This window comes from Desulfovibrio gilichinskyi (assembly GCF_900177375.1).
GTDB classification, from domain to species: Bacteria; Desulfobacterota; Desulfovibrionia; order Desulfovibrionales; family Desulfovibrionaceae; genus Maridesulfovibrio; species Maridesulfovibrio gilichinskyi.
In genome coordinates this window covers 576713-634383 of record NZ_FWZU01000003.1, presented here as the reverse complement: position 1 = coordinate 634383, position 57671 = coordinate 576713, and the positions used below count along the sequence as shown (strand labels likewise).

Genomic DNA, 57671 nt, shown 5'->3' with positions numbered 1-57671 from the left:
AATTTCAAACCTTGAAGTTGTGCTTAAAAAGATAGCCCATATGTTTGATGTACCCCAAAAACAACTTTCTAAAATTAATATTTACTCTATGGCAGAAAATATTTTTGCCTTCACAAAAGGAAACCCTAAGAAAATCACTTTTTATACCTCAGGAAGCACGGGAACTCCAACTCCATCCTCACATTTCTTTTCTGACCTAACTCAAGAGATTTATTCGTTAGCGAAAGAATTTAAAAATCGTACTAGAATTGTCAATCTTGTGCCTAGGCATCATATATATGGATTTCTATTCTCCGTACTGTTACCCAAAGCACTAGAGATCCCCGCCTGCCACAAACACCCCATGCCAACGCCCGATCTTGTTAAAAACTTTAGAAAAGGAGATCTTATTATTTCATTTCCTCTTCTATGGAAGAAACTAAAAAATACTGAAGCAAAATTTGCATCAGATATCTATGGAGTAACATCCACAGCCCCTTGCCCCCCAGACGTAATATTAACCTTACGAGCAAATGGACTAAGCCGAATGACAGAAGTCTACGGCTCCTCTGAAACAAGTGGTGTAGGCTTTAGACATTCCCCGACAGTTAATTACACTTTATTTCCATACTGGAAAAAAGAAGAAGAAAATTCATTGCGTAGAATTAACTCAGCTGAACACGATGGAATTTCTTATCAATTACAAGACACATTAAAATGGAAGGATGAGTACAATTTTATTCCCCTACGACGTGTAGACAAAGCCATTCAAGTTGCAGGAATAAATGTATATCCTTCCAAAATAGAAGCTTTTTTTAAAACACTTCCACCTGTTTGCGACTGTTCAGTGCGCTTAATGCGACCAGAAGAAGGAGACAGGTTAAAGATTGTCATCATTCCTACTCCAAACGTATCACAAACCGATATAGATTCAGGAAAGACTGAACGCGAGATTAGCTCTCTCGCATCCTCGAATCTAACCATATACGAACGACCTAAAATTTATACATTTAGAACGGAATTACCAATTTCGGATGTAGGCAAACTTACTGATTGGTAACCCTCTGCTCTCAAAAAGCCTAACTTTAATACAACAATCTATATTTCATAACAACTGATATAAATTGAAGACTTAACAAGAAACGAATCAATGATACTATCACAACTATTTTTCATCTAACAGCTTGACCAAATTACACAAATTAGACTACACCAAATGACCTTATAAAGGAGGGGAGAGGATGAAGATTTTAAAATTGTTTTGCTTAGTCTCAATATTATCCATAATGACTGGATGTGGAAAATTTGATGTAATTAATCGACCTGCGCCAGATATCCTTCAGGCTCAACATGTTTGTATTATCGAAGATCCAGAAACGAGACCTGGCTTCTTAGTTGCCATGGAGGAATGGCTTAATAAAGAAAAAATTGCATACCAAGTGGTTCCACAAACTTCAAATAATGAAATTTGTGACTGGACATTGAGATACTATGGTAGATGGTCATGGGACTTGGCTCTTTTTCTTTCAGATGCTGAAATATCAGCTTACCATTTAGGAAAAGAAGCTGGAAAAGTAAATCTTCGCGTGGGCCAATGGGATTCTTATAAATTTGAAAAAGGCAGTACTAGAATTTCTAAAATGATGGATATGCTTTCTTCAAAAATTGATCATTACCCTTTACCAAACACAAAACCCTCAAAAAAAGACGCATCAAATTAATAGTTTGAAAATAAACCAATAAACTAGGATGTTATATTTTGTTAGCGTTACTCTTTGAGGATAATATATATTATTAATGAACGCCCTGAATTAATACATTTAAAACGAAATCACCTACTTCAGATGTTGGCAAACGTACTGACAGATAAAAATATATAAATAATGAGTACAGAGTGAAATGTGTTAATAAAATTGATTGGTCTAAATGGGATCATCTACTTGGTAAAGATACAGATCGTAGCCTTGCAAAAGATATAGGGTGTGCAGTTATAACTGTATCCCTCAGACGTAAGAAACTAGGGATTTCCGCCTTTATTAGACAATTTTTTTTGGACTGGGTAAAATACGAACATTTACTTGGCACTGATATAGATAGAAGAATTGCTAAAAAAATTGGCTGTGTTACAAATAGAGTCACTAGCAAACGAAAAGAGTTGGGGATACCTTCGTATACGGCTAAAAACCCCATTATTGACTGGGAAAAATTAGATCATTTTGCCGGAACTAAAACAGATCCTGAAGTAGCGAAGATAATAGGATGTTCAACACGAACTGTATATGATCGACGTATAGTTCTTAATATTGATGCAAAGCAAAAATGCAAAATTAATGATTGGGCCAAATGGGATCATCTACTTGGAACGGATACGGATTATAAGCTTGCAAAAAAGATAGGCTGCGCAAGTGCAACCGTATCCAAACGACGCAAGAAGTTAGGCATTCCAGATTTTGTTAAACCACAAAAAAAAATAGATTGGATTAAGTATGAACACTTACTCGGGACTAATACTGATAATAAAATTGCTGAAATAATTGGTTACAGCACTACCTGTATCAGGCGAAAACGAAACGCCTTAAACATTCCTCCCTTCTTACCTAAAAGTGAATTTATAAATTGGAAAAAATGGGATCATCTTCTTGGAACAAAGTCAGACCCAAAAATTGCTAAGATTATAAAATGCTCACCAAAATCTGTTTATAATAGACGCAAAAAACTTAATATTGCCCCCTACAGAGGGGGCCAACAAGGACCATCTTGCTGAACTTGTCTAGTGTGGAGCTTGCCAAAAAATTAAGTGTAGCAGTTGTTCTGTAGAATGCCGAAGAAGATTTCTTAAAGAAAGGAACGCTGATGGGAAAAAGAATTGACTGGAGCAGATGGGACCAATTACTTGGCACAAAAATCGATTATGAAATTGCAAAACAGATAGGGTGTGAGGCTCCGACAGTGGCTAAGCGCCGCTTGAAATTAAAAATCAAACCCTTTAACTCTACACCACCCAAGATTAACTGGAAAAAATATGATCACCGGCTAGGTTCAATGCCTGACCAGGAACTTGCGAAGAAAATAAAATGCTCTGTGACTTCAGTTTCGCGGAGACGAAGAAAATTGAATATCACGATTTACATGGCTGAAAATGAAATTTTAAATAATGTATATAGCTAAAAATTCCATCCGTATAAGCTAACCTACGTAAACCTTCATTTGTACAATTGTATAGTAGATCCACCAGACTTCGCAAACCAAATAGCGTTTCGGCTTTTATTTTCGCCGAATACTCCGAAGAGGTTTGGGAGCTACAACAAATAGATCATCAGCATTTATTCCCATCATCCTTGCGTTATACTCAATTGCAACCCACCGCTCTATATAGTTATCAAGGCGTGCTTTTAAATCAGCATTTTCTTTTTCAAGATCTTCAATTCTTTTTTCTAAAGGTTTCCTTTTAATCCCTACTTCAATATTCTGATTATAATTACTACGCTGCAGCTCTGCAAACTCATCAACTAATGGTTTAAATTTATTTGAATAAATAGATTGTCGTGAAACTTTAAGCCTATCAGCTAGACTGGAAATAGAAATTGGATCGGTTTTAGGTGACAAATTTGACATTCTTCCCAATTCAGCCAGAATTGCAGCCTTAAGTTTATCTCCTCTAAGCTGTCTTCTGCCACGCGCCATCTTTATCTCCCTCACCACTTTTATCCTTCTCACCTGCTTTTGGAAAAACACTAATTATGACTTTGTCAATGCTTGTGTCACTATCAGCATCGACATCTAAAGCAGCTTTAACCCCGTCCAACTGTCGTAATGAATGGTTCAAGAAGGGATTTTCAGATTCAACAAACTGCCCACTAGCATCACGATACTTTGCAATTTGTATTTCTAAAACCACTTGTAATTTTTTAAGCTCTTTCCTTTCTTGCTGATTCCCTTTAATTCGAAGATACTCTAGACAGCCATCAAGACACTTCAGATGATATTCACATGGTTCGATTGAATAGTCATGGAGGCAAAGACCATAAGGAGTGAAATGGGCAGTATTAACATGAGCCTCTAAAAAGAGTTCACGCTCCACAGGATCAAGTCCCTCATATACGTCAGCAATAGGCCCTGCCAATCCACCGTCTTTAATCAATTTCTTGGACATTTCCACCCGTTGTGCAACAGTGCCATGTTTGTACGCCTCATTATTCCTGACGTCCTTTCTGCCCATCCAACGTGCAAGCTGCAATTCATTTAACCCACCGTTATCTGCTAGTGTATTAAGCCAATGCCTGAAAGCATGGGTATTAACATGAAATGCACTGCCATCTGAGGCTTTCATTCCCCGACGACTAAAGGCTGACTTAACTGTTTTTCTTCCTCCCAATAAATCAGATATATGTTGTTCATTAATAGGCTGTGCAATCAACTTATTAGTACTGCTTGATTTAAACTGATAAAAATAACAAACACATAAAGATTCTGAGAGCACCTGTTTTTTCCCATTATCTCTTTCAAGAACAACTAATGGCCTGAGTCGTTCAAATAATGCTGTCTCAATCTCTCCGACACGATATAAATATCTCTTTCCTTTTTCAAAAGATTCAACTTTTGCAGGCTTAAGGCCAAGTTGCCTTACAAAATCCCCACCACATCGACAACCCACTATTTTCTGAACTTCGTTTGTTGTAATTAAATCCTTTGAACTTTTTTGCGCCGAGAATGGCACCCTATTAGTATTGCGCTCAAGAATCCGAGCTCGCCCTCTGGCTTTGCCACATTCTTTTATCAAGTCCTCAATAGCCCTTTTCGCCAGTGGGACAGCATGAGAAGGAATCCATTTAATCGACGGCTCATGACCTTTTTCTGGCCAATACCTTATTCCACAACTAACAATTTGATTTCCAGTATCCTCATCGATCAATGGCTTGCCTGAATCAGAGAACTGAGGCTTACTTACCCAACATTTAACTGGAAGCGAAAGGACTTCTCCAATTCGGAAACCTCCAACAACAAGCAAATCAACAATTCGAATCAAGATTAATTCATTCTTATCAATTGTGTTGTTAGAAATTTCAGCAAGAGCTTCAAAAATTTCTTCAGAGGGTATTTTTGACCAACCACGCTTTTGACCTTCTTTAGACCTTAAATCTCCAGACTTAGGCCTTTTTATCTGTGATTTATACCTAATCTTAACTCTAGTCAGCCGATGATGGTCAAGAAAATCCGAGACTTCTTCCAATGTCTTTGACATTCTGTAAGCTGTTGTCTGTTCGAAGTCCTTAATCAGGACCTCTTCTACCGCTTTAAAATTCTTTTTATTTAACAGGGTGGGATCACAATTAGCATCGTTTATGCTCAAAATATCGTGCAGAATCCCCATAGAATTCAATTTTACCTGATGCTGATTGAAAGTAATATTGCTTTTCATCTGCTTCATTTTGATCATGCACTTGCACCACTCTGCAAAATCACTTTTAAATGGAATTCTTTTATCTAAGGCAACACGAGAGCTATGTCTCTGTAAAAATTTTAAACGAAATGCGCGATTTTTATGGCCTTTTGTTTTTTCATACTGCGTTACATCCCAAACATGCTCATTCCAGTTAACATCAGGATATACGGGTAAAAATTTTGCATTCTCAATTAACAAAAGTAGACGTTCCCTTTCTGAACTCGGACTCATGACTCCTCCATACATTCAATCTTAGTTATCAATTGGGAAATAGCAACAATCACATCATCAACCTGATTTTTAATTCGCGCTACTGGATATCCTGACGAAGCTGCAACTCTCCGAGCAAGTTCCTTTAATTCAGCTAAAACTTCCTTATGAGGTCCATCTCTCCATGCCTGAAAACTTGGGCATAAATAACATGAAAGCGGAGGATAAAATTTACATAAAGACTTCGATCCACAGCCACCAATACCTCCGAGGCTCTTATATATCGAGATTTGCCCTGGAATTGTTGGAATCCCGCTTGTTTGATCTCGCTCTAAGACAATACCCTGAAATTTATTTATTATATCCTTATAGTGAGGATTTGAATCCAATGCCTTATCCAAATCTCCAACAATCTGCCCTCGTGCTTTGAAGTAGACACCTACATTCTGTAAATCAGTATGGTCGAGAGCTTCTGCCACTACAGAAGGAGAAGCCCCTTGTTCAACCAAACGAGTAGCGAAGGTATACCGTAATCTTCGCGGGGTAAGATGAAGTATATCCCCTGTTCTGGGAGATACAATTTTCGCTTTTTTGGCATAGTTGACAATGAGTTGTGTAAATTCAGATGTAACCATATGATGTTCAAATCTTTTCATAGAGCTCGAAGCAAAATAACGCTTATTACGACTATAGAGTACCGGACATTTATCCCCATAGTTACTGTCGTATTTTGAATTTGAGTGTATTAGTTCATCAATAAATTTTCCAAGCCGTTTTGATATCTTGCGAGACCGTACAACCCTACTGGCCAATCTCTTTTTAATCCGCGGGACGTTTAAGGAATAATAAATTTGGTCATCGTTAAATATGTTTTTCTTAAAATCTCGTTTCTCAATAAGAACCAAATTTTTCGGATTATAACCAAGCTCCATACACAACATAATGCAAACTCTTTCAAGAAGAGTCCCAACCTCTTTTTTGACCACGGAACGGAGTAAATCATATTCAATATTATCAAGTGGGCCTTCTTCGTCATCATCAATCAGAACGGCCACCCCTTTTTCATTACCTGCAACTTTAATATCTAGTAACTCTTCACTTATTTCTTGATAAAACCCTGGGATTTCAACATCAGCACACCAAGTGTACCATTTCCTTATCCAATGAAATTTATGTTCAGTCCTCTTTGAACGGAAAAAATCCAATATTCCTAACAAATCATCCATCTGCAATGGATATCTCCAATACTCGTAAGATTTATTTATCGATTCTAAAAAATAATAAAAGGTATTCCTTGCAGTTCTAGCGGCCTTTACTTCAATGCAATAGGCAATATAACACTTAAATGAATTCAAGAGAGAATCTTCAACACGAATCAAATTCCAATTAAGAACTTCCGTTAATGATGGATCTGTTAACTCCCAAGCATTACCGATCGTATCAACGGAATGTCCAAATCTATCATAAACAATTCTTGGATTCTCCCATTGATAAAAGACATTAGATTCTACAGTAGTAGATTTACTCCTTAATCTAACCATTATTATCATCCCAAATTTTATTCTGAAATTCGCCTACAATCTGTAAAGCCTCGGATTCCACAAATCTGCGAGTGTAAGCTTCGCCTTGAAAGCTTCCTTCAGCCCAGCCATTTAAATAATTCTGAACCTTCCCCCGTACATCATCATCCATTCCGATCTCTTTTGCCCGCTCCATTAAAAGATCATTAAATGTATGCCGTAATAAATGCGGATGAAAACTTTGCCTATAATCTTGAAAATACTTGTGTAAAACTGAAAAAATATTGCTTAACCCAGCCTTAGATAAAGGATAATTTTGTCTTGAAGAGGTAAATAAGTACTGATGCTCACATTTTCCCCTTGTAGATTGAACATACTTAGCTAATTTCACGGCCAAAGTTCTTGGAATAGGAATTTCACGAGAACGAGTTTTAACGCTCGGCTCATACTTGCGCGGATCTGCCAAATCATCTGGCTGCCGGACTATCGACAATGTCTGCTTAGGGCCTCGCGGTATATCTTGAACTCGCAACTTTAAAAGCTCTCCCGCCCGAACTCCTGTTGAAAGCATGGTTTCGAGGATCAATTGGTTCCTAAACTGATTTTGAATTCGAAATGGATTCTGTTTGCTTCTTGGACATATCAAATCGCGCAACAGATCTAACTCAACACGAGTCAAACCATAGCGTTTGGCTTGTTCAACTGATCCTATGGCTTTATACGATTTAAAAATTCGATTGATTCGCCTTTTGGCAGCTTGAATATTCTTATCAATTTCAGTGTCAAGGTTAGCTTTTGGAACAAACTCATACGTAGCCCACACTAAAAAAGATTCAATTATAGCTAGATAGGAGTTAAAAGTTTGTGGCTGAAGAATTGGCCCCTTGTAGTCTATCTGATCATCAAGTTTTCCAATGGACCCAATTAATTTCTTATGCCGCCCAGACCGTAGCCATCTTGCCACACCTTGAATCTCTTTAGAAACAAATCCATTTCCAGAACGCAGTCTTTGTTCAAGATCAATTCCTACAAAAGAGCACCATTCATAAAACCAGCAAAGAACTCTCACATCTCTATCAAGAGTAGAGGACTGCCGTGTTTCACGTCTCTCGTCTATAATATACCGTGTTGCCAGCATCACAGGCTGAGACGTTTTCCTGTTCAAGACGACAGGAAACCTCTCGCCAGTAGAAAACACTGCCTTATGTACAAAAAATCTATTGCTCTCGGGTTTGAAGCTCATACTAGCGCTCTCTTTTAGTCTCACCCTTTATGAGGTGTGGCTGTCCCGGTGGAAGGAAGCCCGTATGGTGACTGGAACCGGGACAGCCACACCTCATAATCATAATTACAGTATGTAATCGAAAAATCAGTACAACTCAAGACACACAACAAATCTCACTGATTAGTCAAAAAAAAGGAGTGGTTAAAACCACTCCATAAAATCTTATACGGCCTACCAGTTCAAGGATTAAAAGCAATCCTCCCGTCGGTAACTGGACACTCTCTACACACGACGAATCAGAATGGAACTTCGTCCATTCCGCTTGCTTCAGAAGGAAATGCAGGTCCAAGATCTTCATCCTGCGGTCCGCCGTTCTGCTGCTGCGGAGCATTGTTGTTGTAAGTATTCTGCTGAGGATGCTGGTTATACTGGTTCTGCTGGCTTTGCTGTGGCTGCTGATTGTATTGGCCTTGCTGAGCCTGAGGGCTGTACTGATCCTGTTGGCCTTGATATCCACCGTCACCCTGACGGCTGTCCAGACCTTGAACATTGGTAGCCTGAATCTTAGTTGTATAGCGGTCTTGCCCGTTTTTATCCTGCCATTTATCAGTCTGCAACTTACCTTCAACCATAACCAAACGGCCCTTGCTAAGATACTTGCTTACAAATTCTGCAGTACCACGCCATGCTACAATATTGTGCCATTCAGTTTTTTCAACTTTCTGCCCTGAATTACGATCTTTATACCCTTCATCAGTGGCAACTGAAAAACTAGCCACAGCCTGACCGGAGGTTGTGTATGAAATTTTAGGATCTTGTCCAATACGCCCAATCAGAATAACTTTGTTCATGCTTCCAGCCATTTGCGACTCCTTTATATTTAATATCCGTATTCTTATTATTTAATTTTAACAGCTTGCTTCTCTAAATCATCCAGTAAATCTTCCAGAGCAAAACTTACTGTGTTGGCTTCAGTTGCTTTCCAGTCTCCAAGCGCATCTTCAATCTGCAACTTGAACTTAAAAGCCTTCTTTATAGATTCCCCAAGCTCTTGCTCTTCTGCCTTAGGCAGCATACCAAGCTCAAATTTATCCTTAAGATCTTCAACCAGCTCAATCACTCCATGCGGCCGTCCTTCGGAACGTGGCTCTGCCCATGTCAATGCCACTAAACACGGCCATGATTTCTCAACCTGAGATTCATCGTAAGTTTTAGCCATGACTCTTATCTGAAGTACATTTCCCATACGAATATCCTCTCAGGTTTAAAAATGTAATGATCAGTCTCTTTCTTCCCATTCACTTTGGACACGGTTTACAACTTCCTGGATATGCTTGAGTTGGTCAGCGGGACAAACTCCGATAAGGGGCTGACCGGCATCAACATTGTCTCCATTATGAAAATAAACTGCATAAATAAGACCTTCAGGTCCAGCATAGTTCAAAGGAGTTTCTCTTTTCATGCGCGAAACAATAAAAAGTTCAAGCCCGTCACGAACTTTTACAGAGCGTTCACCGGACCCTTTAATCTTTGTATCAATTTCAGGCGTAAAATAATATTTCGCCTTTTCAGGAGAATTAAAAAGAAAAAGAGCCTTCTTCAAAATAAGGTGTATCACTTCTTCTTTAGATAGAAAATGGCGAATCTTGATAAGAACTTCACCTGCTTCAACAAACTGACCTTCAAGGTCCTGTCTGATCGAAACAATTTCGCCTTTTTCAGGAGCATAAATATTTTTGGTATTTCTTTCTCTGGTCAACTTGGCAAGCACGGTTCCGGGTTTTTCTTTCCATTCCCCGATAGGTCCGCTTACTTTGTCACCGGCTTTAAGATTACAAAACTCAATTTTTCCAGTATGCGGAACGGAAATTTCAACTTCTTCGTATGGAGAAGCTTTAATTTCTTCAAGCAGCTCTTTAATATTCAACATTATATGAACCTCTGAATTATTTTCTGTTGGTTGCCATCAAAAGTCTGTAACGGCAATAGTATTTCAAATGTTTAAAATAACAAACAATTTGAATACGTATTTGACAAAATGGACGAAGAACTTCTCTTCTTTAACTCACCAAATGATTTTGGACAATCCGTAGATATGCCGAAAAAAACACCCGTTAACGGTAGTAGAGGTTTCTACCCCCCATGGTCAAGAGGGATTGATACACATTTTTACCCATTTCCCTGCGGTCCCATATTCCCTGAATATGTCCTCTGGCAAGTGCATTCCAAGCAATATGATAATTAGGATGAACGTTTATGCCCGTTGTTTCGCTGATTACGCGCGGTCCGGCAAAACCGATCCGTGAAGATCTTATCCCGAACTGATACGGAGAACATCCAAGAAAACTGGCTACCGATCCACCGTAAGAATTAGTATCGTAAACAACAAGGTAGAGTCCACCAGCGTCCATATATCTGCGTACTGCCATTGTACAGCGCGGCATCTGCATAACGCCGTGCGTTCCTTCCTGTATCCGTATTCCGGCAGTCCCGTGAACATAGGTTATAAGCGGTAACTGCTTGCGCTGAGCCCGCTCAGCTGCGCGGATAATTTTTTCACCTTCCGCCGCTCCGATGGACCCGCCTCTGAACGACGCAGCAATACAGATTACAATGGCATTTATATCATTCATGCGAGTTTCGAAAGTTATGCACGAAGAACGAAGCCCTGTTTTTTTACGGACTTCATTAAGCTTAAGATCAAATCCTTCGTAATCAAGGGGATTAGCAGATTCTATTCCTGAATTAAATTCAAACCCTTCAGCATAATTAAAAACATTATAAAGATACCACTGATACTCCATAGGAAAATGATGACCGCAATTACTGCATACCCCGCCGAAATCACCGAAGAGATCCGGTCCCCATTGGTCAAGGCAGCCTTCTTCTTTAGAGTTAGGACAGGTTAATGTCCTGTCTGCGGCCGCCTGCGGGCTTCTGTATTTCCATTGCCCCTCTTCCAGACACGGTCCACCGCTCGGACCTGATAGACACAAAAGTTTATCTCTCATTTCCGGTGAAATTTTATTTTCAGTAGAGTTTTCACTATTCCCGTTTTTAAGCAGGTGGGAAGTGCGGTTTTTAATCAGATGGGCCTCGGCCTGAATACCTTCAACTCCCTGCTTAGCGAAACGGATTCCACGCCCTACAAGATTATACAAAACCCATGATCTGGTAGACCACGCAATTCCCTGCAAGGCAGAGCCAACTTTCAGGAAAATCGAGCGATTATCCATATACGCAGAAGTCGAAAGGTTTCTGAATTTATTATGGCGCAGTTCAATGAGTCTGGCTCTGGCTCCACCGCTTAACTCCCAGCGCATGAATGGATCTTGTCCGTTTTCGCTGTTCTTATAGCTAAGCCATTTCGGTCTAATTGAAGCGGCCCATCCGGCGGACGCGCAGACGTCATTAGTCGCGCGAATGAGCTCAGATCTTAAATTTCTAAAAAAATCATAATGATAAGGTTTTGCACCAAGAACAGGTTCCTGAATAATTTTATCCACATACCCCAGTCCGAAGTTATCTTCAGCCGTAATGCATAGTTTACGCGCGCAGTTTGCAATTAACTCTTCACTGACCCGCTCACCGCCGCTCAGATTAGCTTCAATTGCAGCAGCTCCTTCAGGAGAAATTACGGAATAATATCCATGCGAAAGCATCAGCCTACGGTCGGCAAGACCTATAGCTTCTGCTCCTCCCGATCCTCCCTCGGAAATTACGGCAACTATCGGTACATTTACCCGGCTCATTCCATAAATATTTTTTGCTATCTGCTGCGCGGCGCCGGGATAATCTTCGACAGGATACGAACCGGGAGTGAAAATATAGGTATGAATTGGAATTCCTTCCGCTTCAGCGACTTTCATGTAATGCAAAGCCTTAGCGTTCCCCCAAGGCTTGACTGATCCGCCGTTGCGAAATTCCTGCCCGTGTCCCTTTTCCTGCCCGATAACCATAACCGGCTGATTCACTATTTTATTACCGACCCTTCTGGCTATGCACGCCTGCGCAATAACCATTGACGGGTCAATACTGAACTCACCAAGCCCGCCGAGCTCAGTGTAATTATCATAAACATTCTCTAAAATATCTGTCAGACAAATCCGCTGAGGATGCCTTACAATGCGGACTCTGTCCATGGGGGTCAGCTCTTTCTCAAGCTTGGCTTCAAGAAAACTGAACAGATTCTCAATCCTGACAAGCTGACGTTCTGAATCCTGATGAGAAATTTTTAAACGCGACTCGTTACATTCACTAAGCTCAGAACTGAGCATAGCAACATTTGCATTTTCCTGATTTTTGAAAACATCTTTAATGTAATCCAGTCGTTTATTCAGCGCATCAATGCGCTTATCAGTTTTCATTTACGCCCTGATTCAGTTAAACATTTATAAAATTATTTAAAACTCTAATATTCTGGAGGTTTTATCTTTTAAATACGAGATATTAGATTGCAGCTCATTTCCGAAGCGATCTGCCCCCTGCAATTTCAATCCTTCTAGAAAAGAGACTCCTCTATCACGGAGCTGTTGCAATGAATCTCCACGGACAATCGCAAGTGCTAAGTTTGGGTCAAATTCCGTCGGGATTTCATAATCACAATCAGTTGGAACCTGTGTATAAACTTTAAGCCAGTCCTGTTCTTTCCAGCCGAATTTAGAAATAGTCCCTACCCACGGAGAAAAATTGTCATCAGGATTTTCAGCCAGAATACGGTATTCAAGTGCAAGCCCTTTAAGTGCAATATCCCTTTGGGAGTATTCTAACTCCTCACCAAGGCCCAGCCGCAACTGTTCGCGAACTATATCAACCTCATTCCCGTTGATACTTGCAATGGCAGCAGAAACGCCGTTTTCTACCTGAATTCTGGTATTAACTTCCATAAGAAAAGGATCACCTTTAGGCGTTACAATCCACTCCCATGTCCCCACATTGTCATATCCGACTTCTTTTGCCATTGAAAGCGAATGGTCTGTAATGCGCTCAAGCACATCCGCAGCATTAAAAATGTAATCAATGCCTTCAGGTGCAAATCCCGGTGCTACTTCAATCCGTTTTTGATTACCGCTGCTCTGAATAGAGCAGTTACGAGTCCCGAAATGAACATGTTTTTTACCGGACCGTTCAGAAACGATCTGAACTTCAAGATGATTAAATCCGTAAATGCGCTGTTCGATCAGCACACCTTCATCATTAAACTGCCTTTTGGCATAATTACGGATCCGTCTGAAAGCAGAACGAAATTCATCCTGATCAGTGACTTCTTCAATTCCCATTCCCCCGCCGCCGGCAGAGGCTTTAACCATAATCGCAGTAGCTTTGAAACCCTGTTCTTTTTGGAATGAAAAAAGACTGTCGGCAAATTCAATCGCTTCAATTTCATTATAAATAGGCTTATCAGAGCCGGGAATAGTCGGAACTTTAAGACGTCTGGCAAGATGTTTTGTATTGATTTTGTCGCCAAGTTCACGGATTACCCACCATGAAGGACCTATGAAAATCAGCGGATTCTCTCTTTTGGCAACGCGGCGGGCAAAGCGGAAATCTTCGGCAAAGAAGCCGTAACCGGGATGAATTGCCGTAGCATCACAGTTATCTGCAACGCTGAAAATCTCATTGTCATCACGGTATGAGCTGATACGGTAAAGCGATTTCTCGCCTCCGCTTTCACGGGCAAAACGAACATGACCGCTGTCTCGGTCTGCTTCGGTATAAACGCATATAAAACGATGTTTAAGCTCAATACAGGCTTTAGCAATTCGAATCGCTATTTCACCTCTGTTAGCTATAAGTACCCGATGTTCTCCACTGTACACAGTCTAAAATTACCGCCTGATAATAAAATTGAAGACGTCTTTGATCAGGATGCGCCTTTTTTCTTGCGAAGCTGAATCATCCGTTTTTGAATTTCAAGAACCAGCTTATCAAGCCTTTCTTCCTGATACTTATCAAGATCTATAAAGACACAGCCCATCAATCCATCTCCAATGTGCCTGACAACCTCACAGGTCATTCCAAGAAGAATCTCTTTTTGACCTAAAAGCAAATCTACGTGAAGCTGCTTTCCAACCTCAAAAAAATCTTTTCCGGCAACAAAAGCAAGCCCGTTTACACTGAAATCTTTAACACTATAAGAAGCAAGATATCCCTTGATTCTTATAGCAAGCCCCGGAACACTTGCCCGAAAGGCTCCCCTCGCCTTATTTGCACTATCGTAAGATAAATCCATCTCACTACCATCCTTGTTCAACTGATTACTACCGTTGACTTATGCGTTCATCCATTAAGGCCCGGTTAATATTTTATCCAGTACAAATACAACACGCCTGTTACGCTGCCGGTTGCGAGGAGAATTATTCGGAACAAGCGGGTCCATTTCTCCAAGTCCGGTTGCAGTAAGCCTGTTCGGCTTAATTCCTAGTTTCATCAAATATCTAAGAACATTAACGGCACGCAACGAAGAAATTTCCCAGTTATCTTTAAGACGACTGCCTGCGGAAGGCTGAATATCATCAGTATACCCTTTGATATTTATATACTGATCAGCGTGCTTAACAAAAAAATCTCTAAGCGATGCAACGGCCTGCATCCCTTGTGGGCTCAAAGTAACTTCGCCGAGATTGAACAATACATCAGACGGAAGATTTATAATAATATTCCCGTCCTCAAAGTTTGCACTCATAATCCCCTCAACCCCTTTGGTTGTCTGGAGATACTTAACATCTTCAAAAACTTTCTTCTGCGCTTTAATAATTTCTCTGCGCGTCACAACCTGATTTAAAATTTCTCCGGCTTCTTCACGCGCAGATTTACTTGTAGCTATTTTATCTAGCTTCCCGGTAATAGCCTTAGTAACAGACTGAAATGTCATATCAAATTTCTTAGCATCAACTTCAGACATAGAATAAAGCAAAATAAAAAAGACCAGCAAAAGCATAGATAAATCGGCAAAAGTAGTTATCCACTCATTGGAATCATCATCATCGTCTTCAATATCATCCGGCAAAATAGAAGATTTAAGTTCTTCACTACTCATGGCTTACTGTCCGTTCTATCTTTAGGAGCGAGGAAAGATGACAATTTTTCGTAAACAAGTCTCGGGTTATTATTTTCAAGGATACATTTAGCTCCTTCGAAAATAATTTCCAGATGCAATTGTTCTTGAAGAGTTCGGGCTCTAAGCTTAGCCCCGATAGGTATAAAGAGGACAGTTGCCAAAACTGAACCATAAAAAGTGGTTAAAATAGCGACAGCCATTGCAGGACCGATAGATTTCGGGTCTTCAAGATTTGAAAGCATCTGCACAAGCCCGATGAGAGTTCCGAGCATACCGAAAGCAGGAGCAAGTCCCGCAAGACGTTTATAAACATCATGCGCAATCTTGTGCCGTCTTTTCATGGCGGATATTTCTATTTGAAGAGTAGTGCGGATAAGTTCAGGATCAGCATTGTCAGCAATAAGCTGGCAGGATTTTCTTAAAACAACATTTTCTGTTTGCACATTTTCAAGAGCAATGAGCCCTTCACGTCTGCTTATTTCAGCAACCTTAACCATAATATTGACAACTTCATTCACCTTAACTTTTCGTGAAGCAAAGGCTTTGAAACCGGCAATAATGGCTTGCACTACTTCTTCGAAAGGAAAAGCAACACAGATAGAAGCAAGAGTGCCGCCTATAACAATCATCATACCGGGAAGATTGACAAAAATATCAACAGCCCCGCCCATAAAGATTGCACCGACAACAAGAGAAAGCCCGACAAGCATTCCGATTAGTGTGGAAAAATCCATAGAATCCCATTCTCTTTTAAGTTAGTAGTAAACTGAATGATGCAGCAAACATGCCCGGCATGTCCACAATAAATCAACCCATAAACTACGAGTTTGAAACTATGACCTCCCCCGATCTAACAAGTTCTATTACCAGTCATATACTAGAAAAGATAGATAATTTTCAAGTTGGAACCACAGGAATTATTTTAGGTTCAGGACTTGGAGAGGCAATCACAAAATTAGATAACGCAATTGAAATTCCCTATTCAGAAATCCCCGGACTTCCGCAGTCAACAGTCAAAGGGCACAGCGGCCGCTTAATATATGGTTTTATGAATAAAAAACCCGTTCTGGTTTTCAGCGGCAGATTCCACCTTTATGAAGGTTATTCTGCAGCAGAAGCCTGCACAAGCATTCGCATAATGGGAACGCTCGGAATCAAAAAAGTTTTTTTAACCAATGCTGCCGGAGCTATCAACCCGCAATTTGATGCAGGCGACCTGATGCTTATAACTGATCATATTAACTTTACAGGACAGTCGCCTCTGACCGGACACAACTATGAAGAATGGGGATTAAGATTCCCTGATATGAGCAAAGTTTATTGCGAAGAACTCATAAAAACGGCGCTTGAAGCGGCAAAGGCTGTATCTGTCCGGCTTGAACGCGGTGTTTACATCCAGCTTTCAGGCCCTAACCTTGAAACTCCGGCTGAAACCAGAATGTTCAGACTTCTGGGCGGTGACGCAGTCGGCATGTCCACAGCAATAGAAGCTGTTGCGGCCGTTCATATGGGAATGAAAGTAATGGGCATAGCCTGCCTGACAAATAAAAATCTGCCGGACTGCATGGCTGAAACAACTCACGAAGATGTAATCGAGCAGGCATCAAAATCATCTGCTGCCATGTCTGCGCTTATTCGTGAGATTATCTCCCGTATGGATTAAAAGCGATACAAAGCGAGTCATTATCCTGACTATCTAACGCATCTTATGCCGGCTGAGAAAATAAATATTAATTTAATCAGCTGGCATAACGTGTTTTTTAGTGCGTGGCATCACCGTTGCATTAGATTTAGTGGCAGAATACTCACGCAATTTTATTTGTAAACGGAGAGCTTTTCATGAAAGGCAAAAAATTTATCATAGTTTTGACCGCCGTCATACTGATGTCCGCTTCAGCATGTGCAAAACAGCAGCAGGATACTATCAATTATATAGGAGAAAGACCCACCACAGGTCCATTTTTCGCAGAAGATGAAACTCCTTTAATTGAGATCAACTATCATGCCGGAGACAAAATAGCTTCCCAGCTTGATGAAGTTCTCCCACTGGGGTCACCGATTACAGTTACGGTCTTTCGTCTGCGCGGTTCCACCTTAAAAACAGATTTTGCGCAAATTGCAACAGAGCAGGTGGCATCACGGCTAGCGCAAAAAGGATATGCCATAGTTGCCGACAATTCCCGTTTTTCAATGAAAGCTGCGTCTGAGGGCGTCGAGCCGCCCGAAAAATGTGTTCTTGCCGGATCATACACGGTAGGCCCTGAACTTATTTATATGACAGCGGCAATTTCAACCATTGATGACGGTGAAATTCTCGGATCTTGGGACTGGACCGTGCCGTTAAACGGTCAAACAAAGTCACTTCTGCCCAATGCGGAGGATATAGATATAACTCCTATGGTCAACACTTCCGGCCCCCTGAGTAATCAGGATAAAGACATGAACAGTTTTCAACCAAGCTATAGTCAGCAGCCAGACCGCATTCTTCCCGGATTCGAACAAAATATTCTTAACTAAAAATTTAGACCAACATAAAACAGCCCTGCATTGATATTATCTCAGTACAAGGCTGTTTTTTTTATTATTATCAAGCTGTAAGTTCAACTACTACCTGATTACGTCCGTTATTTTTAGCTTTGTATAAGGCGATATCAGCTGCTTCTAATAGCTGATCAAGTTGCTCATTTCCGGAATATTCGGTGACCCCGATACTGGCAGTCACAGTTTCCCCATGGGCAAATGGATTTGCAGAAATTGCTTCTCTAACTTCATTCAGAAACAATTTTGCGGCTTCAATTGAAGTCTCAGGCATAACCATAACAAACTCCTCACCTCCAATCCTGGCGAAAAGATCAGCTTTGCGAATCCTACTTCGAATCAAGCGGGCAAACTCTTTTAAAACGTCGTCACCAACCCCGTGTCCGAAGGTATCATTGACAATTTTAAAATGATCTAAATCAAAAATGGCGATAGACAAAGGACGTTTATACCGTTTGCTCAAGTGCATAATTTTTTCAATATCTGCGTAGAAACCATGTCTATTAGGAAGGCCGGTAAGCTCATCAGTTACCGCCATTTCTTTCATTAAATTAAAATTAGCATTAAGTTTACTGCGCATGTCATCCAAAGTATTGCCAAGCATGGCCAACTCATCCTTACCCTGCCACTCGCACGCAATTCCCAGCTCTCCCTTAGACAAAATTTCTGCCTGCTTTGTAAGTCGCGTAAGAGGCTTTAATATTTTATAATAGATTACAGGTATTACCAGTAGCAAAGTACTTAAAAACATAGATGAAAATAAAATTATAATATGATTCAGATAAGTTTTAATTCGTGGAATAACCCACCCCTTATCAATTTTAACTTGGACATAACCCAAAATTTCACCATCTTTAACAATCTCTTCTCGCAGAGACGCAGAGTCAAATTGATGATCTGGTGTTTCTTTGGATACCCGCAAAAGGTAAACGTCAAAAAGTTTAGAAAAAACTTCAATACTGACTATGCGCTCATCTTTCAGAAGCGAACTTGCAATATTACGAACCTCTTCCGGAGAAAATGATAACATTGCATCTTGAGTGTCTATCGCAAGTGTTTTAATAGTTCCGCGGTGAAACTCAGACAACTTTTTTTCCAGCCTTATCCGCTCCTGCTCAAGGGTTATGATCATACCGGTAACAAGCGGAAGGAACAATCCAAGCAGCAAAACCATGATTAAGTACAGGGCTACACTATGAAATTTTGTTTCTTTATTTATTAACACAAGCAGAGCACTTCATATCCTCAGTGTAATCATGAACACGAATTGAACCAAGCTCAATTTCATTTTTTATATTCTCAATACGCGCGCGCATTTCAAAACTGACCAATGATTTGTTGTTTTCATCAAAAACGACCCCGACAGCATCCTGCTCAAGTCCGAGCCTTTTATAATTATCGCGCCAAACACCTCTTTTAGCTAGCATCAAAGCGGCAAAAACAGCTTTATCAGTACGCTTGATCATTGAAGTAAGAACACTGCCGGGATATAAACCATTCTGATTTATATCCACACCGATTCCAAGTTTTCCACGCTCCGCAGCAGCCTTAAGCACAGCTGGACCTGCCCCACCTGCCACCTGATAAATGACATCCGCCCCTTTATCTATCATATTGTTTGCCAGTGCTGCTGTAGCATTACCGTCAAACCACGCCCCCGGATAATTACCGGTAAAACCTTTAAGAACTTTTATGTGAGGATCAATATATTTTGCGCCCTGAACATACCCGCAACAAAAGCGGCGCAGAAAAGGAATATCTTGAATTGAAACAAAACCGATAACCTTGCTTTTCGAAGCCATAGCCGCCAAAGCTCCTGCTAAAAAGGAACCTTCATGTTCAGACATAATAAAAGAGAATATATTCGGCTCATCATAAACAGTACCAAGTACAATAAATCTGCTAGCCGGATATTTGCGTACAAAATTTACCAACTGAACAAAGTGATTTCCATAAGGTATAAATATTGGGGAATAACCTTCGTCTGCATATTTTTTAACTGTTTTAAGGTAATCATTCATTTTAAAGCCTACAACAGCTTCGGTGCAATTCGCTCCAGTTTTTTCAGAAAAACGTTGAACACCCTCGTGAATGGCCAGATTAAATGAATTTTTATCAATACTACCCTGATAAACCACCACAGGTTTAAAATTATCAGCATAAGCACTGACAAAGCTTACAAAAAATGCCAAAAGCAACACATTTAAAATATAAAAATTACGCATAACCACCATTTTATTTAGAACCATTAAAAAATATCTCCAACAGTTAACACCTAGCTATTGATTTAACTTACTGCAATCTTAATATGTGCACCATCTAAAAAACAATAGTACTTTACAATTTAGATCATAAATGCATACGCATATTAGTTACAAAATAAAAAATCCCTTCACATAATTTATGTGAAGGGATTTTCAGTTTAAATTCAGTTAAAAGAACTAAGCAAAAACAGGCTGAGTAAGACCGCCTTTAAAAATTATTTCACCTGTGCGAGCGACGATAATCTTCTCAGCAGGGATATCAACACCGGATTTTTTAAGAGCCTGCTCAGTAATTTTACTCATATTTGAGCAGCACGGAACTTCCATTTCAAGGAGAGTGATCGACTTAAGTCCACATGTTGCGAAGATGGCTGTAAGTCTTTCAATGTAAAGTTCAACATCATCAAACTTAGGGCAACCCATCAGCACTTTGCGTCCGGGAAGAAATCTTTCATGATATCCGGGCATGGAGACGGCAACACAATCTGCGGTGAGTAAAAGATCCGCCCCTTTAAGAAACGGTGCTTCGGGCTGAACAAGACGAATCTGAATAGGCCAATGTGTAAGATGTGAAGGCCCTGCTTCGATTGCCATATCAGTCGGCACGTTAGCCTTTTGGCATGGAGTAAACTCCATAACTTTTGAACTTCCACAGCCGGATTTAGGGGCGGATTTCGCAGCAGCTTTATCAAGCCTCAAACTTTCAGGGGAAGGCATATGGTCCGGCACTTCTCTGCCCTGCTTTGTAAGTAAATCCCGTACAGCTTCAGGATCAAAATCTTCGGTTTCCACATCCTTAACAGTAAGAGCTCCTGTAGGACACTCGCCCAAACACGCTCCCAGACCATCACAAAATTTTTCAGCAACCAGACGGGCCTTACCGTCAATAATTTGTAATGCACCTTCTGCACAGCCCGGAACACACTCTCCGCAACCGTTACAGAGTTCTTCGTCAATATGAATGAGTTTTCTCGTAACCTTCATTTTTTCTCCTGAAACCTTAAACCGATAAATTTTATTTACATGCGGAGGGACGTTTGTTCCCCCCGCATATTTATGTTCAATAATTAAGCAATTTACAGCGTTATGATTAACCTAAGATAGCCTTGAGATCTTCATCAGGAGTGCTGATAGGCATAATGTTGAAATTCTCAACAAGGAAGTTCAGCACGTTCGGGGTGATGAAAGCCGGAAGACTAGGTCCAAGGCGAATATCCTTGATTCCGAGGTGCAGCAAAGTCAAAAGAATTGAAACAGCCTTCTGCTCGTACCATGAAAGTATCATGGATAATGGAAGCTCGTTCACACCGCATTCAAAAGCTCCGGCAAGGGCAACTGCAATCTGGATAGCGGAATATGCATCGTTGCACTGTCCGATATCAAGCAGACGGGGAATTCCACCGATATCACCGAGTTTTTTGTCGAAGAAACGGAACTTGCCGCAGGCAAGGGTAAGAATAACACAATCACTTGGAACTTTTTCAACAAACTCAGTGTAGTAGTTACGACCGGGCTTAGCACCGTCACAACCGCCGACGAGGAAGAAATGACGGATTGCTCCGGATTTCACACCTTCGATAACCTTATCAGCTACACCGAGGACTGCGTTTCTTGCGAATCCGCAAAGAACAGTACCTTTATCTGTATCAGCAGGAAAACCGGGGAGCTCTTTGGCTTTAGCAATGACTTCGCTGAAATCATTGTTAGGAACATGTGTTACTCCGGGCCATCCGACTAATCCGGTTGTGTAAATATCACCTTTATATGTTTCAGCCGGCTTCTGAATACAGTTGGTGGTCATAAGAATAGCACCGGGGAATTCAGCAAATTCCTTTACCTGATTCTGCCATGCAGTTCCGTAGTGACCATAGAAGTGACTGAACTTTTTGAGTTCAGGATATCCATGACAAGGAAGCATTTCACCATGTGTATAAATATTAATTCCGGTACCTTCAGTCTGCTCAAGCAAACCGCGAAGATCTTTAAGATCATGACCTGAAACGAGGATTGCTTTACCTGCTTTAGCTCCGAGAGGCACTTCAGTAGGCACAGGATGACCGTATGTTCCGGTGTTACCTGCGTCCAGAAGTTCCATTGCTCTAAGGTTCACTTCACCACATTTCATGCAGAGAGCGACCAGCTCATCCATACTCAAAGGCTTGAGTGATGCAGCAAGTGCTTCATGGATAAATGCGAATACCGCTGGATCTTCCTGTCCGAGAATTGCAGCATGGTCAACGTAAGCGGCAACGCCCTTAAGTCCGTATATAAGAATCTGCTTAAGTGAACGCAGATCTGGATTTTCATCAAACGAAGCTGTCGAAAAGGCTTCGCCCTGCTTGCTGAGCTCAGCAGCAGTTGCGCCGACTTTAGTAGCACCGCCGCAAGAGCATCCGCCCTTTAATTTTCCTAAGAGTTCATCTCTTGCTGCTGCAACATTTTTAACGATAGGGATAAACCTTTCGTCATCAAAATTTACATTAGTAAGAGTTGAAAAAACAGCTTCGGCAGTAAGGCGATTCACAGCTGAAGGAATTTCAAGACCTTCACCGCGGGCTTTAACCGCAACGGTTCCAAGCTCTGCAAGAACGCGGATCAAAAGATCCTGAATTGCCGAAGTTTCATCAGTCTTTCCGCACACACCTTTTACGGTGCATCCTTGCCCTTTTGCTGTCTGTTCACATTGATTGCAAAACATAATTTTCTCCTTTTCAGGTAAGTTGTTTTCCCCATTCGTTGATTGCAGAATAAGGAAGGACTCAAAGGAAGTATTTGACCCAAGTCAAAAGAGCGTTTTTTTTATTAATCTTCCCACAATATACAGTTAACAGGGCACGTATCCATGGCCTCTTCAATTTTATCTTCAGAAGCTCCGTCAGGATTATAGACCTGAGCAAGATCGCCCGGCCCCATGGAAAAGACTTCAGGACATGTTTCCACGCAAGCTTCGCATCCTATACAGACATCAATATCAACAGTTACAAGACGACTCATATTATCTCCTTATAATTTTAATTTTAAACTGCATAATTCAAATAATTTCTTATCACATATATGAAACAGATAATACTCTTTTTTAAAATTACAGTGCCGTTAAAACATTTAAAGAAACCGCTGACAGCGGCCCTAAAAGGCTTACATCCTAGCTACGCCTAAAAATAAAGCATGAAACGAGATCGTCAGAACAAGAAAAATTTTGCGTGATTTATCAAAAGATAAAAAAGGTAATTTATAACCGATGCACCCGTGAGTGCATGGAGAAATGCAATCTCCGCAAAGAGTGCAGGATAGTCCCGGATGACCTGATTTCAAATCTTCCTTACGCAAAGCACCATACCTGCAAACTCTGCTGCAACGCCCGCACATGGTGCAACCTGAGGTAATTTTAATTCTCCACGGTGAAACTTTACCAAGAATATTCGCAACAATCCCCATGGGGCAAAATGATGAACAATGTACCATCATTCCCATCTTGCGCGAAAAAAGAAGCATCACAAAAAGTCCTATCAGACCGAAAAAAACGGCCCATAAAACAGCTACTGTGCCTGAAACGCCTGCAACTCTGAAACCCCATGCAACTGTCACCACTAAAATTAAAAGGATCAAGCGCATCCATATAAGAGCATGTGGAAATTTTGCAGACGGACGTTTACCGCTGATGCGGCTGAATTGATCATCCCATGCGCCGATATAACAGAGGTGACTGCACCAAGCGGAACCGACCATAAACACGGACACGGCAAAAAGAATCGGCATAAAAAATCCGCTTCCTCTAAAAACAGGGCCGCCGACAATGAGAGCCGGAACAGGAAGATGCAGATGTCCTGTCATCAGAAACAGATCCAATCCTGTTAAGCCGAGCATCAATTGAAAAAAGAATACAACTGAAAAGAAAGCCCATATTCGTGGCCGGATCATTTTTGCACCATCCGGCAAAAACATCTTTCCACCGATCCAAGCAGCATAAGCAGACAAAATAAATATCTCAGCCCTGCCCCAGTCGGGGAAAAATCTGTCTAACAGTAATACGGGAAAAGGAGCCTTGCTGCGAACTATTTCCAGCAGCAAGGCCGTTAGTAGGAAAATAGCAGATTTAAACCACATTTTATCAGGATCACGATGAAACCATTTTATTCCTGCCGGCAGCAAGGGCAAAATTGCAGAGAAAAACGTAACACCGAAAAGTGCTCCCATAATAATTCCCAATCTGAGCCAATCCTCACCGAACCCTATCCGCAGACTTATAAGCTGTGCACCTTTGATGATCCAGAGGAGCGCGCCGCCTCCAAGAACCGCCGTGGTAACAACTGCAACCCAGCGTTCTTTGATAAAAATCAGCCCCCCGCAACCCAAAAAACACACAGCAAGTCCCATATCTCCGAGACGAATACTATGAGCGGCAAGCAATAAATAAGATATCGTGATTATAAAAACTGGCAATATAAATCCTTATTTTTTATTAAGATCTTAGTCCTGCAACAATTTCTCGTGGCCGATTTTATCCATAATCTGCCCGAATCGTTTGCCGTCTTCATAGTTCTCTACCCAAAGTTTAATACTCTTAGAAATCAAAAAGAAAACTTCGTTGCTGCTGTATACTCCGGGAAGCTCTGCTCCTAAACGAGGATGCCTGCCGAGACGTCCTCCGACAAGAACTCGCCACCCGTTTCTGGAACATGAAATAACTTCAACAGGGCAAGTGCGTGTACATAACCCGCAAACAAGGCATTTTTCACGTGTGATAACAACCTTGCCGTCAACTATTGCCATTGCATCGTCCGGACAGCTCCTCACACATTCACCGCATGTGATACATTCTTCGTGATTAATCAGCGGCACACATGCACGGATAAGTCCTATGTCAGAAATATGCGGACGTGAGCAACCGTTGGGACACGCAGCTCCGTTAACACTGAAAGCCTTATGACGCGAAATATTATCACCAAACTTCTTTTTAAGAAATTCAGGCCACCCGGAATCTATCACGGTCTGCTCAATTCTATCGGCAAAACTCTCTTCAACAAAAAGAGCAAAGCGACATTCTCCGCCTTCAATCCCACGGCAAATATTTATGATTGCTGATTTCTCCATAGTCAAACCTCTCCTGCTCATGATATTAAGCGATTGAATTTATTTATAACGATAAACGAAAAAGTATAGTCTGACTTAAATCAAAAAGTAAGACTGTATAATCGAAAAAGTGAGTTGTAATGAAAAAGACACATAATCTTGGCCAAATAAACTTATTTGCAGGACTTTCGGAAAGCCAGCTGGAAAAACTGGAGAGTATAGCCGTCCCCAGAAAAGTTATTCGCGGTGAACAACTCTTTTCCATGGGGCAGGATGCCAGCGGCTTTTACAGTGTCGAAGATGGCAGGGTCAAGATTTACAGGGAATCACTTTCCGGTAAAGAGCAGATCATACATATTTTCGGGTGCGGAGAAATTTTCGGGGAAGTACCTGTTTTTCAAGGCACAAGTTATCCCGCAAGCGCAGTGGCTCTCGAAGACTCAACGCTGCTCTATTTTTCACGCGACAGATTTGAAAGAATAATTAAAGAAGACTCGAGTCTCGCCATGAGTATGCTGGCTCTGCTGTCAGGAAGGCTCAGACAGATGGTCAATAAAGTAGCCGCCCTCAGCCTTGAAGAAGTACCCGGAAGGCTGGCAAGCTATCTGTTGCTGCTGAAAACAACTCAGAACTCAAATGTTCTGGAACTTGACCTGCAAAAAGGACAGATAGCCGCATACCTAGGCACAATACAAGAAACACTCTCACGCATTTTTAAGAAAATGAGCGAACAGGGATTGATAAAAGTCGACAAAAACACTGTCGAAATTATTGATGAGGCATCTCTGGAACTTATTGCGAGCGGGGAAGAACAACTTTAGATAAAGGTTCTGCCACCCATCCGCTAGCTAGCGGTGAGCCTCCATCATTGTATTTGCGTCTTCCCATGCCTGTGCAACCAAAGACGCAATCTGAGGTTTAGAATATTGTCTATCCGCTCCTACAGAAGCTCCTTTGTGCAATAATTCCTCAGTAATAAGTGATGAAAACAGAAATACGGTCAATTCTTTCAAAATCGGGTCAGCCTTGATTCTGCGTGTCACGGCATGACCGTCCATACCCGGCATCTCAATATCGGAAACAACAAGCTGGAGATAATCCGTAATAGGCTTTCCTTCACGTTCGGACTTATCTTTAAATGTCAAAAGGGCATCCCAAAGGTCTTTACCGTTAACAAAGGCTTCCACGGAAAAACCGCCTTTCTCCAAAGCCTGTTTTACCAGATTACGCATAGAACGAGAGTCGTCCGCACATAGAGCTTTAAAAAAGACTTCATCAACCTGAGCAACATCAAGCAGGACGGCGTCACCTTTAGCAGGGCTTAAATCATCCAACGCCTGTTCAAGATCGAGCACCTGAAGAATACGATTAGGATCAGTCAATTTTACTGTTCCGATAATTGTTCCTTCAGCATACTTAGCCATATCACCTTGCAATGATTCAAGTTCTTCCCAGCTTATGCGATGAATTCTGTTAACGCCGGAAACTAGAAATGCACTGGTCACATTATTAAATTCAGTGATTAGCACCATCCGGTTTTCACCGCGCACTTTATCCATTCTCAGCCAGCCGCTAAGATCGATAAGCGGAATGACAGATCCCATAAATTCGAACATCCCCAGAACAAGGATATTATGTGTATCTATTTTGCCTGAACCGACTTTATTACTTGTTCCGTCTTTACGGCCTGAGAAATTCTTTAAGTCATCTTCTTTAATTATTTTTTTAACTTTGGCTACATTAAGCCCGAAGGACCAACGCTTCTTTTTGTCGCCGGTACCTTCGTCAAGATATAGTTCAAGAATTTCAACTTCATTAGTTCCGGCTTTCAAAAGGATCTTGCTCGACATTTATAATGACCCCGCTCGTTATAGACTCATAGCAAATATGATTTAAAAAAATATTATGAATATTAGTTATTACAGCTAAGCTGTTACGTCTAGTACTGTTTTAGACTCTACGCCAATTACGATAACGTTATGCACGTACTTTTTTGATCAAAACCGCCAGCATATTTTTAAAAACCTGTTCCCAATCTCCAGGACATTCCTGCCTGAATAATGTCATCGACGGATACCACGGAGAATCTGTACGTTCACGCATCCACCTCCAATCAGAATTGTAAGGGATCGCAACCCATACCGGAATTCCAAGAGCTCCAGCCAGATGAGCTACGGATGTATCAACTGTGATGACAAGATCAAGTTGACTTAATACCTTAGCCGTATCTCCGAAATCATCACACCCTGACGCAAGCTCGCGAAGCAGAAATCCACATGCAGACTTTTCCCTTTGAACCGCCTGCTCACCCTTTTGCAAAGAATAAAGCATTACCCCCGGAACTCGTGAAAAAATAAAAAAATTCTCTATTTCAACTGAACGGTTATGATCATTTTTATGCGTCGCACGACCAGCCCAGACAATCCCTACTTTAAGATTGGTTCCCGGCGGCACATGCACTGAAAAGCCGGATTCGGAAGGCGGCGTCAGGTATGGGCACTTTGATGGAAGACTCCCTAAATCATGTTTCATAATCCGGGGAAGGCTGAGCAAAGGAGCCTGAACATCAAATTCAGGAAGTTCCTTCCCAGCACTTACTATTACCGCAAGCCCTTCAAGCCCGCTCAGCAAGGAAACCAGTTCCTTCTGACATTCCAGAATGACCTTTCCGCCGGCATTGGCAACTTCTGCAACATATCTGCAAAATTGCAGAGTATCACCAAGACCCTGCTCACTGTACAATAAAATTCTGCGGCCGTTTAGGGGCGAACCATCCCACAAAGGCTGTTTAAAATCACGCCGTATCGAGTCATTACGATACCAACGATATTCATACGCTTCAAAACCTTGAAGCAAGTCACCTTTCGAGAGCAATGCCAGCGATCTGTCCCAACTGATTCTGACATCACCCGGTTTTGCCTTCAAACAGAAATCATACACCTTGATTGCTTCATCAAGCTTACCTAAATCTTGTAACGTAAGCCCGAAATTGTAGTAAGCATCAATAAAATTTTTATCTAATTTAAAAGCCTTACGATGACAGTACGCAGCATCTTTAAGCTTCCCCAGCCTGCGCAGCACGTTCCCGAGATTTGTCCAGCAGCCTGGGGAATCAGGATCAATTGCCAAGGCTCTGCGATAACATTCTTCGGCGGCTCTGATCTTACCCTGAGCCCGGAGGAGAACTCCCATGTTTGTCAAAATCACAGGATCGTCAGGTGAATATAAAAGAGCCATCGCATAAAAATTATGGGCTTCTTCGTAACGGGAGGCTGAATACATTTTAACAGCTTCCTCAAAAGCTTTACGCCCATTTTCAGGTAAAGAGTTCAACCAATCTTCTCGATTAGATTTCTTTACAGTTACATCCTGCTCAGTTTTGCTCATCTCTCCCTCATGGCGTAACTCATCGATCCCATGAACGGTTCTAAAATATATTCCATGACGGTGCGCGTTCCGATATGAATTCCTGCAATAACCTGAATCCCCGGAAAGAGTCGGTAATAATTGCCGTCGTGCTCAAAACTGTCTTTATCCGTTTCAATACGGACCCTGTAATACATGGCCCCGCGCTGCGTGGTATCAGCGTCAGGACTGATATTAACAACTTTTCCATCAAGATGCCCAAACCTCGAAGCATCCCGTGAGGCAAGCTTAACCACGGCCTTCTGCCCGTCTTTTACATACCCTATATCGCCAATGGGAAGACGTGCTTCAATCACAAGTTTATCCCCGGCAGGCACTATATCCATAATAGTAGACCCCGGCCTTACAACTTCCCCCGCGCTCATAACATATAAAGTTTTTATTACTCCGTTTACCGGAGATCGTATCACAGTACGTTTTAAATTGTCTTGAAATTTTCTGATCCGCTGTGAAAACTCTTCAAGCTCACGGCGATCATCCTGTAATTCTTCTCTGACCGCGGCATAATATGAATTAGTAATTTCATTAATATCCGCTTGCGCCTGCATTAATGCAGAACGAGCTTTCGCAAGCTTTGCTACATCTTCATCAATTGAACTTTTTAAAGATGATTCCTCTTTGAGAAACCCTAAATGCTTATAACGAGAGGTTAATCCTTCATCGAGAAGCCCTTTGCTGATGGCTATCTGTTCACGTAAAAGTCGTAAGCTTGTCACGGAATTTCGCTGGCGGGAAGTAATCTGCTTAATATCCTGCTCGCGCTGAATTATTTTTTCTTTTTCAGATTGCAGGTCATTTATAAGACGCTCTTTCCGGACTTGAAAAAGGTTAAGAGAACGTTCTATTATTTTAGGATAATTCTCTACAATATCTGCTGGGTAATCAGGTTTATCAAGCCCTTTATCCTCTGCTTCGAGCCTTGCGATATTTACCCGCAATCCCTTCACGCGCACATCAAGCTCTTCCACGCTGGAATCACTGGCGGTGTCTTCAAGCTCCATCAACTCCTGCCCTTTTGAAACAGATTGACCTTCCCGGGCATTGATTTTTAATACGATACCGCCCTCAAGGTGCTGCACAAGCTTAAGCCTTGAACTGGGGATAACTTCTCCCTCTGCCTGGCTCACAATATCAAGTTTGAACAGACAGGCCCAGCCGAAAAAAGCTACACACATGATAACGCATAAAAAAAGGAAAAAATGGTTAGCAGCTGTAACTTCTCCGGAAATTTCAGATCTGTTATTACTGATCATTTTTTTCTCCACCAGCTGCGGTACTGCGTCCCTGACTTTGCCTTTCTTTAGATGGATATAAAATTGTCGGTAAAGGCTTGCTGCTGAGATCTATCAAAACATCAGAACGTTCAGCTAAGCGTACATCCTGCGTTACTATAATCAAAGTTTTTTTGGCATTTACAAGAGATTTAATCACCATATCCATAATCCGTAACCCTTCCGGATCGAACCCTTCTGTCGGTTCATCCAGAACACATACCGCGCCATGAACAGCCAGAGCACGAGCAAGAGCGAGTCTGCGCCGGATGCCCACGGCAAGCTCCTGCCCTCCGTTAACAACCTGTGCTTCAAGACCTTGCACACTGGTGTTGAGGTATCTTTTCAGCCCCGCAGCGTCTACGATTCTTCCAATTCGCTCATCATCAATATCAGGACAATTCATGCAGATATTTTCTTTAATTGTTGCGTTTAAGAACCGCGGTTCCTGCGGAAGATACATCACCTGACTTCTCCACCACGGCGCGGCAAGCTGACGAAGGTCAACGCCTCCGGCAAGGATCTGCCCTCTGCCCGGGTCAATAAGTCCGAGTAGCAGACGGACCAGAGTAGTTTTACCGGAACCGTTATGTCCGGTAATAACAACAATATCTCCAGCTTTAATATCAACAGAAAGTCTTTCAAAAAGCGGCCCTGTGGAACCGGGATAAGCAAAACCCAGATCCTTTAATTCAATGCTTCCGGAATAATTATTCAGAACTGTTCCGGTTGAAGATTCAAGCGGCTGGTTCATAAACTCCCGCAAAGAAACCATCATTTCCGCAGCCTGATCAATCATATTGCGTGATTTAATAAAAGAGGCTGAAACCGAAAGAGCTTTGCCGGACAGAATAGAAACGCCGATGAGCCCTCCCATGCTGAGCGAGCCTGCAACAACTTCACGCGCGCCGACGGCGTAAACAAAAACACGCAGCAACATGCTTAGAGTTTGCAACACAGCCTGCGCCCGTGTTCCGCTCTGAACCATGTTGCGCTTGATATTTTGAATTTTTTCAACCTGACTATCCAGAACGGTTGAAAGAAGTCCGATTCCTCCGAAAGCTCTGACCGTATCCGCCCCGGAGATAGCATTGGAAAGATGACCACGGTGGGCGATTGATTCATTACGCATATCTTCCATCAAAACCTTACCGCGCCGCATACTTAGCAGCCCTGAAACATATGAACACAAAACAATAAAGATAGTGATGATTGCAATAGCTGGACTGAGAAAAAAGACTGCGCCGACAAACATGAGAAAAAACGGCATATCCAGAACAGAGCAGATAACTGAAGCATCATAGCCGGATTGAACAACCTGAAAGCCGTTCATAAGCTCATGGATGCGGGCGGGTGGAATGCGGCCGAGAGTATTCATTTTCGCACGGGCAAGGCAGGTTAAGACAGCCTCGGCAAGAGCTCTGTCAGGACCGACATTAACAGCCGAAGCCATACGGCCCCGCACGAGGGTGAAGCCGTGATTTAAAAATCCGGCGATCAAAACTCCGCAAGTAAGGGTGATCAAAGTCCCGTCAAAACCGTAGCCTACATAGCGGTTGAGAACCTGTATGACAAAAATAGGTGAAGCAAGAGAAAGAATATTAATAAACAACGAGGCTAGAGAAATCTCAAATGCAATAAAAGGAACGAGTGACAGCCTGCGTAGTAACTCACGCATCTTAACTTACTCAAATACTTCTAGGTTAATCATCCCCATCTGATAGAGAAGTCTGTAGGCAAAAATTATATTATCAATGTCAGACGTTACACTTGCGCTTGTAGCAGTACTGTAGTCTCGCTCACCAACCAAAATATCCAGAAGTTCGACCTGTTCTCCGGTCGCTCTCTTTTTCTTGATCAAATCAAGAAACTCGGCAGTAATATTGGCCTGAGTTCTGTAAAGTTCAGCATTCTTACGAAGTGTCATCAGTTCAAGCCATGCATTTCTGACATTTTCTTCAACCGTGCGTCTCACATCAAGAGTCTGCTTGCGTATTTCTCGCAGATTGGCTTTTGCAGCCTGAGCACCCTGATACTCAGCTATACCGGAAAAACCGGAATAACTTACTTGCAAAGTAGCTTTATTTTCCATTCTTACGCCGTCTGCGCCCTGATCCTGCTCTCTTCTTTTTCCTTCCACAGCAAACTCAAACTTCGGAAATAAAGTTGCTTCCTGAATATCAACATCACTTGCATATGCGTCTTTTGAATATTTAAGCTGGATAAGCTGAGGATTCTTTTCGTAAGCCTGCGCAATGGCGTCATCAATGGAGGCCGGCATGTAAGTAGCCGGCATATGTACAGGGACCATCTTATCTATTTCTTCAGTGGTGACGGTATAGCCGAATACTGATTTAAAACGGTTGCGGGCAATCTGCACCTGCCTTTCAACTGTCACTCTGTACGACATAGCTCCTGCGAGCTGCGCCTTAATCTGCAATTCTTTATATGAAAGACCCGCCCCGCGTTTAACAAGAGTTTCTTCCATACCGGAAAGACGCTTCATACTGTTTTCAGACTCAAGTGCGTATTTAAGCATTTCTCTTGAACGTATAAGCCCGAGATATGCATCAACTCCCTGAATAATCAATTCCTGTTTCGTCTGATCAAGTGCTGCTTCATATTCTTTAAGAACAGCTTCTGCCCGGGTAATTCCTCCGGTTGCGCCGCCGAAATCATAAAGCAACTGGGTAGCTTTAATTTTTTCTTCGTTTCTGCCTTTATTTGTTCCGCCGCCGGGTTTATCAATCTCTTCACGGCCGCCTTCAACAGAGGCATCAATACTTGGAGTCCAGCCGGACCAGCTTTGTGAAACAAGATGTTCAGCTGATTCCACGCGAGCTTCGGCAGCTTTAATCCTGTCATGCGTAGATAGAAGATTTTTTAAAATTCTGACAAGGTAAGGTTTGCCGTCAATCTGATTCGGATTCATTGTAGTCATTCCAGCAGTCATTCCTTTCGCCATCTCGGTCTGGGCGGCAACTTCCCCAACCGATGCAAAAAAAAGAAAAAAAACCGTAAATAGAGCAGGATAACGAACAAGGATCATAAAAGCTCCTTCCCCAAAAGAATAAATAAATCGATGTACTACGCAAAAACAATCAAATTATTACTATCTATAATATAGAAATAAGATTGAAAAATCCAGAGGATTAGGTTTATCTAACTTTGTCTATTAATAACTTTTCTCGCGAAAAATCAACCTTTTTCAATTTTTAATATGCTAAAAACAGCTAAAAGACTTTATAAAATATTTTCCAGTTCTGATACATTATTCTTGTTCATAACCGGAATGGTGACGACACTTATTGTAGCGGTCCTCTATATTTTCCGGCCGCCTATGCTGCAATTTGTTGATTACAAAATATATGACGAATTCATGCGCAGATCTTCTGTAGGAGAAAAAACAAATGTTCCGGCAATTGTTGATATAGATGAAGAAAGCCTTGCGGCGCTTGGACAATGGCCGTGGCCGCGATACAGAATGGCTTTGCTATTAGCAAAGATTCAGCAGGCCGGAGCTCTTTCAACAGGACTTGATATGCTCCTTGCCGAACCGGACAGAACTTCTCCGCAGACAATCCAGGAAAGTCTTCAAAATGAGCTTGGAGTTACTGTCAACTTTAAAGGACTGCCTAAAGGTCTGATGGACAACGATCAGGTGCTTGCCGATGTGCTTGCCCAAGGCAGATTTGTGCTTGGTTTCTATTTTGATTTTAACGAAAAAGACAGTGAACATCACGAACACTCCTCTGAATGTGCCTTAGAACCTTTTTCTATCTCACAGATAAGAACCAAGGATTCACCATCACTTGATAAACTTACCCGCACTGCGATAAGTGCAATCTGCCCCCTGCCAACACTTGCAAGGGCTTCACCATTATGCGGATTTTATAATTCCATTACTGATTTTGACGGAGTTGTAAGGCGAGTTCCGCTGATCATATCATGGAACGGAAAACAATATCCAAGTCTGGCTCTTGCGACGCTTATGAAAGCGATGAACAAAAAAAGTGTTATCGCAAAAACAACAAAATATGGATTTGAATCAATCAGAGTGGGCAAAACAGTCATTCCCGTTGACGCAAGAGGGCAGATGCTTGTCCGTTACCGTGGCGGCGTCAGTGAGTTTCCATATTACAGTGCACGCGACATTTTAAGCGGGAAAATCGGCGAGAAAGAACTCAAAGGTAAAATTGTTTTAATGGGCACATCTGCCGCAGGTTTGCGCGATCTACGAGTCACGCCATACACCCCCAATTACCCCGGAGTTGAGGTTCACGCTACGGTCATCGACAACATCCTCACAAAAGACTTTCTGCTCCGCCCGGACTGGATTCCCGGACTGGGACTTATAATACTGCTTGCCGCCGGAATTTTAACGACCATCCTGCTTACATGGACCCGCTCTCTTTTAATTGTTTTACCTATCGCTGTAATGGGCATTGCTACCGTTGCCGGAGCCTTATTTGTTTTCAGAACATATCACGCTTACCTTACTCCTACCTACGCTCTGATTACATTGGGGCTGAATTTCACCACGCTCACGTTAATCAAATTCTGGCGTGAAGAAGGACAGAAAAAATTCTTACGTGCGACATTTTCATCATATCTGGCGCCGGAACTTATCGACGAGATGTTTTCAAAAAGAGAAATGCCGGAACTTGGCGGCGAAGCAAAAACAATCACAGCATATTTTACAGATATCCAAAGCTTCTCCACTTTCTCCGAAAAGCTGACCGCAACACAGCTTGTTGAGCTTCTTAACGAGTACCTCTCGGTAATGACGGATATTCTTATTGATAACAAAGGAACCCTCGATAAATACGAAGGTGATGCCATCATAGCTTTCTTCGGTGCGCCGATGGATGTTCCGGATAATGCTCTACGCGCCTGCCGGGTCGCGGTTGCCATGCAACAGGCCAATAACGAACTGCGTGATAAATGGAGCAAGGAAAAGAAATTACCGGATGATCCCACCAGAAACACCAAAGGATTCCCTGAGGCTGAGTGGGCAACAGATGAAAAATGGCCGAAAGTAGTCCACAAGATGCGCACCAGAATCGGCATCAACACCGGAGAAATAGTAGTAGGTAACATGGGTAGTGCCATGCGTATGAACTACACCATGATGGGTGACTCTGTTAACCTTGCCGCCCGCTTAGAAGAAGGCGCAAAGCAATTCGGCATATTCACAGCGGTCAGCCATTTTACACTTGAAATGGATGCGACAGATGAGAGCGGAAAACCATGCAAAGTAATGGACTTGGTAGAAGCAAGGCTGATCGATAACATTCAGGTTGTCGGCAAAAGCGAGCCGGTCAGAATCTACGAACTGGTCGCCATGAAAGGCGACCTCACCGAAAACGAAAAGATTCTGTTTGAACTGTTCAGCAAGGCACGTGAGCATTACGTCAAGACTGAATGGGATAAGGCCATTGAATTATACAAAGAGGCTGAAAAATATGAACGGTTCACAGACACCAAAGTAACGCCGTCCGCAGTGTTTCGCAAAAGAGCGGAAGAATACAAAATTAATCCGCCTGTGCCAGCCGGAGAGGTTTGGGATGGGGTTTATCGGATGACTAAGAAGTAGCAAAAAAATGGAGACCAATATCTCAATACGAAATGGTCTCCATTTTAATACACAATCTTACCTAACCTTAAAAACCCGCGCTCCGTCCGAACTATCTTCCACGTTGAATCCAGCTTCAAGCAACTTATCTCGTAATGCGTCAGCTGTGGCAAAATCCTTTTTGCCCCGTGCTAGCTCTCTGTCTTCCAGAATCAGCTTAACTTCTTCGGGCAACTTTGCGAATGGAACAGGCATAGCATCATGGTCGAGAATGCCTAAAATATCATCTACTTCGAGCAATTGATTCAAACAAAACTGAGCTTCTGCGCCGCAAAGCTTAGCTGATCCAAGTAATGAATTTATAGTCTTGCAGAATCCGAACAGAATGGGCCAAAATCTGTGCAGTTTCAAGTTATCATCAAGGGCCTGTGAAAGCCCGCTTTTGAGTGTGAACACTTCCTGATCGATATCTTCGGAAATTTCACCGGAATTATTAGCAAGCATGCTGAGTCCTGCGGCAAGATCCTGCAACTTCTGCTGATTCTTAACCCACATGGAAATAGCCTGCTCACTGCACACTAACGGCTTTTTGTATGATGATGAAAGCATCCACATACGCACCGCAATGGGCTGTCCCGCCTGTTCTATTAATTCATCTACGCACGGCAGAACTGCGCAACCGGGCAAAACGGGCTGCGCAACCATCCATACTTGCGGAGCAACTCCTGCTCCCGCCCATATTGCGCGTAAATTTTCCAAATGCGGAAACCTGTGGATTTCTCCGGCTAAAAGCAGACTCACTCCCGGCAGACCTTCCAGAGCAGTTACGGCCTGCTGTAAAAACCAGCTTGGACGCACATTTCCCCAATCAGTTTCAAGCACATCTCCAAGTTTTAAATCCTGCAAAGTTGCACGTTTAAGAAGCGTGAAATCACGTGGATTCTCTTTAACGTAATCATCCATATCAACAGTTTTGCCGAGACTGACCATGTCGATATCCATGTTGGTCATATGTCCGTACCCCTTGTCGCGGGACACATCAAAATATACTGAGCGAAGTTTTTCGTAAGCAAGACCGTGAGCCAGCATAGTGCGGCAGATGGCTATAGTTCTGTCGACGCAGGCAGAAGCTCTTCCGAAACGAACGGACTTTCGGACACCTAACAACTTCGCGGCTGCTTCCATTGCGGAGGTTATTTCTTTAGCAAAAGCTTCACGGGAAACGCCCCTGTCACGCGAAACTGCAAGTGTCTGATCTTCAAGATCGGCAAGCCCGACCAACGCGGAAACTTTGCTTCCCTCACGTTCAAGATGACGCGCAAGCACGTCCAGCATCACGATACGCCGAAATGCTTCGGGGTCATAAGGATTGTCAAAAGACGGCCCCATGGTGAACATTCCGGTCCCGCCGTCAACGCCTGATAAAATTTTATCTTCACCTGTGGACTGGTCAAAAATTTTCGGTCCCTTAAAAACCTGCGGACGGAAAAGAGGAGTTGAAAGATAACGCTCGCCGCCGTCAGGAAAAATAGTGACGATTAAACCTTCATCAAGCTCGTTAGCAATGGCGGCAGCTCCGGACATGGCAGCTCCGGAACTCATTCCGACAAAAACGCCCTCTTCTTTCGCAAGTCTGCGGCAACTGTCAAAAGCGTCACTGTCTTCAACACGTATTATGCGGTCCAGCTTCTGCTTATCATATATCCCGGGAGGATAAGATTCCTGCATATTCTTAAGACCCTGAATCTTATGACCGGGCTTAGGTTCAACAGCAATAATCTGTATAGCGGGGTTAAGCTCTTTTAGGCGTTTGGTTATCCCCATTATGGTTCCGCTTGTTCCCAGACAGGCGACAACGTGAGTAACCTTTCCGTCAGTCTGATCCCATATTTCCTGAGCAGTTCCATCATAATGTGCTGAAATTGAAGCACTGTTATTGTATTGATCAGTCAATAGATACTTTTCAGGTTCCTCGCGATAAAAGCGGTAAGCCTGCTCAATTGCGCCGTCAGTCGCCAAATGCCCCGGAGTAAGCAGAATATCCGCCCCGTAAGCACGCATAATCATCTTACGCTCTTCAGACGCAGTTTCAGGCATAATCAGCATAAGCTTATAACCTTTTACCGCGCACACCATCGCCAGCCCTATTCCGGTGTTGCCGGAAGTAGCCTCGATTATTATTTTACCGGGGGTAAGTTCGCCGGATTCCTCTGCCCGCTTAATCATAGCCGAAGCCACGCGGTCTTTAATAGAACCGCCCGGATTCATTGATTCAAGCTTGGCCAGAATTTTGACATTTTTACTTGGATTAAGATGACGCATCTCTACAAGAGGTGTTCCGCCGACCAGTTCAAGAATATCATTTGCAAACATTTTATTTAATCCTTTCAGCATCATGCGATAAATTTATTCAAAAACATTGCAAGCAAACTTCTACCGTTTTTATTCTGGCAAATTTTTTGCACTTATAAAGCAGAACATCGTCATTCTGAATATGGACACATAATTCAGACAAAAACTGAAGATTACAATTAAACTATTTCAACAGACTGCCAAGGACGGAATCAATGTCAGCTTACCCATTCCTTAAAGAAAACATCGAAGCTCTTGAGAAACACAACCCGCCCCTTTACAATTGGCTCAGCAGTCAGAATATTGACCAAGAACAACTTGCCAATTCACTTTTCAAAAACAGATGGGAAATTCTCGACTGGAAAATGGAAAACGGACACGGGTTGTTCGAAGCGACTACTCCAAATGTTATATATAACGATTGGAAAGTCCTAGAAAAAGCCGAAACCAGTGCAACCATTATTGTCGGGTGTAACCTTGGATACGGGCTTAATCACGTACTGATGAATACACCTGACACCCACAAAGTCATCCTTACAGAGCCAAAACCGGAAATGCTGCTGGCCTGTCTGGGACAGACCGATTACCGACCTTTCATAGAATGCGGTAAACTCCATTTTTGCCCAGTCGATGAAGACAGAATGATGACTATCATTAAAGAGCTCGACCTTCAATTCGTATACGGTAAAATTTATTTACGACTTGATATGGCCAGCCAGCAGATGGGTCCAGAATATGCCAGATGGGCCGCAACAATTCGCGACAAACTGGAATCATTCAGTGTTGAAATGTCTACTTTGCGTCAAAAACAGGACATCATGGTCGGCAACGAATTAGACAACTTTTCCAGAACTATTCAGGACGGAACTATATCTACGCTGAAAAATGCGGGAAAAGGACTTAGCGCGGTAATCCTCGGCGCAGGGCCTTCCCTTGCGGAGTTCGGGCCGCAGCTTGCGAAAAATCCAGGTCAGGCCATTTATGTAACCGCCCTTCAAACATTACCGGCGGTTCAAAAAACAGGACTGAAACCTCATTTCTGCATAGGACTTGATTACAACAAATCAATGCTCAGGGTCTATCAGCAGCTTGATAAAGAATGGGCAAAAGATATCCCGCTTATTTATTCCACCAAGCTTGACCACGAAGTTCTTGAAGCATACCCCGGCCCGACCATCCCGATGTGGACCATGGGAGGTCTCGGAACATTTGCACTTAGCAAGCATGAAGATATTTTTGATGCAGGTAGTAACGTCAGTATTACTTTGAACAGATTTCTCGACTGGTGCGGATTTAATCAAATTCTCTTAGTCGGTCAGGACTTTGCGTGGAAAGGTAAAATTTCTCATGCGGCGGGTCATCAGAATGCCGGAGCGACTTTCCCGGCAGCCGCACTTGTCAGCCTGAAAAACGCTGACGGAGAAAATTTAACATCCTCCATCCAGTACATGACTTCCAAACGTGAAATGGAAGAAGATATTACAAAGCTCAAAACTCCCGTTTTCAACCTTTACGGCGGCGGGGCTTTAATAAACGGAACACAAAATGTGGATATGCAAAAAGTAAACATGAACGGGCTTTTGGCCTCAGCTCCCGGAAGCATGGAACATTTTTTAACATCTATGAATCTGGCCCGTACCCCGCGTCCGGCTCCAGTATTTGAATCACGCAGTCAAAAATGGACTATATCTATCAGAAATGCGACTAAAAAGCTGGAAAAGCTCTTTCGCAAGCTTGGTAAAAATCAGATGGAAATCAACAAAACCTTTCACGATCTGTATTTCTTCCTGAGACAGGACCCACTCTATCTTCCATATCTATACAACGAGATTATGGATATGGCGGGACTGGCAAGAGCAAGAACAAGTTACGCTCCTAAGGATCTTCCGTATTTTAAAAAGATCGCCAAAAAAACGATTCAAAAAGTTAAACACATGGATCGTTGCTTACACGTTGATGAGCATAAAGAAGCCGCCTGAAAGGCAGAACCGACCGATAAAATCCAATAATTTCCATATTCATCATTTTGGAAAATCCTCTGACTCACCTGCCCGGGTCAGAGGATTTTTCATTTTGTAATCTTTAAAATAATACAGGATTCACTTGAATCCCCAGCCATGCCCGTGTAAACCGTCCCCATGAGCGATAATAAAGATGACAAACCGTATTTTCTGAAAGACGGAACACTGGTAATTCCATTCTCCTGCCCGGATCACAGTTATAAATATTGGAAGAAAGAAGGTAAAAAACTTTCTGAGATCCTAACTGAAATGGATACGGATAAAGAAACGTGGAAAAAATTTACAACAGACCATCATCCCGATGAAGCCAAAGAGACAGCTGAATCAGGCGAAAGCAAAGGTTAGGGTTTTATAGATTGACCAGTTTCATCCATAAATATTCCAGCCTATGCCATTTTATTCTGGCATCACTGCCTTTGCTGATTATTCTTGCCGCAATCTTTTGTATTTTCGGTAATGAAGATGCGGCCACAGCTTGGTTCACAGCTCACGCAGCAGCAAATCCAAATTGTAAATCCATTGCGAAAATGTTTACAAACTGGGGAAATATTGTTTTTTACCCTGTCTACTTGTGGTTTTTAATCACTGGAATAAGACAGAGAAAAAAATCAAGAGTCAGGTTCGCGCTGGTCTATCTGGCTGTACAAATTATTGTCAGTGTCATTACTGTCAGATTTTTAAAAATAGCAATCGGCAGACCGCGCCCCGGAGAAGGAACTTTTTTTGAACCTTATTCAAGCCACGGCGCATACCACTCGCTTCCGTCAGGGCACACCTGTGAAATTTACGGCGCAACCCTGCCGCTTGTGCTTAGATACAAAGCACTTTTACTGACTTTATTATTGGGATTATTCGCCGCAACAGTTGCTTTCAGCCGAATATATTTAGCATGGCACCACCCGAGTGATGTCCTCTGCGGCTGGATGCTCGGATCAGTTGCCGGTTTTGCAATTCACCTTTTTTCAACCGAGAATTAATATGAATAAAAATTCTTCTCCCGTATGGGATTTTATGGAAAAGCACCCATGGGTCAGCGTACTTATGATCCTTGCCTTGCAGTCGATTTTCACAATGGACTATCGCTCACTCTGGTTTTCCGATGAAGTACGCTACGCCGATGTATACCATCAAATGAAAGATGCCGGACACTGGCTGGTGATGTACCTCAACGGAGTAGCGTACCCTGATAAGCCTCCGGTATACTTCTGGTTCTTATCACTTATAGACACATTTACTCCTGCAAACGGAATAAGCGTATTCTTCCTTGGGGCAGCAGTTTCGGCAGGAGCTTTCCTGCTCTCAACCGTTGCTCTTGCACGCACACTGGGCTGCGGGCGCAAGACAACTCTTGCAACCGGACTGGTTCTGCTAACAAATATTTTCTTCCTTGGGATTGCACACTATTCCCGTATGGACCTCCTTTTCGGCAGTTTCATCATCTGGGCTAACATATGTCTCTTCAAAGCTTTCCACTCTGAGGACAATACCAAGTGGATGCTCTCCGCCTTTGTTCTGATGGGAATTGCCACATTGACAAAAGGACCGCTTGGAATAGTTTTCCCCATACTGACCGCATTCTGCTACCTGATATGGAAAAAGAAACTGTCGCTGTTCCGCAATAAAGCTGTTCTTAAAGGTGTAGCTATCCTTGCACTGATCCTGCTGGCATGGATAATCGGAGCGATACTTGTAGACGGAACTTCGTTCATTCATAATATTTTCTACAAGCAGATTTATGAAAGAGCTGTAAGCTCCTTCCATCACGAAGAACCGTTTCAGTATTACCTGATAGCCTTCCCGCTTGCATGGCTTCCGTGGACAATGGCTATTTTTGCTCTTCCGCTGAAAAAACTGATCAGTATATCTCATTGGAAAAATGTTATTGCTCAGAGAAAAGATTCTGCAAATGACGGAAGAGACTGGGCATGGATAATGTTCATAAGCGGATTTATCATGCTGACCTGCCTCAGTATCAAAGTGCTCATATACATACTTCCCCTCTTTGCGCCGCTTGCAATTCTAACGGCAAGAGGACTACTTGGAGAGGATGACAACCCTCCGGTGATTAATTCCAAAAAACTTTGGATAGGGGTTGCCTGTGTTTATATCCTGCTCGCAGTTGCCGCGCCTTTTGCTGAATCATTTTTCCCGTTTGATTTCGCGCTGAAAGGAATATCCTTCACAGTTTTGATACTGGGACTTGGCGGATTCGCTCTTCTGGCAACCAGAACTTCCGACGGAAAAACGGGGCTGCTCATAATGGCAGTAACCATGACAATCTGGATCCAGCCGCTGGCACTGAAAACACTTCCTTCACTCGACCCGCTCATGAGCCCGCGCCAGACAGGTGAAATTATGAAGCATTACGTGGAACAGGGAAGTTACCCTTTAGCACACAAAATATATTCCGGTATTTTCTCGTACTACGCCGGAACAGACATCCATGAAACAAGTGATTTTAATGAAATAGACAGATTACTTAAGGAACACGATAAAGTTATTCTTGTGATGCAGAAAAAATACTATGATCACTGGGAAAATCGTCCTGAAGATGTAACAATCATTAATGAACAGTTCATTTCCGACAGACCTTACATTCTCCTGCGCAAGTAACCAGTATTAAAAATATAAGAAAAGGGTTGCTTTGATTAAGTTCAAAGCAACCCTTTTTTCATGTTCTGCCATTTCAACATCCTTTTTCAGTTTTCAATGATCAGACACCATGATACATATAACGTAATCTTTTTTCATGATTTCAGCTTACACCGATAAATTGCAAAAAAGCATTCAGAGGGAAATATGACGAAATCCAAGAGCATCATCCTATTCGTCGATGAAGAAAAAGGACAAATTGAAACCCTTAAAAAAATGCTTAAGCCGATGGAGGATCAACTTGAGTTACACTTTGCAAACTCGGCAAAAGAAGCTCTTGAACTGATTGAAATTCAACCATTCAATATTGTTGTTACAGATTTTTATACCGAAGGACTTCCTGACGGCGAGCTGATGAATGAAGTAAAAAGACAGCAGCCGGGGGCCATCCGTTTTATTTTTTCAAAAGACCATGACACAAATAAATCCATGCACTCTGCACTCTGTGCGCACCAATTTATCAGCAAGCCTTGTACGGCAAAAGAGATGAACGGAACAATTGAAAGAAGCCTCAAGCTGAAAAACATTTTCCTAAATGAACGTGTTTCTAAAGCTATTGCCTCTATTGATGAACTTCCAATCATGCCGTCTCTTTACATCAAGCTGGAAAAAGAACTGCAAAAAGATGATATTTCAATCAGAGATATCGGCAAAATAATCGGTGAAGATTTAGCCGTTACAACAGGAATTCTTAAACTTGTTAACTCCTCTTTCTTCGGCCTGTATTCGAAAGTTTCAACGCCGGAAAAAGCCGCAACGATGTTAGGACTAAGTACAATTAAAGGACTCGTACTTGGTATGCATATTTTCAACACCAGCAAAATCAAAAATCTGGATTTTTCTATCGAAGATCTTGGAGAACACAGTCAGTACACAGCTCTGTTAGCACGGGCTATAATTCAGGCAGAGGGAGCAGATAACGAGACCGCTGAAAAAGCATTTCTTGCCGGATTTCTCCACGACATCGGCAAACTTATTCTTTCCACATCTTTTCAGCCAGAATATGCAGAGATATTAAAATCAGTAAAAAAAGAAGGTATTCCCATGAGTGAAGCCGAGAAAGAAATTTTCGGTTTCACACATGCGGAAGTAGGTGCTTATCTTTTAGCTCTTTGGGGATTTGATGAAGCGGTTGTAGAAGCAGTACACAGTCACCATGAACTGACAGAATCAGGATCAGGTATGCTTAGTCCTGCGGCAGCAGTTCATGTTGCCGATACTTTTGAACATGAACTGCGTACATTGCACCCTGAATATTCACCGCATCTTTTAGATGCAGAGTGGCTTGAGCAAAACGGATTTTCCAATAAATTAGTAGGCTGGCTTGAAATCTGCGCCACTAAAATGAACAATGATCTCTCAAATTAAAACAACGCCGGAGAACAATAAAAAAGCTCAAAATCAAAAAGGCTGTGAAGCGAACTTCACAGCCTGAATATAGTAACCCAAAACCGTCAACTTATTTTAGGACGGGACAAATAAAAACTTAACATTAACCGGTAAAGCGGCAGGCAATAGGCATTCGCCAGCCGGTTCCGAATGCTCTGGAGGTAATTTTGAGCCCCGGAGCGGCTTGTTTACGCTTAAATTCTGAAATCTTAATCAGCCTGAGAACACCCTTCACCATCTCAGGATCAAAGCCTGTTTCTTCTAAAATTTCAACTTCAGACTGATGGTGTTCAACTCGAAGTTCAATAATACGGTCCAGCACATCATAAGGAGGCAGAGAATCTTCATCTTTCTGGTCCGGACGCAATTCTGCAGACGGCGGCTTTTCAATAGTCGCAACAGGAATAACCTCACCCATCCCCTGCTCATTGAGCCAGCGGCACACCTTAAAAACAAGAGTTTTGTACAAATCTGAAATAACGGCCAGCCCGCCGGCCATATCCCCGTATATGGTACAATACCCTACAGCCAGTTCACTTTTATTTCCGGTTGTTACCAGTAATGCTCCTATTTTATTTGAAATGGCCATTACAAGATTTCCGCGTATACGCGACTGGATATTTTCTTCAGCCACATTCTCAGGAAATCCGGCAAACGCCGGAGCAAGTGATTTTTCAAAATTAAACATGAGATCATCAATCGGGATAGTGATGGAATTAATACCGAGATTTTCAACAAGTGTTATGGAATCATCAATGCTTCCTTTACTGGAATAAGGCGACGGCATCAGGACCCCAAGTACATTTTTGGGCCCTAAAGCCTCGGCTGCAACCGCAGCAGTCAGCGCAGAATCAATCCCGCCTGAAAGACCCAGAACAACTTTTTTAAAGCCTGTTTTAGCAGTATAGTCGCGCAATCCGGTAACCATGGCATTCCATGCTTCCGACTCCTCGCTAAAATCAGCTTCCTCAATTTTCCCAGTGCCGTTTGTCACATCAATAAGAACGATATCATCTTCAAAGCTTTTACCGCGGGCGATTAAAGTACCGCGTGCATCAAATGCACAACTTCTTCCGTCAAAGACCAAGTCATCATTCCCGCCGACCTGGTTTGCATAAACAACAGGTACCTTATACTTGGAAGCAATAGCCGAAAGCATTTTCTCCCGCACGAGCTGCTTTCCTATATTAAACGGAGATGCCGATAAATTGATCAGGACTTCAGGTTTATGTTCCATAATCGCAGGCAGAGGATTGCGTCCATAACGATTATTTACACAGTCATCGCGATCGTTCCACACATCTTCGCAGATTGTCACACCTATTCGGATGCCGTCAAAAACAAAAAAATTATCTTCTTCAGAAGGTTCGAAATATCGCTGCTCGTCAAAAACATCATATGTCGGGAGCAGCCATTTATAAAAAACCCTTGGTACACTCCCGCGCTCAACAAGCCATGCTGCATTGCGCAAAGGATTTCCACAACCGTCATGATTAAGATCAACCCCTCCGACAATTAAGGCCACATCATCCGGAATCTTGCGGGCGAGAACGGCAACGGCCTTTCTGCACCTTGATACAAAATCAGAATTAAGCAGCAAATCCCGCGGAGGATATCCGGTGATGGCAAGTTCAGAGGTAACACAAATCTTTGCACCACGCTCAGCGGCTTTTTCAACACCATCCAGAATGAGCTTGCTGTTTCCTTCAATGTCACCAACCGTCAAATTAAGCTGCAACAGGGCTATCTTCATTATTTACTGACCGTCCTTTTCTTTATGAATGCGGTCTTTTGTTACCGTTTGATTAAAGAGTTGTCCATAATTCGATTTCTCAAAACTCGACATGACATTTCATTCAGTTTATCTTGCACTGATTATACTGTAAGGCTAAATAAGGACATTAAATAATATATCTCTATTTTTCATATTCAACATTATTAAGCAGGCAATAGACTTAAATTGTTCAAAATAGACAAAATACAAACTCAAATGGGAATAATGATAGTCCTTATATCATTATTCGCTTTTATTATTTCAGGTGCATACGAATATAATTCCATGAAAAAAGATATGCTGAAAGATCTGAATCAGAAAGCGGACGGTCTTGCTGAAAGACTTTCAGAATCGTTAATACCTCCCCTTTGGAATGTAGATCAGCCTGCGATAAACAGAATTATTTTATCTGAGATGAACGATAAGAGAATTAAAGCTATAATTGTTACCGAGGATAATGATAAAACAGTATTTACGGGAAAAGTACGAGACTCTGACTGGAATATAACTGATTTTAAAACACGCCCTATCGGCGAATTAGTTAAACGGGAAGCCGAAATATCTGTACTTAACCAGCCGATCGGCGCGGTTGAAATTTATATGTCTCCCAAATTCATCCAGGATGAATTATTCAATTCTCTTTTAAACTCTCTCGTTAGAACCATGCTTTTAGTTGTTTTACTGATGATGACCATCTTCGCAACCATGCGCAAAATTCTGATCTCGCCGATTATTAAACTGTCTAAAACCGCCCGCCAGATTTCTGTCGATAAAAACTATGGAGCCAGAGTAGACTTCAAGTGTCAGGGGGAAATGAATATTCTCGTCGACAACTTTAATTACATGCTCCAGCAAATTGAAGAGCAGGATCTTAAATTAAAAGATTACAGCGGACAGCTTCAGCAAAAGATTCAGCAAAGCAATAAAAATTTAGCAAGCAGCTACAAGGAACTTAAAGAAATTAATAAACAGCTCGAAATTGCTAAAGATGAAGCCGAGACAGCTTCACGCTTAAAAAGTCAATTTATGGCTAATGTCAGCCATGAGATAAGAACCCCCATGAACGCAATTATAGGTATGGCCGACCTGACACTTGCAACAAAATTATCCGCCAAGCAATCTGAATTTATAAAAATAATCATCAATTCAGGGCAAGTACTGCTAAGACTTATTAATGACATTCTTGATTTTTCAAAAATTGACGCAGGTAAGCTGGAACTTGAAGAAGTAAATTTTGATCTTCATCAATTAATTGATGATATCTCAGACCTTTTTGTTGAACAGATGGTTGCCTCACAGACAGAACTGGTAATTGAAATACTCCCCGGCGTACCGCGAAGGATCAAAACAGACCCGCTGAGACTCAGACAGGTCCTTGCCAATCTGACCGCAAATGCATTCAAATTCACTAATAAAGGTGAAATAACAATTACTATAAAAGCTGAACGTATAAGATCTGAAAAAGTAGATCTACTTTTTTCGGTAAAAGATACCGGCATAGGAATACCCAAGCAAGTGCAGCCTGAACTGTTCACAGCCTTTAAACAGGCGGATGGGTCCACCACTCGCAAATATGGTGGAACAGGGCTCGGGCTTAGCATATCCAAACGGATAATTGATTTCATGGGCGGAAAAATCTGGGTTGAAAGCGAACTTGGAAAAGGCAGCACTTTCTTCTTTAAAATTTCCCCGAAACGAGTGCCGAATATACGCCCGTCTGAATACATGCTGCCAAAGAATCTCCAAAACAGTCCTGTTCTCATAGTAGATGATAACCCTGCCGTAGGATCAGTGCTTTCCAGATATCTACAGCACTTCGGATTCAATCCTGAGACGTGTACTTCTGCAGAAGAAGCTTTGGACAGAATCGCACAGAAAACTGATAATCCTTACAAATTCATACTCATGGATTTAATTCTTCCGGGGATAAAAGGAGACGAAGCATCCAAAATAATCAGAAAGACTCATTCTGCTGAAGACCTTCCTATTCTGCTGATTACCACAATGGATTTAAATAATGCTCTGATAAAAGCCGACGCCGCAGGAATATCTAAAGTGCTGCCTAAACCGCTTAAACAATCTACACTGTTTGATGCGATAATGGAGACATTCGGGTGTAGCAACTATGCACGGAAAAGAATCGAGCCGCAGAATGTACCTGAAAAATTATTCAAAGGGTTCAAAGCGTTGCTGGTAGAAGACAATCTTATCAACCAGCAGGTTGCCCAGCATATTCTTATAGAAACCGGTCTTACAATCGAAACAGCTGATAATGGACTTGAAGCTGTTACAAAAGTTGAAAAAAACAATTACGACTTAATTCTTATGGATATTCAAATGCCGGAAATGGACGGATATGAAGCAACTAGGGTTATCCGCGACAGGCTTAAAAAAACAGATCTTCCAATAATCGCAATGACCGCCCATGCCATGAGGGGAGACAAGGAAAAATGCCTGCAAGCCGGCATGAATGATTATATTCCAAAGCCAATTGATAAAAACCAGATGATGAGCATCATCAAAACATACTTGCTGGAAAATAAAACACAACACAGTAGAATTACAATTAAAGAGAACATTCAAAAAACATCGCAGCCAGATACCGATTTTCAAAAATTTCAACAGTTGAACATAGAGGAAGCATTAGATCGCATAGGTGGAGATTTAAATATCCTGATTAATATTTTGAAAAACTTCGATGCGTACAACATTGACTTTACAAAAAAAATTGACTCCATGCTGGCGAAGGATGAGCTTAAAGAGGCCGGAGACATGGCTCATACGTTGAAAGGAGCTGCGGCAAACCTATCGGCAGTAAACTTAGCAAAGACCGCCCAAGCACTTGAAAATGCCTGCAAAGCAGAGCAGAAGGAAGATGCCGTCATGGCCCTGTACGAAACAAACAAAAAACTGGAACTTCTCAGGATAGAAATTTCCATGCTGACCGAAGAGCTTGCCTGATCAATATCAGCAAAGCGCAGCGCGCTTTTTTCATACTATAAAACTGTCTGTTGATATTAGCTTGAAATTGAGGCAGAAATCTATTCATCATTAAGATTTAAAAAGGATTTAAATATGGCCCTTATGTTTGGACGTCCTGACAAAAAAGGACGTGGATCTCTGGAAGATGCAAAAAAAGAGCAGCGGCTTGATATGGCGCGCAATCTTTACCTTGGCGGCAAGTTAAAAATTGTTACAACTGAAGAAATACCGAACCGTGAGGTTATGGGAACATTCGGACTTGTTGTATGCCGAAGCTATAACTTTGACAGTGCTTTCTACGGGCTCGTAGCTCAGGCAATCGATGCAAACGCAGATGCAATTCTCGCATACCGTGAATCAGTTTCGTTTCATCCTGAGGGAGATAGATTTTATTCCTGCTTTGGAACGGCAGTGAGACTCAAAAAAGTAAAATAGATTAAAAACACAGGGGGCATAAACCATCCTTTTGCTCCCTGTGAAAATCACTTCATTCTGCGCTGCAAGAGCAGGTAATCCGCAACGGTCAGCATTGCCATAGCCTTAAGCACTGGAACAATGCGCGGAATTGCACAGATATCGTGCCTGCCGCCTATTTTAATCTCAGTTGACTTTCCTTCGCTATCAACAGTCTGCTGTTCTTTGCTGATCGATGGAATAGGCTTAACATAAGCCCTTACAACTATATCCTGCCCGCTTGAAATACCGCCGAGGATTCCACCGGCATTGTTGGAAAGAAATCCTTTTTCGCTGATAAAATCATTATTCTCACTGCCAAGCGCGTCCGCAGAAGAACAGCCTGAACCTATTTCGACCCCCTTAACTGCGCCGACGGACATCAGAGCATATGCAAGCCTTGCATCAAGCTTATCGAACACAGGTTCACCGAGCCCTGCCGGTACGCCCTTGATACAGACTTCAACAACTCCGCCCAAAGTGTCTCCGTCAGACCGCACTTCCTTTATACGTTTTTCCCACTTTTCAAGAACATCTTCGTCAGGACTGAAAAAAAGTCTTTCATATGCATTTTCAGGGTCTTTAATATCAGCATCAATGCCTCCGATCCGAACGGTATATGCATTGCAGGTTATACCTTCAAGACGCAGTAACTCCTGTGCAACAGCTCCGGCGGCTACCCGTGAAACAGTTTCTCTGCCCGAAGACCTGCCTCCGCCGCGATAATCTCTGACGCCATACTTCGCATCATAAGTCAGGTCGGCATGCCCCGGCCTGTATACATTCATTATCTTTGAATAATCTCTGGAACGCTGGTCTGTATTCTCAATGTGAAAACCGATTGATGTTCCAGTGGTTCTGCCTTCAAAAACACCGGATAAAATTTTAACTTTATCAGCTTCCTTACGGGCCGTTCCGGCAATACCGGAACCGGGTTTGCGGCGATCCAGTTCTAATTGAATAATACCCTCGTTAAGTTCAATCCCAGCGGGGCATCCGTCAATAACTCCGCCAAGACCGATACCGTGCGACTCGCCATATGTGACAACTTTAAAAAGATTGCCGAATGTGTTTCCACTCATTATTTATTGTCTCCATTTTCAATGCTTTTAAATGCACCGGCAATTTCTTCACAGATATCCTGAAGCTTTCCTTCTCCGCTCACAATTACTGTCGCACAGCCTGAATACAACTCTTCGCGAGTTTCCAGAATTTCACGGACTTCTTCCGTCAAAGATTTTCCTGTTAAAGAAGGTCTCTGTCCATGTGCAGGATTTGCGGATAGACGCTTAACCAATGTTTCAACATCTGTTTTTAAATAAACCGTGAACCCTTCTTTCAAAATTTTATAATTTTCGTTGCGGACGACAATCCCGCCTCCGCAGGAAACAACAGATCTTTCAGTTTCTGACAATTCTTTTAAAATATCCACTTCAAGGTCACGAAATGCGTCCCATCCGTTCGCTTTTACAAACTTTGAAATTTCACATCCGGCCTTCTGGGCGATAAGTGCATCACTATCAAAAAAATTAAGCTGCAACTTATTTGCTACTATCCTGCCCACAGTAGTTTTACCGCATGCTCGTGGCCCGACAAGAAAAATATTATTCACGAAAACTCCCGCTTATTGTATACTAAAATACAATACTTTCTCTATGATTCACAAACACCTAGACTTTTTCATTAACATAGAATTACGCTGAATACAGACATAGAGCACTTATATTTAGGTTTAGAAGGATGAAGAGCCGTTCTTACCAAAGAAAAGCATGTCGGGATTATTTAATTTAAAATAGGATGTCGGATATAAAACAAAGTGAATATTATCTTAAAATCACTTCAAATCTTACAAATTAAAAAAATCAGCGGATTAACATTCTTAAACGTAAACATGCCGGACTTGTCAAGCTCCGGAGACCATAATGACTACATACAAAAAAAATACAATTACTCTCGTTCTTATTGTCATATCGCTTTTATATGTATCTTTAATAAACGAAGTACACGCTGAATCAACAAAACAAACATGGACTTACATGCTTGAAGGTATTGAGCATGATATTAATGAACAAAACACCGCCGTTCAAAATTTGCAAAAGAAACTTCCTGAAATGCTCGAGATTTTTGATCATCGCATTTTTAAAGCAAAAGACAGACTTGATCAGTTAAAACTTCTCAGGGGACTGGCAAAGCAAACCCCGTGGTCATACAGAACGATACTGCTGCAACTTGAAGATCTAAAAGATTATGTATTATATGCTAAAAAAGATCTCCTTGTTGAAAAAAACCGCCTAAAAAAGATCAAAAAAGATATTGATCTTCTATCAGAACTTAATATTGAAAACAGCCTTGAACTTAATGTAAAAAAAGAACTTCTGACCAAAACAATAGACAGCTTTAAGCAAATACGTAATCTCTCCAGCGTCATAAAAAAAGAACTGGATGTAGCCCTTACCCACGCAGATGAAACCATTAATGAAATTTCTCAGAACAAAAAAATAACTACGAAATATTATGCAGGTTCTATGGAAAGTTTTTACTTCCAAGAAGGACCATCGCTGTTGGATTCCACCAACTGGCAAGATATTTCCTACGCATTCGAAGAGTGGCAGCAAGGCCATTCAAAATTTTACTATCCTCTATTTGTATGGGTCAACTGGACAAATTTCATGACCTATATGGCAATAATCGCATTTGCCTGCTGGATATTTCTCCGTCAGGCAGTGAAAATCCTGCTGAAACGATCAATATTCGCTAACCACTCAATGTCTGCGTACAATTTCGGCCTGATCATGTTGTCGCTAGGAGCAGGAATTTTCATAGCACGGCAGGTCACTCTTTTTACCTCAAACCAGATCACAGGACTGGTCTGGTCTGAGCTCATAACTTTGGGCATCATTATTTGCGCGCGTAATTTTTTATGGGCCAATGAAAAAACCAAGCCGGCTAAGTTGATGCACTCTCCTATGTTTACTCTCTGGTGTCTTATGACAGCAGGCGACATATTGCATATGCTTACTATCCCCGTCGAGTGTATAGGAACAATATGGATTTTCTTCAGCCTCATTGCCTTAGTCGTGATCCGTGAGAACCGTAAAAAGCAATCCCTTAAAATAACAAAAACTACATCAAAAATAACGATGTATATTTTGGCCTTATGTTCTGTGCTTACCTTATTCGGATTAGGTACGCAGGCTATGATGTCTACACAACTCTGGTTCCTGTTTCTCGTAACGCTCCAGATATGTAATGCGCTTAAAACAATCATGGTCACATCCGAACCGTCTGTAGTCCAAACGGAACAGATACGAATAGAAAATGAATCTGAAAGCAAATATGAACCAGGACCGGAAACAGGAAGAGTACCTCCGATTAATGAAGATTCAGCTATAAACAACAGTCAGCATAATCATATGATCCAGCTGATGTATCCACTGTCAATTTCAGTTATAATATTTTTCTTTATTGCATGGGCAACGGCTTATATGGGCGGAATTCCGTTCGCAAAATTTGTATTCAGACATATGGATATTAAAATTGCAGGCGCAGCCATTTCCATTAAGAGCCTGTTTTATATACTGATACTTTTTTTCACTTCCAGACTTATCCTTTTCTGGTTGAAAACCGTGGTTTCAACAACGTCTATTGCCGGACGCAAAATGGAATCAGCCTTGGCTCATACATTTTCTACAATCGGATCATATCTGGTATGGGTATTCTTCATTCTATCTTCACTGTATCTACTCGGGATACCTATGGCGACCCTTACATGGATTGCAAGCGGACTTTCCATCGGTATCGGCTTCGGACTTAAAGACATAGTCAGCAACTTTGTAAGCGGACTTATCATTCTCTTCGGCGGGTCGATTAAGAAGGGAGACATTCTGCAACGCAATAAAATAATCGGCCGGGTTGAAGACGTTTCTATAAGAAACACCACCATGCGCGCGCTTGATAACAGTATGGTAATAATTCCGAACTCAAGTTTTTTAAAGGGTGAAATTGTAAACCTTAATTTCCGTGATTCCCGCATCAGAGTCGCCATACCTATAACTCTTGTTCCCGGATCAAAAATTGAAAAAGCTAAAAAAATAATGCTTAAGACGGTAAGAGATCACCCTAAAGTTATGAGTGAACCTGAACCAAGCATTCTTTTCAAAAGATTCGGCAACTTTGGACTTGAATTTGAAATTTATTTTTGGGTGCGAAACTTTGAAGACCAATATCCAACGGAATCAGAAATTGTTGATAATCTGGATCAGGCTCTGCAGGATAAGAAAATTACTATAGCTTTCCGCGGCATTAAAGTTAAATACAAACCCAAAGGAGATGAAGCAGCGCAAATAAACGCGCAGCGTGAAGCTTTGAAAGAAAAAAGAAGAGACAGTAGCAGATACTTTAAAGCGGCGGCTCTGCGCAGACATAGAAACCTGCTGAAGCTGGAAAGAGAGAAACCGCAATAAGACAATAAAAAAGGTCCTCTCATCGAACTGACTACCGATAAGAGGACTTTTTGTTTAGGCTTACAATCTATTACAATGGATGTTCCAATAAAAATCTTGAACCCTGAAAAACATAAAATCACTATTTAAAACGACGAAATGCATTCTTCCTTTGTATTAAAAATAGGCAAAAATGATACAAAGCCGGACAGATCAAAAACTTCACGGATATAATCTTTAAGCGAGCAAAGTAAAAGCTTGCCATCTCCGCCCTTAAGCTCTCTTGCAGCCTTTAGAAGCACACGAAGACCGGCACTTGAAATATACTCAAGATTTTCAAAATCTAAAATAATCTTTGTCTCTCCGCCCTGTATGGAACACAGAAGACGTTCTTCAAAATCATTAGAGGTGTTGGAGTCAAGCCTTCCTTTCAGCGCAAAAATAATCACACCACCGTTTTTGTTTTCACCAACTTCCAAGCCCATCTTATCCTCCGATTTATGATAATTATATCCGCCCAGCAGACGACAAAATTTCTTTTTTACAATAAAACTAATGAATTATTTTGGTCAACTTTAATCTATTCTTTCCGTCATCCAGACGATACTCAATACCATCCATCATTTTACGCATAAAATGGATACCTAATCCACCGATTTTTCTTTCATCACAATCGCAGTGAATTTCAGGTTCAGGCGTATCAAGTGGATTAAAAGGTTTCCCGTCATCCATTATCTCAATAAACATAACCCCGTCTTTTAAACGAAGCATTATCTCAAAAAAATGCGAATCAGAGAAACATCCATAACTTACAAGGTTTGTAAATAGTTCATCCAGAACTAAATTAACCTCAAAAAGATTCTTCTCCGGTATCCTATTTTCTTCACCGAAGTTCTCAATTTTTTCCGCAAGGACTTTTAGCTCAGCAAGGTCAGCTTTTAACGTAAAAGAATATTTTTTTTCATCGCTAGTCAGCGACTGCAGATTAGTAACCAAATCCTTATCCTCTGTTTTTCTCCAAAATAGATAAAAAAACAATTTGACTGGAATTAGGTTAGAAAACCCTTGTTCCCACGTCAACAAAAAGGTATAAATTATCCCCATGTAACGTTTACTTATTAAGTTATATTCAAGGAAACAAAATATATTTATTTTTAAATATTACGTAATCATTTAACGCTTTTTTCATCAACATATTTTAGCATTTAATCTTACATGAACTTGTTTGATTTTCTCGTTGTGTATCTTCGTTTTTTACTTAGGAGTTTACTACATTGAGACCAAAGGAGCCCCTTTTGATGATCACGAAACGCCCCCTTATGTATTGGGTAAAGACGAGCAATCTAAAATTGCAACTCATATTACTGGCTATAATTTTAGTCACAGTTGCAACGCGAGTAGTTCCGCTGGAAATGCAAAAGTTAATTATCAACCAAGCCATCAGCATGCGGAAAGTAGATTTACTTATCCGATACTGCAGCTTTTACATAATAGCTGTTGTGGGTGCCAGCCTGTTAAAGTATGCAATTACGTACCTGCAGACTTACATAGGCCAGGAAACTCTGGCTAAAATGCGAAAAGAGCTCTACGCCCATATTCTGACATTACCCCTTGGATATTTCAGAAAGGCAAATCCCGGTATGGTCGTTTCCTCGCTGGTTACAGAACTTGCTCCGGCCGGTGAATATGTAGGACAGTCAATCGCAGTTCCAGTTACGAATATCCTGACACTGGTAACATTTGCAACGTACCTGTTTTATCTTAATGCGACCATGGCTGCCATTTCAATCGCACTATATCCGGTTGTCATATATTTAGTCCCTAAGCTGCAAAAAAAATCAAACACTGCCAATAAACAAAGGGTCGACACCACCCGTAATCTCAGCAGCCATATTAACGAAACAATTTCGGGAATACATGAAATTCACGGAAACGGTTCATACCGCATCGAAAACCGTAAATACAGTGCTTTTGTTGACCGCCTTTTCAGAATCAGGATTACATGGATTCTTTACAGACAAGGAATCAAAGTTCTCAACAGCTTTTTTCAGAATCTTGGACCATTTTTACTTTTCCTTGTCGGTGGTTATCTTGCAATTCAAGGTAAATTCGACCTTGGTGCTCTCGTTGCCTTCCTTTCAGCTTATGAAAAAATTTATGATCCTTGGAAAGAACTTATGGAATTCTATCAGGTTCATAATGACGCAACAGTCCGTTATGAGCGCGTCATGGAATATTTTGACTGTGAACCTGAATTCAAGCTTGAACCGGAAGGCAGAGCTCCAGTCAAATTAACCGGCAGCATTGATGTTCAAAACCTCGGATTTACTGTTTCAGGGGGCATTAAACTGCTCAAACAGATCAACTTGAAGCTTAAACCCGGTGAACAGCTTGCCCTTGTCGGTTTTTCCGGCAGCGGGAAAAGTACTCTGGCACAATGTATCTCGCAGCTATATAAATATACCGGAGGGTCGGTAAAAATCGACGGATATGAAGTTGATGATCTGACTAAAGCGGATATGGTCCATAATATGGGAATTGTTGCGCAGGAACCATTCATTTTTTCAGGATCGATAAAGGATAACCTGCTCTATTCATGTGCCGCAGTACTGGAAGGAGATCCTGACGCTGAAAAGAAAACACCTAGCCGTGACAATATGATTGAAAGCATTCAACAGGCAGGTATTTTTGTTGATGTTCTAAGATTCGGACTGAATACGCTCGTAGATTCTGAACAGGAAAAAGAATTGTCCGAGCAACTGCTGTCAGTTCGTAAAAACTTCCATTCAGATTTCGGTGAAAAATTTGCTGATCACGTCGAATTTTATCAGGAAGGTAAATATCTCGACTACTCATCAGTTGCAGGCAATATTATATTCGGTTCTGCAAACAGTAAATTTTTTGCCGGCAAAAATCTTGCCACAAACGAATACTTTACCAACTTTTTAAAAGAAGCCAACCTTGAAATTCCTCTCCTGAGCCTTGGGCGGGAAACAGTTAAACAAACTGTCGATATTTTGGGTAACGTACCTCAAGAAGAAATCTTCTTTGAGCAAAGCCCTATTCCGACTGAAGAGTTTGACGGCTACAAACAACTTGCAAGCAGACTCGATGACAAGACATTACAGGAAATCAAGGGTACTGATAAAGAGATGCTGCTCCAGCTTGCTCTTAACTTTATACCCGGAAAGCATAAAATTGTTGCCCTGCCTACAGTGTTGAAAGGACTCATCCTTGATGGAAGGCAGCAGTTCTTTAACAAAGCGTCAGTTGAGAAACCTGAATCCTTCAACTTCTTTAAAATAGCCGAATACATCACGTCACAAACAATTTTGGATAATATTCTTTTTGGAAAATCTAAAACTGATCATCCGCAAATTCAGGACGCTATCAACCAAAGTATGATTCAGCTTCTTATTGAAGCAGATCTGCTTGAAACAGTTGTTGAACTGGGAATGAATTTCGAGGTCGGCACTAAGGGTGATAAGCTCTCAGGCGGACAGAAACAGAAGCTGGCAATAGCACGGACATTCCTCAAGAATCCACCTATTATGATCATGGATGAAGCAACTTCCGCTCTTGACAACCGTTCACAGAACAGAATCCAAAACCTTTTAGAAACAAAATGGAAAGGTAAATCGACGCTCATTTCGGTAATACATAGACTTGATACTATTAAGAACTATGACAAAGTCGCCGTTATGAAAGCCGGTAAGCTTATGGAAATTGGACCTTACGAAGAATTAATCGCGAAGAAAGGTCTTCTCTACGAACTAATACATGGAGCAAAGTAGCTATGAGCGCTGAAACAAGTGAGTATCAGGAAAATCTGGAGATAGTGAGAGAGGTTGCATATTTTTCAGGGCTTGAACTGGAAGCTCAGAAGTTGCTGGCTTACCTTTGTGTGCGCGAAAATTTCGCTCAGGGTACGACCGTATTTAATACCGGAGATATTGATAAATCAGCATACTTCATTATTAAAGGTCGAATGGAAGCTTTCTTAGATAATGTTGAAAAGCCGGTAC

The 57671-nt window shown here is 41.8% G+C and carries 48 protein-coding genes (2 of these 48 running past the window's edge); 18 read left to right on the top strand and 30 right to left on the bottom strand.

The genetic code is table 11. The annotated features are described in order from the left end of the window. The 4 genes from B9N78_RS11315 to B9N78_RS11300 all read left to right on the top strand — a co-directional run. Window positions 1-1039, top strand: the 3' portion of a protein-coding gene (locus B9N78_RS11315) for an AMP-binding protein (protein WP_085102283.1). Its footprint begins 143 nt before the window's first position; 1039 of the gene's 1182 nt are visible here — the last part of the coding sequence; the start codon falls outside the window, past its left edge; its stop codon occupies window positions 1037-1039. Window positions 1040-1220: 181 nt separating this feature from the next. Beyond that, window positions 1221-1700 carry an Sbal_3080 family lipoprotein gene (locus B9N78_RS11310; RefSeq protein WP_085102281.1) on the top strand — a complete coding sequence of 160 codons (480 nt, stop codon included), beginning with the start codon at window positions 1221-1223 and terminating at the stop codon, window positions 1698-1700. A gap of 173 nt (window positions 1701-1873) precedes the next feature. Further along, window positions 1874-2743, top strand: a complete 870-nt coding sequence (locus B9N78_RS11305; protein ID WP_085102279.1) for a hypothetical protein — start codon at window positions 1874-1876, stop codon at window positions 2741-2743. An 89-nt stretch (window positions 2744-2832) separates the two neighbouring features. After that, on the top strand, window positions 2833-3147 hold the full coding sequence (locus B9N78_RS11300; protein ID WP_085102277.1) for an AsnC family protein: 315 nt from the start codon (window positions 2833-2835) through the stop codon (window positions 3145-3147). 96 nt (window positions 3148-3243) lie between these two features. On the opposite strand, the gene B9N78_RS11295 is transcribed toward B9N78_RS11300, so the two are convergent. The 12 genes from B9N78_RS11295 to B9N78_RS11240 all read right to left on the bottom strand — a co-directional run bounded on the left by B9N78_RS11295 (window position 3244) and on the right by B9N78_RS11240 (window position 16171). Next, a complete protein-coding gene (locus tag B9N78_RS11295) occupies window positions 3244-3663 on the bottom strand; it encodes a hypothetical protein (protein ID WP_085102275.1) in 420 nt (139 codons plus the stop codon). Next, the gene (locus tag B9N78_RS11290) at window positions 3638-5653 is read right to left on the bottom strand and encodes a hypothetical protein (RefSeq protein WP_085102273.1); all 2016 of its coding nucleotides are present in this window, start codon (window positions 5651-5653) and stop codon (window positions 3638-3640) included. Before B9N78_RS11290 ends, B9N78_RS11295 begins: the two co-directional genes overlap by 26 nt. Beyond that, window positions 5650-7173, bottom strand: a complete 1524-nt coding sequence (locus B9N78_RS11285; protein ID WP_170921412.1) for a tyrosine-type recombinase/integrase — start codon at window positions 7171-7173, stop codon at window positions 5650-5652. The genes B9N78_RS11290 and B9N78_RS11285 overlap by 4 nt, the downstream gene beginning before the upstream one ends. Continuing rightward, a complete protein-coding gene (locus B9N78_RS11280; RefSeq protein WP_085102269.1) occupies window positions 7166-8395 on the bottom strand; it encodes a site-specific integrase in 1230 nt (409 codons plus the stop codon). Before B9N78_RS11280 ends, B9N78_RS11285 begins: the two co-directional genes overlap by 8 nt. A 278-nt stretch (window positions 8396-8673) precedes the next feature. Continuing rightward, window positions 8674-9240, bottom strand: a complete 567-nt coding sequence (locus B9N78_RS11275) for a single-stranded DNA-binding protein (protein ID WP_085102267.1) — start codon at window positions 9238-9240, stop codon at window positions 8674-8676. Window positions 9241-9275: 35 nt separating this feature from the next. After that, window positions 9276-9623, bottom strand: coding sequence for a hypothetical protein (locus B9N78_RS11270; RefSeq protein WP_085102265.1), 348 nt, complete (start codon window positions 9621-9623; stop codon window positions 9276-9278). A 33-nt stretch (window positions 9624-9656) separates the two neighbouring features. Next, window positions 9657-10307: a biotin/lipoyl attachment domain-containing protein gene (locus tag B9N78_RS11265; RefSeq protein ID WP_085102263.1), complete on the bottom strand. Its 651-nt coding sequence runs from the start codon at window positions 10305-10307 to the stop codon at window positions 9657-9659. 184 nt (window positions 10308-10491) lie between these two features. Next, window positions 10492-12744: an acetyl-CoA carboxylase carboxyl transferase subunit alpha/beta gene (locus B9N78_RS11260; RefSeq protein ID WP_085102261.1), complete on the bottom strand. Its 2253-nt coding sequence runs from the start codon at window positions 12742-12744 to the stop codon at window positions 10492-10494. Between the two features lie 36 nt (window positions 12745-12780). After that, entirely contained in the window at window positions 12781-14196 is a 1416-nt protein-coding gene (locus B9N78_RS11255; protein WP_085102259.1) for an ATP-binding protein, read from the bottom strand. A gap of 44 nt (window positions 14197-14240) precedes the next feature. Beyond that, on the bottom strand, window positions 14241-14609 hold the full coding sequence (locus tag B9N78_RS11250) for a PilZ domain-containing protein (protein WP_085102257.1): 369 nt from the start codon (window positions 14607-14609) through the stop codon (window positions 14241-14243). A gap of 54 nt (window positions 14610-14663) precedes the next feature. Then, complete coding sequence (locus B9N78_RS11245; RefSeq protein WP_085102255.1) at window positions 14664-15416, bottom strand: OmpA/MotB family protein; 753 nt, start codon at window positions 15414-15416, stop codon at window positions 14664-14666. Further along, complete coding sequence (locus B9N78_RS11240; RefSeq protein WP_085102253.1) at window positions 15413-16171, bottom strand: motility protein A; 759 nt, start codon at window positions 16169-16171, stop codon at window positions 15413-15415. The genes B9N78_RS11245 and B9N78_RS11240 overlap by 4 nt, the downstream gene beginning before the upstream one ends. A 101-nt stretch (window positions 16172-16272) precedes the next feature. Between B9N78_RS11240 and B9N78_RS11235 the strand changes: the two genes are divergently transcribed. Beyond that, entirely contained in the window at window positions 16273-17100 is an 828-nt protein-coding gene (locus B9N78_RS11235) for a purine-nucleoside phosphorylase (RefSeq protein ID WP_085102374.1), read from the top strand. Between the two features lie 176 nt (window positions 17101-17276). Beyond that, window positions 17277-17954, top strand: coding sequence for a hypothetical protein (locus B9N78_RS11230; RefSeq protein WP_085102251.1), 678 nt, complete (start codon window positions 17277-17279; stop codon window positions 17952-17954). Between the two features lie 70 nt (window positions 17955-18024). Here the strand turns inward: B9N78_RS11230 and B9N78_RS11225 are convergent, their stop codons facing one another. From B9N78_RS11225 to B9N78_RS11195, 7 genes are all read right to left on the bottom strand, one after another. After that, entirely contained in the window at window positions 18025-19200 is a 1176-nt protein-coding gene (locus B9N78_RS11225) for a GGDEF domain-containing protein (protein WP_245805529.1), read from the bottom strand. Continuing rightward, entirely contained in the window at window positions 19187-20224 is a 1038-nt protein-coding gene (locus B9N78_RS11220) for a BMP family ABC transporter substrate-binding protein (RefSeq protein WP_245805528.1), read from the bottom strand. Before B9N78_RS11220 ends, B9N78_RS11225 begins: the two co-directional genes overlap by 14 nt. Before the next feature lie 192 nt (window positions 20225-20416). Next, window positions 20417-21223 carry a 4Fe-4S dicluster domain-containing protein gene (locus B9N78_RS11215; protein ID WP_085102249.1) on the bottom strand — a complete coding sequence of 269 codons (807 nt, stop codon included), beginning with the start codon at window positions 21221-21223 and terminating at the stop codon, window positions 20417-20419. Window positions 21224-21329: 106 nt separating this feature from the next. Further along, window positions 21330-22937: a hydroxylamine reductase gene (hcp, locus tag B9N78_RS11210; protein WP_085102247.1), complete on the bottom strand. Its 1608-nt coding sequence runs from the start codon at window positions 22935-22937 to the stop codon at window positions 21330-21332. 104 nt (window positions 22938-23041) lie between these two features. Next, window positions 23042-23233: a ferredoxin gene (locus tag B9N78_RS11205; RefSeq protein WP_085102245.1), complete on the bottom strand. Its 192-nt coding sequence runs from the start codon at window positions 23231-23233 to the stop codon at window positions 23042-23044. A gap of 141 nt (window positions 23234-23374) precedes the next feature. After that, window positions 23375-24679: a 4Fe-4S binding protein gene (locus B9N78_RS11200; protein ID WP_085102243.1), complete on the bottom strand. Its 1305-nt coding sequence runs from the start codon at window positions 24677-24679 to the stop codon at window positions 23375-23377. A 27-nt stretch (window positions 24680-24706) separates the two neighbouring features. Beyond that, entirely contained in the window at window positions 24707-25330 is a 624-nt protein-coding gene (locus B9N78_RS11195) for a 4Fe-4S binding protein (RefSeq protein ID WP_085102241.1), read from the bottom strand. Between the two features lie 119 nt (window positions 25331-25449). On the opposite strand from B9N78_RS11195, the gene B9N78_RS11190 reads away from it, so the two are divergent. Next, window positions 25450-26130: a Crp/Fnr family transcriptional regulator gene (locus B9N78_RS11190; protein ID WP_085102239.1), complete on the top strand. Its 681-nt coding sequence runs from the start codon at window positions 25450-25452 to the stop codon at window positions 26128-26130. A 27-nt stretch (window positions 26131-26157) separates the two neighbouring features. Here B9N78_RS11190 and B9N78_RS11185 read toward each other — a convergent pair whose 3' ends face one another. The 5 genes from B9N78_RS11185 to B9N78_RS11165 all read right to left on the bottom strand — a co-directional run bounded on the left by B9N78_RS11185 (window position 26158) and on the right by B9N78_RS11165 (window position 33055). Then, complete coding sequence (locus tag B9N78_RS11185; RefSeq protein ID WP_085102237.1) at window positions 26158-27159, bottom strand: chemotaxis protein; 1002 nt, start codon at window positions 27157-27159, stop codon at window positions 26158-26160. Between the two features lie 127 nt (window positions 27160-27286). After that, window positions 27287-28696, bottom strand: coding sequence for a tetratricopeptide repeat protein (locus B9N78_RS11180; protein WP_085102235.1), 1410 nt, complete (start codon window positions 28694-28696; stop codon window positions 27287-27289). Further along, a complete protein-coding gene (locus B9N78_RS11175) occupies window positions 28693-29988 on the bottom strand; it encodes an HlyD family type I secretion periplasmic adaptor subunit (protein WP_245805527.1) in 1296 nt (431 codons plus the stop codon). The genes B9N78_RS11180 and B9N78_RS11175 overlap by 4 nt, the downstream gene beginning before the upstream one ends. Further along, the gene (locus B9N78_RS11170) at window positions 29978-31684 is read right to left on the bottom strand and encodes an ATP-binding cassette domain-containing protein (RefSeq protein WP_085102233.1); all 1707 of its coding nucleotides are present in this window, start codon (window positions 31682-31684) and stop codon (window positions 29978-29980) included. The genes B9N78_RS11175 and B9N78_RS11170 overlap by 11 nt, the downstream gene beginning before the upstream one ends. 6 nt (window positions 31685-31690) lie before the next feature. After that, window positions 31691-33055: a TolC family protein gene (locus B9N78_RS11165; RefSeq protein ID WP_085102231.1), complete on the bottom strand. Its 1365-nt coding sequence runs from the start codon at window positions 33053-33055 to the stop codon at window positions 31691-31693. A 228-nt stretch (window positions 33056-33283) separates the two neighbouring features. Between B9N78_RS11165 and B9N78_RS11160 the strand changes: the two genes are divergently transcribed. Beyond that, a complete protein-coding gene (locus B9N78_RS11160; protein WP_245805526.1) occupies window positions 33284-35602 on the top strand; it encodes a CHASE2 domain-containing protein in 2319 nt (772 codons plus the stop codon). A 57-nt stretch (window positions 35603-35659) separates the two neighbouring features. Here B9N78_RS11160 and B9N78_RS11155 read toward each other — a convergent pair whose 3' ends face one another. Next, window positions 35660-37954: a cysteine synthase gene (locus B9N78_RS11155; protein ID WP_085102227.1), complete on the bottom strand. Its 2295-nt coding sequence runs from the start codon at window positions 37952-37954 to the stop codon at window positions 35660-35662. A 194-nt stretch (window positions 37955-38148) separates the two neighbouring features. On the opposite strand from B9N78_RS11155, the gene B9N78_RS11150 reads away from it, so the two are divergent. From B9N78_RS11150 to B9N78_RS11130, 5 genes are all read left to right on the top strand, one after another. Then, on the top strand, window positions 38149-39912 hold the full coding sequence (locus tag B9N78_RS11150; protein ID WP_085102225.1) for a motility associated factor glycosyltransferase family protein: 1764 nt from the start codon (window positions 38149-38151) through the stop codon (window positions 39910-39912). A 159-nt stretch (window positions 39913-40071) separates the two neighbouring features. Continuing rightward, a complete protein-coding gene (locus B9N78_RS11145; protein WP_085102223.1) occupies window positions 40072-40299 on the top strand; it encodes a hypothetical protein in 228 nt (75 codons plus the stop codon). An 11-nt stretch (window positions 40300-40310) separates the two neighbouring features. After that, entirely contained in the window at window positions 40311-40931 is a 621-nt protein-coding gene (locus tag B9N78_RS11140; RefSeq protein WP_085102221.1) for a phosphatase PAP2 family protein, read from the top strand. Window position 40932: 1 nt separating this feature from the next. Then, window positions 40933-42567 carry an ArnT family glycosyltransferase gene (locus B9N78_RS11135; protein WP_085102219.1) on the top strand — a complete coding sequence of 545 codons (1635 nt, stop codon included), beginning with the start codon at window positions 40933-40935 and terminating at the stop codon, window positions 42565-42567. A 186-nt stretch (window positions 42568-42753) separates the two neighbouring features. Next, complete coding sequence (locus B9N78_RS11130; protein WP_085102217.1) at window positions 42754-43974, top strand: response regulator; 1221 nt, start codon at window positions 42754-42756, stop codon at window positions 43972-43974. A 124-nt stretch (window positions 43975-44098) separates the two neighbouring features. On the opposite strand, the gene B9N78_RS11125 is transcribed toward B9N78_RS11130, so the two are convergent. Continuing rightward, window positions 44099-45748: an NAD+ synthase gene (locus tag B9N78_RS11125; protein ID WP_085102215.1), complete on the bottom strand. Its 1650-nt coding sequence runs from the start codon at window positions 45746-45748 to the stop codon at window positions 44099-44101. A 246-nt stretch (window positions 45749-45994) separates the two neighbouring features. Here B9N78_RS11125 and B9N78_RS11120 point away from each other — a divergent pair, with 246 nt between their 5' ends. Then, window positions 45995-48730 carry a response regulator gene (locus B9N78_RS11120; RefSeq protein WP_245805525.1) on the top strand — a complete coding sequence of 912 codons (2736 nt, stop codon included), beginning with the start codon at window positions 45995-45997 and terminating at the stop codon, window positions 48728-48730. 114 nt (window positions 48731-48844) lie between these two features. Beyond that, window positions 48845-49186: a hypothetical protein gene (locus tag B9N78_RS11115; RefSeq protein ID WP_085102211.1), complete on the top strand. Its 342-nt coding sequence runs from the start codon at window positions 48845-48847 to the stop codon at window positions 49184-49186. A gap of 47 nt (window positions 49187-49233) precedes the next feature. On the opposite strand, the gene aroC is transcribed toward B9N78_RS11115, so the two are convergent. Together aroC and aroL are read right to left on the bottom strand one after the other, a co-directional pair. Further along, window positions 49234-50286, bottom strand: a complete 1053-nt coding sequence (gene aroC / locus B9N78_RS11110) for a chorismate synthase (protein ID WP_085102209.1) — start codon at window positions 50284-50286, stop codon at window positions 49234-49236. After that, on the bottom strand, window positions 50286-50816 hold the full coding sequence (gene aroL / locus B9N78_RS11105) for a shikimate kinase AroL (protein WP_085102207.1): 531 nt from the start codon (window positions 50814-50816) through the stop codon (window positions 50286-50288). Before aroL ends, aroC begins: the two co-directional genes overlap by 1 nt. A gap of 310 nt (window positions 50817-51126) precedes the next feature. Between aroL and B9N78_RS11100 the strand changes: the two genes are divergently transcribed. Beyond that, window positions 51127-53667, top strand: coding sequence for a mechanosensitive ion channel family protein (locus tag B9N78_RS11100; protein WP_085102205.1), 2541 nt, complete (start codon window positions 51127-51129; stop codon window positions 53665-53667). Window positions 53668-53792: 125 nt separating this feature from the next. Here B9N78_RS11100 and B9N78_RS11095 read toward each other — a convergent pair whose 3' ends face one another. Next, window positions 53793-54131, bottom strand: coding sequence for an STAS domain-containing protein (locus B9N78_RS11095; RefSeq protein WP_085102203.1), 339 nt, complete (start codon window positions 54129-54131; stop codon window positions 53793-53795). A gap of 67 nt (window positions 54132-54198) precedes the next feature. Next, window positions 54199-54642: an ATP-binding protein gene (locus B9N78_RS11090; RefSeq protein ID WP_245805524.1), complete on the bottom strand. Its 444-nt coding sequence runs from the start codon at window positions 54640-54642 to the stop codon at window positions 54199-54201. 302 nt (window positions 54643-54944) lie between these two features. Between B9N78_RS11090 and B9N78_RS11085 the strand changes: the two genes are divergently transcribed. Beyond that, a complete protein-coding gene (locus B9N78_RS11085; RefSeq protein ID WP_085102199.1) occupies window positions 54945-57440 on the top strand; it encodes an ABC transporter ATP-binding protein/permease in 2496 nt (831 codons plus the stop codon). Window positions 57441-57442: 2 nt separating this feature from the next. Then, window positions 57443-57671: the 5' portion of a Crp/Fnr family transcriptional regulator gene (locus B9N78_RS11080; RefSeq protein ID WP_085102197.1), read on the top strand. The gene runs 269 nt beyond the window's last position; 229 of the gene's 498 nt are visible here — the first part of the coding sequence; the start codon lies at window positions 57443-57445; its stop codon lies beyond the right edge, outside the window.

What these genes read in the sequence shown, in the direction of transcription:
- B9N78_RS11310 (WP_085102281.1), top strand. Translation starts at nt 1,221, where the DNA reads ATGAAGATTTTAAAATTGTTTTGCTTAGTCTCAATATTATCCATAATG.
- B9N78_RS11300 (WP_085102277.1), top strand. Translation starts at nt 2,833, where the DNA reads ATGGGAAAAAGAATTGACTGGAGCAGATGGGACCAATTACTTGGCACA.
- B9N78_RS11295 (WP_085102275.1), bottom strand. Translation starts at nt 3,663, where the DNA reads ATGGCGCGTGGCAGAAGACAGCTTAGAGGAGATAAACTTAAGGCTGCA.
- B9N78_RS11290 (WP_085102273.1), bottom strand. Translation starts at nt 5,653, where the DNA reads ATGAGTCCGAGTTCAGAAAGGGAACGTCTACTTTTGTTAATTGAGAAT.
- B9N78_RS11285 (WP_170921412.1), bottom strand. Translation starts at nt 7,173, where the DNA reads ATGGTTAGATTAAGGAGTAAATCTACTACTGTAGAATCTAATGTCTTT.
- B9N78_RS11280 (WP_085102269.1), bottom strand. Translation starts at nt 8,395, where the DNA reads ATGAGCTTCAAACCCGAGAGCAATAGATTTTTTGTACATAAGGCAGTG.
- B9N78_RS11275 (WP_085102267.1), bottom strand. Translation starts at nt 9,240, where the DNA reads ATGGCTGGAAGCATGAACAAAGTTATTCTGATTGGGCGTATTGGACAA.
- B9N78_RS11270 (WP_085102265.1), bottom strand. Translation starts at nt 9,623, where the DNA reads ATGGGAAATGTACTTCAGATAAGAGTCATGGCTAAAACTTACGATGAA.
- B9N78_RS11265 (WP_085102263.1), bottom strand. Translation starts at nt 10,307, where the DNA reads ATGTTGAATATTAAAGAGCTGCTTGAAGAAATTAAAGCTTCTCCATAC.
- B9N78_RS11260 (WP_085102261.1), bottom strand. Translation starts at nt 12,744, where the DNA reads ATGAAAACTGATAAGCGCATTGATGCGCTGAATAAACGACTGGATTAC.
- B9N78_RS11250 (WP_085102257.1), bottom strand. Translation starts at nt 14,609, where the DNA reads ATGGATTTATCTTACGATAGTGCAAATAAGGCGAGGGGAGCCTTTCGG.
- B9N78_RS11245 (WP_085102255.1), bottom strand. Translation starts at nt 15,416, where the DNA reads ATGAGTAGTGAAGAACTTAAATCTTCTATTTTGCCGGATGATATTGAA.
- B9N78_RS11240 (WP_085102253.1), bottom strand. Translation starts at nt 16,171, where the DNA reads ATGGATTTTTCCACACTAATCGGAATGCTTGTCGGGCTTTCTCTTGTT.
- B9N78_RS11235 (WP_085102374.1), top strand. Translation starts at nt 16,273, where the DNA reads ATGACCTCCCCCGATCTAACAAGTTCTATTACCAGTCATATACTAGAA.
- B9N78_RS11230 (WP_085102251.1), top strand. Translation starts at nt 17,277, where the DNA reads ATGAAAGGCAAAAAATTTATCATAGTTTTGACCGCCGTCATACTGATG.
- B9N78_RS11220 (WP_245805528.1), bottom strand. Translation starts at nt 20,224, where the DNA reads ATGGTTCTAAATAAAATGGTGGTTATGCGTAATTTTTATATTTTAAAT.
- B9N78_RS11215 (WP_085102249.1), bottom strand. Translation starts at nt 21,223, where the DNA reads ATGAAGGTTACGAGAAAACTCATTCATATTGACGAAGAACTCTGTAAC.
- hcp (WP_085102247.1), bottom strand. Translation starts at nt 22,937, where the DNA reads ATGTTTTGCAATCAATGTGAACAGACAGCAAAAGGGCAAGGATGCACC.
- B9N78_RS11205 (WP_085102245.1), bottom strand. Translation starts at nt 23,233, where the DNA reads ATGAGTCGTCTTGTAACTGTTGATATTGATGTCTGTATAGGATGCGAA.
- B9N78_RS11195 (WP_085102241.1), bottom strand. Translation starts at nt 25,330, where the DNA reads ATGGAGAAATCAGCAATCATAAATATTTGCCGTGGGATTGAAGGCGGA.
- B9N78_RS11190 (WP_085102239.1), top strand. Translation starts at nt 25,450, where the DNA reads ATGAAAAAGACACATAATCTTGGCCAAATAAACTTATTTGCAGGACTT.
- B9N78_RS11185 (WP_085102237.1), bottom strand. Translation starts at nt 27,159, where the DNA reads ATGTCGAGCAAGATCCTTTTGAAAGCCGGAACTAATGAAGTTGAAATT.
- B9N78_RS11180 (WP_085102235.1), bottom strand. Translation starts at nt 28,696, where the DNA reads ATGAGCAAAACTGAGCAGGATGTAACTGTAAAGAAATCTAATCGAGAA.
- B9N78_RS11175 (WP_245805527.1), bottom strand. Translation starts at nt 29,988, where the DNA reads ATGATCAGTAATAACAGATCTGAAATTTCCGGAGAAGTTACAGCTGCT.
- B9N78_RS11170 (WP_085102233.1), bottom strand. Translation starts at nt 31,684, where the DNA reads ATGCGTGAGTTACTACGCAGGCTGTCACTCGTTCCTTTTATTGCATTT.
- B9N78_RS11165 (WP_085102231.1), bottom strand. Translation starts at nt 33,055, where the DNA reads ATGATCCTTGTTCGTTATCCTGCTCTATTTACGGTTTTTTTTCTTTTT.
- B9N78_RS11155 (WP_085102227.1), bottom strand. Translation starts at nt 37,954, where the DNA reads ATGTTTGCAAATGATATTCTTGAACTGGTCGGCGGAACACCTCTTGTA.
- B9N78_RS11150 (WP_085102225.1), top strand. Translation starts at nt 38,149, where the DNA reads ATGTCAGCTTACCCATTCCTTAAAGAAAACATCGAAGCTCTTGAGAAA.
- B9N78_RS11145 (WP_085102223.1), top strand. Translation starts at nt 40,072, where the DNA reads ATGAGCGATAATAAAGATGACAAACCGTATTTTCTGAAAGACGGAACA.
- B9N78_RS11135 (WP_085102219.1), top strand. Translation starts at nt 40,933, where the DNA reads ATGAATAAAAATTCTTCTCCCGTATGGGATTTTATGGAAAAGCACCCA.
- B9N78_RS11130 (WP_085102217.1), top strand. Translation starts at nt 42,754, where the DNA reads ATGACGAAATCCAAGAGCATCATCCTATTCGTCGATGAAGAAAAAGGA.
- B9N78_RS11125 (WP_085102215.1), bottom strand. Translation starts at nt 45,748, where the DNA reads ATGAAGATAGCCCTGTTGCAGCTTAATTTGACGGTTGGTGACATTGAA.
- B9N78_RS11120 (WP_245805525.1), top strand. Translation starts at nt 45,995, where the DNA reads ATGATAGTCCTTATATCATTATTCGCTTTTATTATTTCAGGTGCATAC.
- B9N78_RS11115 (WP_085102211.1), top strand. Translation starts at nt 48,845, where the DNA reads ATGGCCCTTATGTTTGGACGTCCTGACAAAAAAGGACGTGGATCTCTG.
- aroC (WP_085102209.1), bottom strand. Translation starts at nt 50,286, where the DNA reads ATGAGTGGAAACACATTCGGCAATCTTTTTAAAGTTGTCACATATGGC.
- B9N78_RS11100 (WP_085102205.1), top strand. Translation starts at nt 51,127, where the DNA reads ATGACTACATACAAAAAAAATACAATTACTCTCGTTCTTATTGTCATA.
- B9N78_RS11095 (WP_085102203.1), bottom strand. Translation starts at nt 54,131, where the DNA reads ATGGGCTTGGAAGTTGGTGAAAACAAAAACGGTGGTGTGATTATTTTT.
- B9N78_RS11085 (WP_085102199.1), top strand. Translation starts at nt 54,945, where the DNA reads ATGATCACGAAACGCCCCCTTATGTATTGGGTAAAGACGAGCAATCTA.